51 protein-coding genes (2 of these 51 running past the window's edge) are annotated in these 57,671 nt (G+C 45.9%); 20 read left to right on the forward strand and 31 right to left on the reverse strand.

Annotated features, from left to right (window positions below):
• The 6 genes from ABIE50_RS07355 to ABIE50_RS07380 all read right to left on the reverse strand — a co-directional run.
• Positions 1-57, reverse strand: partial view of a rhomboid family intramembrane serine protease gene (locus ABIE50_RS07355; RefSeq protein ID WP_209866854.1) — the beginning only. 567 nt of this gene lie to the left of the window's left edge; only the first 57 of its 624 coding nucleotides appear in the window; its start codon is at positions 55-57; the stop codon falls past the left edge of the window.
• Positions 58-92: 35 nt separating this feature from the next.
• Positions 93-971: a hypothetical protein gene (locus ABIE50_RS07360; protein WP_209866856.1), complete on the reverse strand. Its 879-nt coding sequence runs from the start codon at positions 969-971 to the stop codon at positions 93-95.
• Between the two features lie 157 nt (positions 972-1,128).
• On the reverse strand, positions 1,129-1,575 hold the full coding sequence (gene rplI, locus ABIE50_RS07365; protein WP_106527275.1) for a 50S ribosomal protein L9: 447 nt from the start codon (positions 1,573-1,575) through the stop codon (positions 1,129-1,131).
• 6 nt (positions 1,576-1,581) lie between these two features.
• Positions 1,582-1,854 carry a 30S ribosomal protein S18 gene (gene rpsR / locus ABIE50_RS07370; protein WP_079470050.1) on the reverse strand — a complete coding sequence of 91 codons (273 nt, stop codon included), beginning with the start codon at positions 1,852-1,854 and terminating at the stop codon, positions 1,582-1,584.
• A gap of 4 nt (positions 1,855-1,858) precedes the next feature.
• Entirely contained in the window at positions 1,859-2,209 is a 351-nt protein-coding gene (rpsF, locus tag ABIE50_RS07375; RefSeq protein ID WP_260607339.1) for a 30S ribosomal protein S6, read from the reverse strand.
• Between the two features lie 202 nt (positions 2,210-2,411).
• Positions 2,412-5,696, reverse strand: a complete 3,285-nt coding sequence (locus ABIE50_RS07380; protein WP_209866857.1) for an Ig-like domain-containing protein — start codon at positions 5,694-5,696, stop codon at positions 2,412-2,414.
• 304 nt (positions 5,697-6,000) lie between these two features.
• Between ABIE50_RS07380 and htpG the strand changes: the two genes are divergently transcribed.
• The gene (htpG, locus tag ABIE50_RS07385; RefSeq protein WP_209866859.1) at positions 6,001-7,830 is read left to right on the forward strand and encodes a molecular chaperone HtpG; all 1,830 of its coding nucleotides are present in this window, start codon (positions 6,001-6,003) and stop codon (positions 7,828-7,830) included.
• A gap of 154 nt (positions 7,831-7,984) precedes the next feature.
• Positions 7,985-8,785, forward strand: coding sequence for a carboxylesterase family protein (locus ABIE50_RS07390; protein ID WP_209866861.1), 801 nt, complete (start codon positions 7,985-7,987; stop codon positions 8,783-8,785).
• A gap of 38 nt (positions 8,786-8,823) precedes the next feature.
• On the opposite strand, the gene recJ is transcribed toward ABIE50_RS07390, so the two are convergent.
• A complete protein-coding gene (recJ, locus tag ABIE50_RS07395) occupies positions 8,824-10,536 on the reverse strand; it encodes a single-stranded-DNA-specific exonuclease RecJ (protein WP_142683760.1) in 1,713 nt (570 codons plus the stop codon).
• A 63-nt stretch (positions 10,537-10,599) separates the two neighbouring features.
• Positions 10,600-11,565, reverse strand: coding sequence for a polyprenyl synthetase family protein (locus tag ABIE50_RS07400; protein ID WP_209866862.1), 966 nt, complete (start codon positions 11,563-11,565; stop codon positions 10,600-10,602).
• Positions 11,566-11,878: 313 nt separating this feature from the next.
• Here ABIE50_RS07400 and ABIE50_RS07405 point away from each other — a divergent pair, with 313 nt between their 5' ends.
• The 3 genes from ABIE50_RS07405 (at position 11,879) to ABIE50_RS07415 (ending at position 17,473) form a co-directional block, all read left to right on the forward strand.
• Entirely contained in the window at positions 11,879-13,429 is a 1,551-nt protein-coding gene (locus ABIE50_RS07405; protein ID WP_209866864.1) for an OmpA family protein, read from the forward strand.
• A 154-nt stretch (positions 13,430-13,583) separates the two neighbouring features.
• Positions 13,584-15,536, forward strand: coding sequence for a KUP/HAK/KT family potassium transporter (locus ABIE50_RS07410; RefSeq protein ID WP_209866866.1), 1,953 nt, complete (start codon positions 13,584-13,586; stop codon positions 15,534-15,536).
• A gap of 179 nt (positions 15,537-15,715) precedes the next feature.
• Complete coding sequence (locus ABIE50_RS07415; RefSeq protein WP_209866868.1) at positions 15,716-17,473, forward strand: DUF4091 domain-containing protein; 1,758 nt, start codon at positions 15,716-15,718, stop codon at positions 17,471-17,473.
• 81 nt (positions 17,474-17,554) lie between these two features.
• Here the strand turns inward: ABIE50_RS07415 and ABIE50_RS07420 are convergent, their stop codons facing one another.
• The 14 genes from ABIE50_RS07420 to mraZ form a co-directional block, all read right to left on the reverse strand.
• On the reverse strand, positions 17,555-18,223 hold the full coding sequence (locus ABIE50_RS07420; RefSeq protein WP_354027910.1) for a hypothetical protein: 669 nt from the start codon (positions 18,221-18,223) through the stop codon (positions 17,555-17,557).
• A 7-nt stretch (positions 18,224-18,230) separates the two neighbouring features.
• On the reverse strand, positions 18,231-19,382 hold the full coding sequence (gene ftsZ / locus ABIE50_RS07425; RefSeq protein ID WP_354027911.1) for a cell division protein FtsZ: 1,152 nt from the start codon (positions 19,380-19,382) through the stop codon (positions 18,231-18,233).
• 174 nt (positions 19,383-19,556) lie between these two features.
• A complete protein-coding gene (gene ftsA, locus ABIE50_RS07430; RefSeq protein ID WP_209866872.1) occupies positions 19,557-20,960 on the reverse strand; it encodes a cell division protein FtsA in 1,404 nt (467 codons plus the stop codon).
• The gene (locus tag ABIE50_RS07435; RefSeq protein ID WP_209866873.1) at positions 20,957-22,042 is read right to left on the reverse strand and encodes a cell division protein FtsQ/DivIB; all 1,086 of its coding nucleotides are present in this window, start codon (positions 22,040-22,042) and stop codon (positions 20,957-20,959) included. The genes ftsA and ABIE50_RS07435 overlap by 4 nt, the downstream gene beginning before the upstream one ends.
• 12 nt (positions 22,043-22,054) lie before the next feature.
• Positions 22,055-23,422, reverse strand: a complete 1,368-nt coding sequence (murC, locus tag ABIE50_RS07440) for a UDP-N-acetylmuramate--L-alanine ligase (protein WP_209866875.1) — start codon at positions 23,420-23,422, stop codon at positions 22,055-22,057.
• A gap of 21 nt (positions 23,423-23,443) precedes the next feature.
• Positions 23,444-24,535, reverse strand: a complete 1,092-nt coding sequence (murG, locus tag ABIE50_RS07445; protein ID WP_142683751.1) for an undecaprenyldiphospho-muramoylpentapeptide beta-N-acetylglucosaminyltransferase — start codon at positions 24,533-24,535, stop codon at positions 23,444-23,446.
• 39 nt (positions 24,536-24,574) lie between these two features.
• The gene (locus ABIE50_RS07450; RefSeq protein WP_142683750.1) at positions 24,575-25,768 is read right to left on the reverse strand and encodes an FtsW/RodA/SpoVE family cell cycle protein; all 1,194 of its coding nucleotides are present in this window, start codon (positions 25,766-25,768) and stop codon (positions 24,575-24,577) included.
• A 67-nt stretch (positions 25,769-25,835) separates the two neighbouring features.
• Positions 25,836-27,176: a UDP-N-acetylmuramoyl-L-alanine--D-glutamate ligase gene (gene murD / locus ABIE50_RS07455; RefSeq protein WP_209866877.1), complete on the reverse strand. Its 1,341-nt coding sequence runs from the start codon at positions 27,174-27,176 to the stop codon at positions 25,836-25,838.
• 27 nt (positions 27,177-27,203) lie between these two features.
• Positions 27,204-28,463, reverse strand: coding sequence for a phospho-N-acetylmuramoyl-pentapeptide-transferase (mraY, locus tag ABIE50_RS07460; RefSeq protein ID WP_209866879.1), 1,260 nt, complete (start codon positions 28,461-28,463; stop codon positions 27,204-27,206).
• A gap of 86 nt (positions 28,464-28,549) precedes the next feature.
• The gene (locus tag ABIE50_RS07465) at positions 28,550-30,016 is read right to left on the reverse strand and encodes a UDP-N-acetylmuramoyl-L-alanyl-D-glutamate--2,6-diaminopimelate ligase (protein WP_209866881.1); all 1,467 of its coding nucleotides are present in this window, start codon (positions 30,014-30,016) and stop codon (positions 28,550-28,552) included.
• Positions 30,017-32,125 (reverse strand): PASTA domain-containing penicillin-binding protein, encoded by a 2,109-nt coding sequence (locus tag ABIE50_RS07470; RefSeq protein ID WP_209866883.1) that lies wholly within the window; start codon positions 32,123-32,125, stop codon positions 30,017-30,019.
• A 209-nt stretch (positions 32,126-32,334) separates the two neighbouring features.
• Positions 32,335-32,703, reverse strand: coding sequence for an FtsL-like putative cell division protein (locus tag ABIE50_RS07475; RefSeq protein WP_260607338.1), 369 nt, complete (start codon positions 32,701-32,703; stop codon positions 32,335-32,337).
• 98 nt (positions 32,704-32,801) lie between these two features.
• Entirely contained in the window at positions 32,802-33,713 is a 912-nt protein-coding gene (rsmH, locus tag ABIE50_RS07480; RefSeq protein ID WP_142683745.1) for a 16S rRNA (cytosine(1402)-N(4))-methyltransferase RsmH, read from the reverse strand.
• Positions 33,714-33,725: 12 nt separating this feature from the next.
• Complete coding sequence (mraZ, locus tag ABIE50_RS07485; RefSeq protein WP_354027912.1) at positions 33,726-34,241, reverse strand: division/cell wall cluster transcriptional repressor MraZ; 516 nt, start codon at positions 34,239-34,241, stop codon at positions 33,726-33,728.
• Between the two features lie 450 nt (positions 34,242-34,691).
• Between mraZ and ABIE50_RS07490 the strand changes: the two genes are divergently transcribed.
• From ABIE50_RS07490 to ABIE50_RS07530, 9 genes are all read left to right on the forward strand, one after another.
• Positions 34,692-35,522, forward strand: coding sequence for an outer membrane protein assembly factor BamD (locus ABIE50_RS07490; RefSeq protein ID WP_209866885.1), 831 nt, complete (start codon positions 34,692-34,694; stop codon positions 35,520-35,522).
• Entirely contained in the window at positions 35,491-35,832 is a 342-nt protein-coding gene (locus tag ABIE50_RS07495) for a DNA-directed RNA polymerase subunit omega (protein ID WP_142683742.1), read from the forward strand. Before ABIE50_RS07490 ends, ABIE50_RS07495 begins: the two co-directional genes overlap by 32 nt.
• A 102-nt stretch (positions 35,833-35,934) precedes the next feature.
• Positions 35,935-37,155 carry a bifunctional phosphopantothenoylcysteine decarboxylase/phosphopantothenate--cysteine ligase CoaBC gene (gene coaBC / locus ABIE50_RS07500; RefSeq protein WP_354027913.1) on the forward strand — a complete coding sequence of 407 codons (1,221 nt, stop codon included), beginning with the start codon at positions 35,935-35,937 and terminating at the stop codon, positions 37,153-37,155.
• Entirely contained in the window at positions 37,148-38,077 is a 930-nt protein-coding gene (gene porD / locus ABIE50_RS07505) for a type IX secretion system protein PorD (protein ID WP_142683741.1), read from the forward strand. Before coaBC ends, porD begins: the two co-directional genes overlap by 8 nt.
• A 14-nt stretch (positions 38,078-38,091) precedes the next feature.
• Complete coding sequence (locus ABIE50_RS07510) at positions 38,092-38,574, forward strand: DUF4296 domain-containing protein (RefSeq protein WP_185937100.1); 483 nt, start codon at positions 38,092-38,094, stop codon at positions 38,572-38,574.
• 18 nt (positions 38,575-38,592) lie between these two features.
• Complete coding sequence (locus tag ABIE50_RS07515; protein ID WP_209866886.1) at positions 38,593-39,285, forward strand: CoA transferase subunit A; 693 nt, start codon at positions 38,593-38,595, stop codon at positions 39,283-39,285.
• A gap of 35 nt (positions 39,286-39,320) precedes the next feature.
• Positions 39,321-39,977, forward strand: a complete 657-nt coding sequence (locus ABIE50_RS07520) for a 3-oxoacid CoA-transferase subunit B (protein WP_354027914.1) — start codon at positions 39,321-39,323, stop codon at positions 39,975-39,977.
• 196 nt (positions 39,978-40,173) lie between these two features.
• On the forward strand, positions 40,174-41,013 hold the full coding sequence (locus ABIE50_RS07525; protein WP_209866888.1) for an aminotransferase class IV: 840 nt from the start codon (positions 40,174-40,176) through the stop codon (positions 41,011-41,013).
• A 15-nt stretch (positions 41,014-41,028) separates the two neighbouring features.
• Positions 41,029-42,333, forward strand: coding sequence for a cryptochrome/photolyase family protein (locus ABIE50_RS07530; RefSeq protein WP_209866890.1), 1,305 nt, complete (start codon positions 41,029-41,031; stop codon positions 42,331-42,333).
• Between the two features lie 44 nt (positions 42,334-42,377).
• On the opposite strand, the gene ABIE50_RS07535 is transcribed toward ABIE50_RS07530, so the two are convergent.
• The 7 genes from ABIE50_RS07535 to mqnB all read right to left on the reverse strand — a co-directional run bounded on the left by ABIE50_RS07535 (position 42,378) and on the right by mqnB (position 51,822).
• Positions 42,378-43,529, reverse strand: a complete 1,152-nt coding sequence (locus tag ABIE50_RS07535; protein WP_209866891.1) for a redoxin domain-containing protein — start codon at positions 43,527-43,529, stop codon at positions 42,378-42,380.
• Positions 43,530-43,533: 4 nt separating this feature from the next.
• Positions 43,534-44,994 (reverse strand): RagB/SusD family nutrient uptake outer membrane protein, encoded by a 1,461-nt coding sequence (locus ABIE50_RS07540; protein WP_209866893.1) that lies wholly within the window; start codon positions 44,992-44,994, stop codon positions 43,534-43,536.
• 11 nt (positions 44,995-45,005) lie between these two features.
• Positions 45,006-48,452: a SusC/RagA family TonB-linked outer membrane protein gene (locus ABIE50_RS07545; RefSeq protein WP_209866894.1), complete on the reverse strand. Its 3,447-nt coding sequence runs from the start codon at positions 48,450-48,452 to the stop codon at positions 45,006-45,008.
• Positions 48,453-48,553: 101 nt separating this feature from the next.
• The gene (locus tag ABIE50_RS07550) at positions 48,554-49,564 is read right to left on the reverse strand and encodes a FecR family protein (protein ID WP_209866896.1); all 1,011 of its coding nucleotides are present in this window, start codon (positions 49,562-49,564) and stop codon (positions 48,554-48,556) included.
• Positions 49,565-49,689: 125 nt separating this feature from the next.
• The gene (locus ABIE50_RS07555) at positions 49,690-50,298 is read right to left on the reverse strand and encodes an RNA polymerase sigma factor (protein ID WP_209866897.1); all 609 of its coding nucleotides are present in this window, start codon (positions 50,296-50,298) and stop codon (positions 49,690-49,692) included.
• Between the two features lie 31 nt (positions 50,299-50,329).
• Entirely contained in the window at positions 50,330-51,127 is a 798-nt protein-coding gene (locus ABIE50_RS07560; RefSeq protein ID WP_142683730.1) for a 1,4-dihydroxy-6-naphtoate synthase, read from the reverse strand.
• A 26-nt stretch (positions 51,128-51,153) separates the two neighbouring features.
• On the reverse strand, positions 51,154-51,822 hold the full coding sequence (gene mqnB, locus ABIE50_RS07565) for a futalosine hydrolase (protein ID WP_209866899.1): 669 nt from the start codon (positions 51,820-51,822) through the stop codon (positions 51,154-51,156).
• Positions 51,823-51,936: 114 nt separating this feature from the next.
• Here mqnB and ABIE50_RS07570 point away from each other — a divergent pair, with 114 nt between their 5' ends.
• The 3 genes from ABIE50_RS07570 (at position 51,937) to fabD (ending at position 53,991) form a co-directional block, all read left to right on the forward strand.
• Positions 51,937-52,350: a 6-pyruvoyl trahydropterin synthase family protein gene (locus ABIE50_RS07570; protein ID WP_079469374.1), complete on the forward strand. Its 414-nt coding sequence runs from the start codon at positions 51,937-51,939 to the stop codon at positions 52,348-52,350.
• A gap of 43 nt (positions 52,351-52,393) precedes the next feature.
• The gene (gene folE, locus ABIE50_RS07575; protein ID WP_209866901.1) at positions 52,394-52,981 is read left to right on the forward strand and encodes a GTP cyclohydrolase I FolE; all 588 of its coding nucleotides are present in this window, start codon (positions 52,394-52,396) and stop codon (positions 52,979-52,981) included.
• A gap of 119 nt (positions 52,982-53,100) precedes the next feature.
• Complete coding sequence (gene fabD, locus ABIE50_RS07580) at positions 53,101-53,991, forward strand: ACP S-malonyltransferase (RefSeq protein WP_142683727.1); 891 nt, start codon at positions 53,101-53,103, stop codon at positions 53,989-53,991.
• A 54-nt stretch (positions 53,992-54,045) separates the two neighbouring features.
• Here fabD and ABIE50_RS07585 read toward each other — a convergent pair whose 3' ends face one another.
• Positions 54,046-54,900 carry a GNAT family N-acetyltransferase gene (locus tag ABIE50_RS07585; RefSeq protein ID WP_209866903.1) on the reverse strand — a complete coding sequence of 285 codons (855 nt, stop codon included), beginning with the start codon at positions 54,898-54,900 and terminating at the stop codon, positions 54,046-54,048.
• Between the two features lie 73 nt (positions 54,901-54,973).
• Positions 54,974-55,441: a GNAT family N-acetyltransferase gene (locus ABIE50_RS07590; protein ID WP_209866905.1), complete on the reverse strand. Its 468-nt coding sequence runs from the start codon at positions 55,439-55,441 to the stop codon at positions 54,974-54,976.
• A 151-nt stretch (positions 55,442-55,592) separates the two neighbouring features.
• Here ABIE50_RS07590 and ABIE50_RS07595 point away from each other — a divergent pair, with 151 nt between their 5' ends.
• From ABIE50_RS07595 to ABIE50_RS07605, 3 genes are all read left to right on the forward strand, one after another.
• The gene (locus tag ABIE50_RS07595; protein WP_209866906.1) at positions 55,593-56,084 is read left to right on the forward strand and encodes a DinB family protein; all 492 of its coding nucleotides are present in this window, start codon (positions 55,593-55,595) and stop codon (positions 56,082-56,084) included.
• A gap of 48 nt (positions 56,085-56,132) precedes the next feature.
• Positions 56,133-56,828, forward strand: a complete 696-nt coding sequence (locus ABIE50_RS07600; RefSeq protein ID WP_209866908.1) for an NUDIX hydrolase — start codon at positions 56,133-56,135, stop codon at positions 56,826-56,828.
• A 74-nt stretch (positions 56,829-56,902) separates the two neighbouring features.
• Positions 56,903-57,671 carry the 5' portion of a sensor histidine kinase gene (locus ABIE50_RS07605; RefSeq protein ID WP_209866910.1) on the forward strand. The gene runs 1,139 nt beyond the window's last position, so the window shows 769 of its 1,908 coding nt (coding positions 1-769); it begins with the start codon at positions 56,903-56,905; the stop codon falls past the right edge of the window.

Below are 57,671 nucleotides of genomic sequence, written 5' to 3' on the forward strand. Positions count from 1 at the left end.
TATGCCGATCAGCGCCAGCGTAACCGGCATCGCCTTTAATCGGTCTGTGATTTTCATCTCCTAAAAGTTAATGAAAAAACACCAATTACGCACTATTCATATTGATATTGAAGAGCAAAATGATTATCGCTTCCAAGTTTCGTAAAACCTTCGCTGTGTAAATGTACCCATGCGCCTGCGGGATACTGCCGGCCTCCATTGTAATAGTAGGCATACTGAACAGTGGTGGAGCGTTCGTATTCCAGCAAATGCTCCTGGCAGCGGGTCTTTTCTTTTTCAGTGATCTTTACAAGAAAAGGATTACGGGCATTCAGGTGTAAAAAAGCATCCGACAGATCACCCTGTGGGGAAGGATGTACTACAGGTGCTACTGCATGGCTGAGCAGCAATTGGTTTACCAGTGGGTGCAGTGGATTAATGGAATCTTCACATTCGTACTTCGCGGTTCTTAAAGTGATGAGGGTATCTTCTTTTTTACCGGCGAAACTATCTATGCAGATGTCTTTTCGGACAGGATGCTCCGAATCATAATTCCAGCTCACCGCCTGGGTGGAATCGGAATACTTCATGGCGGCGGGTACGCCGTTCTTCCAGCGTATATTCGCCACGCGCAGAAGGCGTTCGCGGGCGTCAAAATATTCTACGGTGGCAATATTGCCATCATTATCCCAGGAAGTTACCCTGGCGCGTTCTTTTACTTCGGTGATATTATTTCCCCGGTTGAATAGTATCATCCCGGTGATCCGGTGTGAGCGATCATAGGAAAAAGTACTGATGCTGGTATCGTCCTGTTGCCGGTGGTGAACCAGTTCGGCCAGGTTGCCCTGCTGGTCGTAACGGAAGGTATACTGGGGGATATCATCGCCCTGAATACTGATGGCGATAAGCCGGGGAAGCCCCGGGCGATGATTCCTTGTACTGCAGGCAGAAGCCGTAACAATGATAATAAAGAAGCAAATAATATTTCTCATACTCATGGCGGAATATGGTATGAAAATACTAATAAGATTTGAGTTTTTGGGTAGTAGAGCTGCAGAGGTTACAAAAAGGGGAAATGATGCGTATTTTCCAAAAAAAATCCCCGGCTGATTCAGCCGGGGATTCTCTTTTTTCCAACAGGTTGGAATATTACTCAGCAACCACTTCAAATTCCAGTTCGGTTTCGTTGCCTTTACCGAAATCGAGGCGTGCTTTGTATGTACCCAGTTCTTTTACATCATCCAGGATGTGGATGCGGCGACGGTCAATTTCATAACCTTTCTGTTCTTTAATTGCACGGGCAATCTGAACACCGGTTACGCTACCGAAGATCTTACCGGAAGTACCGGTTTTAGCGCCAATTTTAACAGGAGAAGCTTTCAGTACTTCAACTACTTTCGCAATTTCAGCCAGCAGTTTCTCTTCTTTCACTTTCTGCACTTTCAGGCGTTCCTGCAGTTGCTTCATGTTAGAAGGACTCGCTTCTACCGCAAATTTCTGGGGAATCAGGAAGTTCCTGGCGTAACCATTTTTTACGTTAACCAGTTCATTCTTCTGACCCAGGTTATCTACGTCTTGTATTAAGATAATTTGCATAACTTCTTACTTTAAAAGGTCAGTAACATAAGGCAATAAAGCCATTTGACGAGCTTTCTTAATAGCCTGGGCTACTTTACGCTGAAATTTCAGGGAGTTACCCGTAATACGACGTGGCAACATCTTGCCCTGGTCGTTCAAAAATTTCTTCAAAAACTCCGCGTCTTTGTAATCTACGTACTTGATGCCCAACTTCTTGAAACGGCAATATTTCTTCTGACGTTTCTCAGTTTTTACGGCTGTTAAGTACTTGATTTCTTGTTTAGGTTTAACTGCCATAATTTTAAGCTTCAGTGGTTTTAGATTCAGCATTCACCCCATGTCTTTTGCGACCGTTGTAAGCAACAGCGTGCTTATCCAGTGCAGTAATCATGTGACGTAATACATTTTCATCGCGATTCAGCTGGATTTTCAGCTTCTCATTGAGGTCGGATGGCGCATTGTATTCCAGAACAACATACATTCCTGTAGTTTTTTTCCGGATAGGATACGCCAGTGATCTTAATCCCCAGGGATTTTCGTGCGTGATTTCGCCGCCGTTATCTTTAATGATATCAGCGAACTTCTTTTGGGCGGCTTTGTAGTCGTCCTCAGAAAGCACAGGGGTAAAGATCACCATCAATTCGTAGTTCATAATTCCCTGTTTTAAATGGTTTAATTAAAAAATTAGGACCGCAAAGATACAGAACTATTCCTTATTTCCACGCAGGAACGGCCGATTTCCCTAAATATCTTGCCTTTTATCGAGAATAATGCGTAATTGGTTGATAACCAAATGTAAGAAGCCGTCCCGGTTTTACGGAACGGCTTCTTTTGCATGGTTTTTTCAAAAAAGCTTAACGGTTAATGAGAATCTTTGTTACCTGCACCTGCTCGCCGGACTGTATCCTCAGGAAATAGATACCCGATGGCAGCTGGTCAACAGCTATGGTCCTGTAGTTCCGGCCTTTAATCAGCGCGGTTCTGCCCTGGTAGCGAACCCGGCCCTGTACATCTATCAGCGCCACGCTGGCATCGCCGCTGCGGGGCCAGTCGAGCCAATACTGCAACTGTTGCCCAAATATGCACCATAACAATTTCAGCCAGGAATTCCCGCCGGTAACCAATACCATTTTAACCGGGCTGTACCTTACGGTGCTATCCAGGCCGGTTATTTTTAAACGGTAAGCAGAAAATCCGGGCCATGGCCGCTCATCATAGGAAATATAATCAGATCTTTCAGCACTGCTGCCCTGCGCCATCACTGTATCCACCGGCTCATAGGTCCGGAGGTTCCGGGAACGCTCTACCACAAAATTACTGCTGTTGATTTCATAAGGAGTATGCCAGCTAACCAGCACTTTGCCCCCGTCGGCCTTTGCATCAAAGTTTTCTACCGGTAACGGGTTGGCTAAAATACCCAGGTTATAGCGGCTCAATACGGGGTAATGATCTGTGGTAGTAGTACCGTAACTGCTTACCAGCCCGGCCACCTGGGCTTGGATCCGTGCAGATGCCGGTAAATACGCAACGCCCACTTCGTTGGAACTGAGCACATTATCTATCACCGATGCATAACTTACCGTAGAACGCTGGCCGGATAAGCTTAACGGCAGGGTCAATGGCCGGTAATTAATGCTGTCGCGGATAAAGTCGATATAAGAAGTGGTGGTATCCGGCAATAATTCTGTCGTAATTGTTTTGGACAGATCATCATTAAAATCTCCCAGCATAATAATGTTACTGTACGGATATTGCAGATCCAGTGTGTCTTTCAATTCCTTTAGCCCGTCTTTACGCCTGTTCCAGGAGGCAATCTTTTCCGGCTTGGTACCTGTATTGGCCTTGGCATGTAACAAAATGAACCTGATCCGGGCGGAATCATTACCCAGTTTCGCGGTAGCTTCCATTTCGTAAGGGAACCTGCCGGACGACCAGTTATAGTAAGCGTTACTGCTGCCACCCTGTCTTAATATACCATAGGTGCTGATCTTCCTGATGACAGCGGTTTTATATAAAAATGCCAGCTTCTGCGCTGCTACGTAATCAACGTCCGTGGTGCTATCGGCATAGGAGCCATAATCAGACAATACATAGCTGTATCCTGGTAACTGGCTTACCACTGCGCGGAAACGGGCAGTATCCACCACTTCAGCCAGTGCAAAAATGTCCGCATCCAGCTTTTTAAGGATAGTGGTTACATTGGCCTGCTGCAAACTGTCGTTGGCCGGGTTCTGAGCCGGGCTTCCAAACCATTCTATATTCCAGTTAACCACTTTCAGTGACCGTAATGAAGTACCACTGAGGGCAACAGAACGGCCAGCGAACCCGGTGGAATTAAATGTGAGGTTGCCGCTGTAAGCCTGGTCTGCAGCTGTGGGTGCGAACTTTACCCATACTTCTTCCGGACCTTCGGCCAATGTTGCAGCCGTAAAAGTTAACTGGCTGCCGTAACTACCGCTACTGTCTGCCGATACTTTGAAACCGGCGGGGGCGGTGATTTTCAGATCTCCGGTAAAATCATTGGCCCAGAAGCTGATGCGTTGCGCTTCTGATGTTTGTCCTGATTTCACATAATCAAAATCAATGGCGGCGGGGCTGTTGTTCAGGCTGGGCGCCGGCGCTGCGGTGGTATCTGTAAGACTGAAATCATCAATGGTCCATCGTGCGGCCTGCACAGCAGGGCCTGAAGTATAAACAAAAGCAATATAAACTGCAGATTGCTTATAGGCAGCGAGATTAATACCGGAAGACAAGGTCCACACATCGCTGGCAGTTTCAGGGAAACGGCCGTTCAGTGCTGTCCATGTGGCATTGCGGGGATCGCCGCTGCCGGAGTAATTGGTAGAAACCCGCAGGCTGAGTGCCGGCCCGGCAAATGCAGTGCGGCTGGAGAATTGCAGCAACGGGAACTGCATTCCTGTAAGATCGAATGCAGGAGATATCAGCCAGTCTTCATTTTCAACCGCACCTCCGCTGTAACCGTTTATCTGCACACCATTGGTGTTTTGCTGTCCGAAATTGGTACAGCCCCATAGCTGTGCACCAGTCACACTGTATTGTGTAAAGCCTCCGCTCAGCTGGCTGCTGCCAACCGGCGTACAGTCGTTGAAGTTATAGCTCAGCTCCTGGTTCCCCGTAGTAAAATGCCATTGTGTGCTATCTCTGATCCCGGCAAAGTCGTTATCCGACAGGTCCTTCACGATCCCGCTATCCAGTGTAATATAATAATGACGGCGGGGTTGCAGGATATGCTTCAGTGTAAGCGTGTTATTATTGATAATAACTGCGTTGCCGGTTACAGGGAAACTGTCTGTTATCCCGCTGTTGCTGTTGTGCAGCCTGATATACCCGTTGCCTGCTTTTATATTTTCGCTGAAAGTAATTTCGGGAGATATAACAGGCGATACATCTGCAGCTGAATTAGCCGGTTCCAGGGAGCTGATTACCGGCGGAGTGGTATCCCGGCCACTTCCCGATGCAGCTATATTGTCAACCGCAAATCCCGGCCTGGAGCCGGCACCGCTGATCTGACGGTTTACCCAGCGCAGTTGTACTACTGCCTGGTTACTACATTCCGGCGGCAGTGTTATCAGCACATTCACCAGGTGTTGAGGTACGGTAACACCGGAACCCGTTTGCTGGATAGTGTCGTTCTGGTAAGCAGTTTCGCCAATACTTGTGAAGGTACCGGCAATGCCTATACGATATTGTACCACTACCTCATTGATCCTGGTGTTGGAACTACCATCGTAAGGATTCCTGATTGTCATAACGTCATAGGCTAAACGCACATTTTGCTGACCGCTGGTATTAAGGGATAGTACCAGTGAATTGTCGGCGCTGCCACTGTTTAAGAATCCCAGTTTGCCGGCATAATTATAAACACCATTGGCGGTAGAGGATGCGCTGCCGCTTATCAGCGGTTTGTCCGAAGCAGGGGCGGCCGTATTAAAACTACCGGATGGGCTGCCGCTCAGCAGCCATCCCTGCCATCCTGCAGGATATACCGTAGCAGACGAGGGCAAGGCATCGAAATTCTGCTCATAAGGCAAGGGCTGCGCCGCCGGATTTGTTTGGGCGCTCGCATTGCCGCAAACAAGAGAGGCAATAAGTAATAAAGAAAGTAGAGGTTTTTCCATAGTAATTTTTGAAAAATGGGGAATCAGATTTCGGTACAATAAATCTACTGAATAAACCGTTGCCCCGGATTTTTCAGATATGATTATTTTGTTAATTTGAAGGAATGTAACATGGCTCTTTTTTTACATTTGTTTTGAAGCTGCCCTTTTTACAGCATTTCTAACCAGGGATAAACAATCCGGGCGGAATATTTCCCATCCTGTTTGTATTCTATGGTTTTGAGAGGGGTTACTTGTCATCTTGTCAGCCTTAGCCCTGCTGGCATACACTTTGGAAAAGGTCTGTAAAAAAATCAGATAATCAATGCAAAAAGGTGCAATACGTGTTCAGACAGAGAACATCTTTCCGATTATAAAAAAGTTCCTGTATTCAGATCATGAAATTTTTATCCGCGAACTGGTAAGTAACGCCGTGGATGCTACCCAGAAATTGAAAACCCTGGCCAGTGTGGGAGAATTCAAAGGAGAGCTGGGCGACATTGCTATTGATGTAAGAGTAGATAAGGAAAAGAAAACCATCACTATTGCAGATCACGGTATCGGTATGACTGCTGAGGAAGTAGATAAATATATTAATCAGGTAGCTTTCTCAGGTGCGGAAGAATTTCTGAAAAAATATAAAGGACAGGAGAACGGCACTAATATCATCGGGCATTTTGGACTTGGATTTTATTCATCTTTTATGGTGAGCAGCCAGGTGGAAATCTTCTCAAAATCATGGAAGGAGGAAGCGCCTGCCGTACGTTGGGAATGCGATGGAAGCCCTGAGTATGAACTGGAAGAGATCAGCAAGGCCGACAGGGGAACCGAAATTGTAATGCACATCAATGAAGAAAGTGAAGAGTTCCTGGAAGATGGACGTATTCGTACCATTCTCGAAAAGTTCTGTAAGTTCCTGCCTGTTCCTGTTACCTTTGAAGGCACACAGATCAATAATACTACTCCGGCCTGGACAAAGAAGCCAAGCGAATTAACTACAGAAGATTACCAGAATTTCTACAAAGAATTATACCCGTTTGCGGAACCTCCTTTATTCTGGATCCACCTGAATGTCGACTATCCGTTTAATCTCACCGGTATCCTTTATTTTCCGAAGATCAATAAGAGTTATGAAATGCAGAAAGATAAGATCAATCTGTATTCCAACCAGGTGTATGTAACAGATGAAGTGAAGGATATTGTTCCGGAATTCCTGATGCTGCTGCATGGTGTGATCGATAGCCCGGATATTCCGCTGAACGTTAGCCGCAGTTACCTGCAGGGTGATCCTAATGTGAAAAAGATCAACGCGCATATCACAAAGAAAGTAGCGGATAAACTGGATGAGATATTCCGTAATGACCGTGCTTCCTTTGAAGAAAAATGGGATTCCATCGGCCTGTTTGTCAAGTATGGTATGATGACCGACGACAAGTTCATGGAAAAGGCCAATAAGTTCCTTATCATGGAAGATGTGGATGGTGGTAAATTCTATACGCAGGAAGAATACCGCACCGCCACCGAAGCGCTGCAAACCAATAAGGAAAAGAAACTGGTGATATTGTATGCTACTAACCCGGTACAGCAGGACAGCTATGTACAGGCAGCAAAAAATAAAGGATTTAAAGTAGTGAAGATGGAAACGTTGGTGGATGCGGCATTCATCAATAACATGGAAATGAAATGGGAGAATATTTCCTTTACCCGTGTAGATGCAGATATTGCTGATAACCTGATCGATAAAGAAGAAAACACGACTATCGTATTATCTGCTGAACAGGAAAATACATTGAAGGAGCTGTTTGGTAACCAGGTAACACAACCCAATATTAAGGTAGAAATGAAAGGGCTCAGCGCTGAAGCACAACCGGTAATTGTAACCCGTCCTGAGCTGATGCGTCGTATGAAAGATATGGCGGCTATGGGCGGTGGTGGAATGAACTGGTATGCAAATATGCCTGATGAAATAAATATGACCATCAATGCAAATCATCCGGTTTATACACAGATCCTGAAAGAAAATGACAACGCGTTGCAGCAGAAGCAGATAAAGAATCTGGCGGACCTGGCATTATTATCGCAGAATTTACTGACGGGCGCAGATCTCACTGCATTTGTGAACAGAAGCGTGGAATTGATGGGCGAAAAAAAGTAATAACACTACACAATAAATAAATTGACAGTATTTATTCTTTTTAGTTTTTATTTGTAGCGGGATGCCCATCTGAATAAAGAAACTGAAGGAAGAAAATATTGTAAAAACCTGTCCTCCGGCTCATGCCGGGGGACTTTTAGTTTGTAGTAGTTATATGAAAAAAAGAGCAATTAAAATTTTGTGCCATGTCTTTGTGCTGAGTGCGCTCGCACTTTTTTCCTGTTCAAAAACTGAAACAGCTAACCCGGTACAGGTTAATCCGCCGGGAGACACCATACTGGTTAATCCACCGCCAGCAGCCGGAGATACGTTCCCTCCACAGCAAACAGGTATCACAGTGCAAAAGATAGACACCAAAGGCGGGAATATCAGTAATTATGTGCTTTATATCCCTGATGGTTATAATGAGAAGAAAGATTATAAATGGCCCATCGTGATTTTTCTTCATGGGGTAGGGGAAATGGGGAATAATATTGATGTGATAAAGCAGGTGGGACTGGTAAAAGTAGCAGCAGGGAAACCATTTGTGATCATAGCGCCGCAATGCCTCAGCGGCTGGTGGAACCCGCAATACCTGGATATCTTATATAAGGAAGTGGTTAATAAATATCATGTGGATCTTACGAGGGTATATCTTACAGGGCTGAGTATGGGAGGTTATGGGACCTGGGACTGGAGCTCCGCACATCCTGAAAAATTTGCCGCCATTGTTCCTATCAGCGGTGGGGGGGATATAAACCGGATGAAGAATCTGAAAACTATGCCTATATGGGTTTTCCATTCGGCTGATGATCCTACTGTAAATGTGGAGAATTCACGTACCCTGGTGCAGCAGTTGAGGGCCCTGGGGAATAATGTTCAGTATACAGAATATCCAACCGGCGGGCATGATGCCTGGACAAGAGCATATGCTAACAAGGATCTTTACACCTGGTTGCTGAAGCAGCATAAATAAAAGGAAGGCTTGTTTCTCAGAAACAAGCCTTCCTTTTATCAATTATTTGAAGAGGTTCTGATATCAATCACTTTTAACTGGAGGGAAGTTTGTCCGTTCCATTCATTTTCATCTAGGGTAAATACCATATCAAACGGCTTTTTTCCTGCCATCAAGGGAAATTTATCTGCCATATAAAAGCCGATCCCCGACATAGTTGGACCATATCTTCCCTGTTTTACAGAAAATTTGATATGGTCATCTTTTACAATCTTCGAATAGCCGTTATCCACCAGGTTCCTGGCAAGAAAAACAGGACGGAGGTTTTCCGGTCCCAATGGCTCAAATTGCCGGAGAATATTATAAAATGCAGGTGTGATTTCCTGGAACTGGATTTCGGTATCAATTACAATTTCCGGTACCAGCTGATCCGGGTGGATGGTTCGTGCCACCACTTCTTCGAAACGTTCCTGGAATGCTTTTACATTTTCCGTTTTAAGTGTCATCCCTGCTGCGTAAAAATGCCCTCCGTAGTTTTCAAGGAGATCTTTACACTGGTGAATTGCCTCATAAACGTTGAAGCCCATTACAGAACGGGCGGATCCTGCAACCTTATCATTCGATTGGGTTAGGATAATGGTGGGACGGTAGTAGTACTTATCGATCAGCCGGGAAGCCACAATGCCTACCACGCCTTTGTGCCAGTGTGCCTGGTAAAGCACAGTTGATTTCCTGCGGGCAATGTCTGCATCATTTTGTAGCAACACAATTGCTTCCTGGGTAATGGTGCTGTCAATTTCTTTCCTGTCGAAATTATCCGAATGAAGCACAGCTGCAATGGCAGCGGCTTTCTCTACATCATTTTCGATGAAGAGATTAACTGCTTTCCGGGCATCATCCATTCTGCCGGCAGCGTTTACACGCGGGGCGATAACAAATACCAGGTTGGCGATAGTTAACTTTTCTTTCAGTGCGCTGAGGGTGATCAGTGCTTTAATACCGGGCAGCGGATCTTCATTTACTTTTACAAGACCATGAAAGGCCAGTATCCTGTTTTCCCCGGTCATTGGAACAATGTCGGCTGCAATACTGGTAGCAACCAGGTCCAGGAATTTATTGGCTTCCGATTGGGGAAGGCCTCTTTTTTGTGCGAAAGCAGAAATCAGTTTGTAACCAATTCCGCATCCGCTAAGTTCTTTATAGGGATAGGGGCAGTCGTGCTGCTTCGGGTTCAGAATGGCCACAGCAGGAGGCAGTACAGCATCGGGCAAATGGTGATCACAGATGATAAAGTCGATGCCCCATTCTTTTGCCATGCTGATATGTTCCACCGATTTGATGCCACAGTCGAGCGCAATGATCAGGCTGAAATCATTGTCCCTGGCATATTCAATACCCTGCATGGAAATACCGTATCCCTCGCGGTAACGGTGCGGAATATAAAATTCAATATTGGTGTAGAGCTTTTGCAGAAAGGCGTATACAGTGGCAACTGCGGTGGTGCCGTCTACATCATAATCTCCATAGACCAATATTTTTTCGTGTTGGAAAAAAGCCAGTTCAATTCTGGAAATGGCTTTATCCATATCTTTCATCTGCCAGGGATCATGAAGGTCTTCCAGTGTAGGGCGGAAAAATTGCCGGGCAGCCTCATAGTTGGTTACATTGCGTTGCACCAGTAACCGGCATAACAGCGGATGTATGCGTAATGATGACTGTAGTAACTGTTCCTGATTTGGTTGATATGCCTTTACCGTCCAGCGTTTTTGCATTATTATATTTTAAAGGCCTAAGCTTTACGCTTCTTCCGCATATTACATTATTTTTTATTCTTACTAAAATGTTCTGTCGGTTGTAAATCGCACCAGGGATTCTAAACCGTTCCTGACTGCGTTTTCAGGAAATTTATTTAAGATGGCAAGGGCTTCGTCCCGGTATTCAAACATTTTCTGCCTGGTGTAGTCAATACCGCCAGAAGCTTTTACCAGGCGGATCACTTCTTCCACGCGGTCTTTCTCTGTATTGTGATTTTTCACTATATTAATAATCTTTCTTCTTATTTCGGTAGAAGCGTGTTCCAGGGTATAGATCAGGGGGAGGGTCATTTTTTTCTCACGGATATCGATGCCGGTTGGTTTCCCGATTTTGGCGGAACCGTAGTCGAACAGGTCATCCTTAATCTGGAAGGCGATGCCTACTTTTTCGCCGAAAAGGCGCATTTGTTCCGTGGTATGATCGTCGTTGCTGCTGCTCCATGCGCCCGCAGCGCAGGCGGAAGCCAGTAATGAGGCTGTTTTGCGGCGGATGATCTCGAAGTAAATATCTTCCTTAATATTAAGTTTCCTGGTTTTTTCAATCTGCAACAGCTCACCTTCACTCATTTCTTTTACGGCTTCCGATAATATCTGTAAGGTCCGGAAATCATTGTTGTTGAGGGATAGCAGCAGTCCTTTTGACAGGAGGTAGTCGCCTACCAGTACAGCAATTTTATTTTTCCAGAGGGCATTAATAGAAAAAAGGCCGCGGCGTTCGTTGGCGTCATCCACTACATCATCGTGCACCAGTGTGGCAGTATGGAGCAGTTCCACCAGCGCCGCTGCGCGGTAAGTGCTTTCCTGGATATTGTCACTGAAAAGTTTTGCGGATAATAAAACAAACATGGGCCTGATCTGCTTTCCCTTGCGTTTTACAATATAATGCATGATCCGGTCCAGTAATGGCACATGACTTTTTACTGAATCTGCGAATTTACTTTCAAAATCCTGTAATTCTTTACCTATCAGGTGTTTAATATCGTCCATGAATTAAATAAAAAGGATTGCTAAGCTAGCTTTTATAAATCATATTTTAACATTTTGGCCTCTAATTTGTATAGTGAGTATAACATTCCTTTAACAGGAGTTAAGGAATCCTTTAACAAGAGATATACATATCCTTAACTTAACTGGATTTAAGGTATATAAATACTTTCATTTAAGCTCTAATTTTGAGGGACTTATCAATGAAAATAATATTGCAAGAAAAATTTGTATATTCATTTATGATATTTACCTTTGCTAGGTAAAAAACGGGTTATTAGTAAATTTTTAACAGTTTTTAATAAAAAAAACAATTATGGCAAGCAAAAAGTACTTATTACTGGCAGGCGCTGTGGGTTTACTATCAGCATCTACTAGTTTTGCACAGGTTCAACCAACCGGCTACGATGCTCTGGATAGCTCCAAAGTGTCTAGCAAGCGTATGGTACAGCAAAATAACTTCACGAACCACCAATCAAATTTCCCGGCTAAACCGAGAGATATGTGGGAACTGGGTTTTAGTGGTGGTTTACACCTGATCAGCGGAACTGTTCCTCCTCAACCAGGTTTTGGTGGCGGTATCTCCCTGAGAAAAGCATTGGGACATACTTTCTCCCTGAGAGCTGAGTACATCGGTTCTATCGATAAGGGTCAGGACTACAAACTGCGTCCAAACATGCCTGCTGGTGGTATCAACCCATGGGCTAAGACAGCTGCTTTAAACGGCGGTATGATCGTTCCTAACTACAAATCCCAGAACCATCAACTGTCTTTGGATGTGATCGCTTCCCTGAGCAACATCCTGTTCTACAGAGCAGAACCTAAAGTTAACTGGTATTTACTGGCTGGTTACTCTATTGTAATGGCAGACGTTGACGTTGACGCATTGGATGCAAACGGAAATGGTTATGACTATTCCAGCATTAATTTCGGTGCAAAACGCAGCGATATCAGAAAACAGATCAAGAATCTGAGAGATGACAAATACGAGCAGAACGCTCCTTCTCAGGGTAACAGAATTTCCATCGGCCGTAACGATGACAACCAGCTGCTCCGTCATGCACTGGATGTAGGTACTGGTGTGGCGTTTAAAGTTTCTAAACGTTTCAATATCGGTCTTGAAGAAAAAGTTACTATGCCGTTTGACGCTTACATGGATGGATATCCTGGTCCAGGCGGTTCTACCAAGGACTTCTACTCTTACACCAGCCTTCGTCTGAACTTCAACCTGGGTAACCCAGCTAAACGCGTACAGCCATTATGGTGGATCAACCCACTGGAATACGCTTACAGCGAGCTGAGCAACCCACGTCACATGAAGCTCCCAGCTCCGGTTCTGCCTGATGCTGATGGCGATGGCGTAACTGATCAGTTCGATCGCGAACCTAACACTCCGGCAGGCGCACCAGTTGATGTTCACGGTGTTGCTAAAGATACTGATGGTGATGGTGTTCCTGATTACAAAGACAAACAGCTGATCACTCCAACTTACTGCCAGCCAGTTGACGCTGACGGTGTTGGTAAATGCCCAGATCCAGAATGCTGCAAAAACCGTGTTGAACAATCTTGCTCTACACTGGTTCTGCCTAGCGTTTCTTTCAAAGGCTCTTCTACCAAAATTGGTAACGATCAGGAAGCTATCCTGGCTTCTGTAGCAGCTACCCTGAAATCTAACCCTTCCTGCAACGTTCTGGTAACAGGTCACGCAGGTGCTAAAGGTAAGAAAGGTGGTGTTGACCTGAGCAGCCGTCGTGTTGATTCAGTAATCGACTACCTGGCTGATAAACAAGGTATCGACCGCGGTCGTTTCATCAAACAAAACACTCCTGGTGAGTCTGGCACTGTTGACTTAGCTCCTGCTAACTAATCAGTATCACTCATTAAGATGATAACTTAAAAGTCCTCTCCCGTTTGCTCGGGAGAGGATTTTTTTTTGAAGCAAACACTCCCCTGCGAAATATTGTTGGAGTGTCAATATTTACCCCTAATTTTGGAGGCTTTTTTAATAAACTTATTATTACGTGGGAATTAACATTAACAGGGTATCCCTGGCTGGACTGGTAGTAGCTCTTGGTATTATCTACGGCGATATCGGAACATCTCCACTCTATGTTTTCAAAGCCATCGTAGGAGGGAATCCCATCAGCGACCTGTTGGTGATCGGGGGTATTTCCTGTATTATCTGGACACTTACCCTGCAAACAACCGTTAAATACGTTATCCTCACCCTCCGGGCAGATAATAAAGGGGAAGGTGGCATTTTTTCACTCTATGCGCTCGTAAGGCGCCATGCCAGGTGGACTGTTATCTTTGGGATGATCGGTGGAGCTGCCCTGCTTGCCGATGGCATCATCACCCCGCCCATTACTGTTACATCTGCTATTGAAGGTCTCAGAACCCTGGAAGTTTTTAAAGACCTCGGACAGATGACCATCGTTAAAATAGTGCTTACCATTATCACAGGGCTTTTTGTGATGCAACAGTTCGGTACCGTCTCCATCGGCCGGATGTTCGGCCCTATCATGGTACTCTGGTTCTCCATGCTGGGAATACTCGGTATTTCACATATAGCGGACGATTTAAGCATTTTCAAAGCCTTTAGTCCCCATTACGCCATTGAACTCCTGACAACTTATCCTAAAGGATTCCTGATCCTCGGGGCCGTATTTCTTTGTACAACAGGGGCGGAAGCACTTTATTCCGACCTGGGCCACTGCGGTAAAGGCAATATCCGGGTATCCTGGATCTTTGTTAAGTCGTGTCTTATACTGAATTACCTCGGACAAGGTGCCTGGTTACTGACACAAAAAGGACAAATTCTGCCAAAAGATCAGAACCCTTTCTTTACCATCATGCCAGAATGGTTCATCATTTTTGGCGTATTAATAGCCACACTCGCTTCTGTAATTGCCAGCCAGGCACTCATATCAGGTTCTTTTACCCTCATCGCGGAAGCTATGCGGCTTAACCTGTGGCCCAAAATGCGGGTGAACTATCCCACTGAAATGAGGGGGCAGTTATATATACCCGGCATTAATACCATGCTGTTTGTTGGCTGCGTTTCAATTGTGCTCATCTTCCAGGAATCATCGAATATGGAAGCGGCATACGGATTATCTATTACTATTTGTATGCTCATGACTTCCTGTCTCTTTGCTTTCTATCTCTATACAAAACGGGTATGGGTAGGCTGGATACTACTGTATCTTATTGTTTATTTCACCATAGAATTCTCATTCCTGTTTGCGAACGTGATCAAATTTATGCACGGAGGTTACGTGACGGTAATAGTAGCTGGCGGCCTCTTCCTGGTGATGATAGTATGGTTTAAATCGCGTAAGATCAAAAACCGTTATGTGGAATTTGTGCGACTGGAAGATTATCTGCCCATTATCCAGGAACTGAGTAATGATACGTCTATTCCCAAATATGCAACACATCTTGTGTACATGAGCAGTGCCGATAATCCGAAGGAAATAGAGCATAAGATCATCTATTCTATTCTCAATAAAAAACCCAAACGGGCAGACATATACTGGTTTGTGCATGTAGATGTAGTTGACGAGCCTTACCTGAGCGAATACTCTGTACAAACAATTATTCCAAATGAAGTAATACGCGTAGAGTTCCGCCTGGGTTTCAAAGTGGAACAACGCATTAATCTCATGTTCAGAATGGTAGTGGAAGATATGGTACGTAATAAAGAAGTGAATATCACCAGCCGTTATGAATCATTGAGTAAGAATAATGTAGTAGGCGATTTCCAGTTTATTGTGATGGAGAAATTCCTGTCCCACGACAATGACCTGCCCTTATACGAGAGAATGGTGATGAAGATGTATTTCTTCCTGAAAAAGATCAGTTTGTCGGAAGAAAGGGGTTTCGGGCTGGACTCCAGTTATGTAACCATCGAAAAGTACCCGCTGGTAGTAGCGCCGGTAACCAATCTGCAGTTGAAGCGGATTGTACATTAACGATAAATCCTTATCACAGAAAGCCGGATCTTATTAAGATCCGGCTTTCCTTTTTTATATAACCAGTTATCCTGATAAACGGAAAAAATCCACTTTTTTTATAGATATTGGGATTTCCGGATAACAATGATGAATAACCCATCATGTAATTCCAATATCTGAAAACGCTTAAATTTAGTATGGTGAACAAATTTTTTGGCGTGCTGGTAATGCTGGCACTGCAACAAAACGTATGGGCGCAAACATCTCCTGCCGCTGGCTATAGGGACCTGCCCGATCCCAAACCCGTTAATAAAGCTTCCTGGGCGGCTGTTAATGACACCAGGCTTCACATTGCATTCGGTACTGCGGATACCCGTTATGAAAAAAGAAACGCACCGGATAATAATGGATTAGCGCCTTCCTGGGAAACAAAAGCCTGGAAAGGTGAAAAGGTTCATACACAACTGGTGTTATGGTCTGCTGCTGCACAGCCTGAAGTTAGTATCCAGGCTTCCGCCCTGAAAGACAGCAAAGGGCATACAATTGCCGCTTCTGCGATCACCACCGGCTTTGTGAGATATGTACTCACAGATGGCCTTAACAAAGATGGCAGCGGTTGCGGGCACCGTAACCCAAAAGATTTCGATTCATCGTTGGTAGCAGATGGCATTGATATCATTAATAAAAGCACCATGGCCGCCAATACTACCCAGCCGGTGTGGCTGAGCATCCAGGTGCCGGCAAACACACCTGCAGGAGCTTACAAAGGCTTGGTGAGTGTTAAATCAGGCACTACAATGGTGAATATGCCCTTTGAAGTAACAGTGCTGGAACATACCTTGCCCGCTCCGAAAAACTGGCAGTTTCACCTCGATCTGTGGCAAAGCCCATACGCAATAGCACGTGTATACGGTGTAAAACCCTGGAGCGATGCACACTTTAAAGCCATGAAACCGTATATGAAAATGCTGGCAGATGCAGGACAGAAAGTGATCACTACTACCATAATTTATGATCCCTGGAACAGCCAGACGGAGGACATATATGGTACAATGGTGAAATGGACAAAGAAGAAAAATGGCAGCTGGACCTATGATTACAGCATCTTTGATAAATGGGTGCAGTTTATGATGGATCAGGGTATCCGGAAAGAAATCAACTGTTACAGTATGATTCCATGGAACCTGAAATTCTATTATTATGATGAGGCGGCAGGAAAAGATACTTTCATTGTGGCCAAGCCGGGTTCTGAAGAGTATACCAAACACTGGCAACCTATGCTGACTGATTTTGTAAAGCACCTGAAAGCAAAAGGCTGGTACAATATCACTGCTATTGCTATGGATGAAAGGCCTATGGAGGCAATGCTGGAAACCCTGAAGGTAATCCGCAGTGCGGATAAGGATTTTAAGTTATCATTGGCCGGCAGCTATCATGAGCCACTGGCCAATGAAATACATGATTACTGTATCGCGCTGAAGGAATCTTTCCCTGAAAACATTATGAAAGCACGTTTGGCGAAAGGCTTGCCTACTACCTTTTATACCTGCTGTACGGAAGGGTTTCCAAATACCTTTACATTTTCTCCTCCGGCTGAATCAGCTTTTATGGGCTGGCATGCAGCGAAGAGAGGATACAACGGTTACCTGCGCTGGGCCTTCAACTGCTGGGTAGCTGATCCGCTACGCGATTCCAGGTTCCGCACCTGGGCGGCCGGGGATACTTACCTCGTTTATCCCGGCCCGAGATCTTCCATTCGTTACGAGAGACTGATTGAAGGCATACAGGATTATGAGAAGATAAGAATCCTGCGGGAAGCATTTGTAAAAAGCGGCAATTCTGCGGGGCTAAGTAAACTCAATGATCTGGTAAAACCTTTCGAGGAAGAAACGCTGAAAACCACGCCGGCGGCGGATATTTTAAAAGTGGCAAAACAAGGATTAAACGAATTATAACAGGTATAACCCATAAAAAAAATCCTCCGGGGAACCGGAGGATTTTTTTTAACACAACTAAAAAACAATCAAATGTGTTCATCAATCGGGCTTTTTCCCATCTAAAAAGGTATTGATCGTATTAATTTCTGTATGATTGTTAGGTCCCTGGTCACCACTCACCGTATAGTTGGAGTAGAAGTGCTCAGCAGAACCTGCGCCATTATCCAGGTTCACATTCCTGCGCAGATAAGCCGGTACGTTTTCCAGTTCCGCATTATTGTCCATGTTCTTCACGTTGAAACTGATGCTGCGTAATTTGGCTACTCTTTCCGCCTGTTTGCGTTTTTGTTCTTCCAGGTCTTCATAAGCCTGCTGCATGGGCACTTCGGGAGGAGCAGGCGGTACATTTGCTGCACTTTCTTCTTCCTCTTTATACACCATTTTCATTTCAGGCGCAGGGGTACCTGGTTCCACGTAAATATGTGAAGGCCTGTTTAAATAACCTCCTGCTGCATTGCCCTGTTGTGGCTGAATAATATTTACACCAGGCTGCTGCGTATGTGCAGGCGGGGCTTGTTGTACAGGCTGTTGTTGTATTGGTTGCTGCTGAACAGGTTGCTGCATCTGCTGTTGTATTTGCTGCTGTATCTGTTGCGGGTCAGGCTGTTGTGGCTGTACAGGTGGTACCTGCTGAATATTCAGCACATAGTTCTGACGTGCAGGAGCAATAGGCGCCTGTTGTTGCGGCTGCGGTGGCGTATAAGCCATCACAGGTTCAGGATGGTTCACTACAGGCCTCCATCAGGCGTGGTGCCATCAGGTCTTGTGGTTCCTGGAATAAGGTGCCTTGTGCCTGTTGAACGCTCATCTTTTTTTCATCACCGTCTTTGCCCAACTGCATTACAATTTTAGGCTCTGTGCGTTCAGTATTGGCGGGAGTAATTTTTTGCTGTGTGATGGGTTTTTGTTCAAAACCGGTAGCAATAATGGTTACGCCCAGTTGCCTGTCCAGTGTTTGATCGTAGCCCACACCGAGGATCACATCGCAATCTTCGCCAGCCTGGCTTTGCACGTATGCCTGGATGATATCCATTTCATCGAGGGTGTGCTCAAATTCACCTTCGGAAGAAGAGATATTGATGAGGATCCATTTGGCGCCGCGTATATCGTTGTCGTTCAGCAGCGGGGAAGTCAATGCGTCCTCGATAGCCCTTTGCGCGCGGTTTTCACCTTCTGCCAGTGCAGCACCGAGGATGGCCACGCCGCCGTTACGCATAACGGTACAAACGTCGGCAAAGTCAACGTTGATCTGACCAGTGGAATTGATTACATCGGTGATACATTTAGCGGCGGTAGCCAGCACGTTATCTGCTTTTTCGAACGCGGCCTTGAACTTCAGGTCGCCGAATTTCTGACGTAATTTATCATTGGAGATAATCAGCAGGGTATCTACATACTCTTTCAGGCGGGTAACACCTTCATCAGCCTGTAGCATTCTCTTTTTTCCTTCGTAGGAAAAAGGAGTGGTAACAATACCTACGGTCAGAATACCGAGCTCTTTACATATCCGCGCGATGATAGGAGCGCCACCTGTTCCGGTGCCACCGCCCATACCGGCAGTTATGAAGGCCATTTTGGTATTTACCTCCAGTATTTTTTTGATTTCTTCAAAGGATTCTTCCGTCGCCTGTTTCCCGATTTCAGGATTTGCACCGGCGCCAAGTCCCTGTGTCAGGTGCGGTCCCAACTGTATTTTATTGGGAACAGGGCTATTGGCAATAGCTTGTGCATCGGTATTGCAAATAATGAAATTTACCCCTTCAATGCGCTGGCTATACATATGATTCACCGCATTACTTCCACCGCCACCGATACCGATGACTTTGATGATAGAAGATTTTTCCTTAGGAAGATCAAAATGTATCATGACTCTATACTTTTATGGGTTAGTACGAATAATTAATAATGAACTATTAAGAATTAAGTGCGTGTATGCTTGTATGTTATTACTATGGTTCATTTGTCCTGTCATTATTAATTATCGTTCTTAATTCTTATTATATTAAACGTTTGCTTTTTGCAACAATTGCGCCACTTACTATTAAAGTTTTGCATCTTCTTCTTCCGTGAACATATCAATGATCTTTGTTTTCATTTTGTCCAGGAAGTTTTTCAATGAGGCGTTCCTTTCTTTTGCTTTCCGGTCCTGTATTTCCTGGCTGCTTGGAACTGTTTCTTCTATCCAGTCTTCGGTTGGAGCCGCCGACTGTGCAGCCTGTTCTTTTGCCAGGTAACTGGTATTAATTTTTACATAATTTTCTTCCAGTGCTTTACGATCATTTTCAAAATCGTTGTAACCTTTCAGGATGAGGCCTACGCAGGTGGCATACATAGGTTTGGTTAACTCATCTATATGACCGCTGGCGAGGTGCTCGTTGGGGAAACCTATACGGGCGCTTGCACCGGTAGTGTATTCTGTTAACTGTATAAGATGCTTTAGCTGAGATCCGCCACCTGTAAGGATAATACCGCCATTCAGCATTTTGTTATCCATACCGATCTGCTTGAGATGATACACTACGAAATCGAGTATTTCACTCATGCGGGCCTGGATAATATGCGCCAGGTTCTTCACGGAGATCTCTTTGGGGCTCTGGCCTCTTAATCCCGGGATCGTGATATAGGCGTTGGTTTTAGCTTCATCTGCCAGTGCATAACCGAACTGTACTTTCATCTGTTCTGCCTGTGTTTTTAATACACCCAGGCCGTTCTTGATGTCGTTGGTAATGTTTTCACCACCGTATGGAATAACTGCAGTGTGTTTCAGTATACCTTCATAAAATACTGCCAGGTCGGTGGTACCGCCACCAATATCCACAATGGCTACACCTGCCTCAAAGTCCATATCGCACATTACCGCTGCAGCAGAAGCCAGTGGCTGTAATACCAGGTCGCGGATTTTAAGACCGGATTTTTCCACGCTGCGGTTAATGTTGCGGATGGCGTTTTTATCGCCGGTAATAATATGGAAGTTGGCGCCCACCTTTACCCCGGACATACCGATAGGATAAGTGATGTTCTGCAAACTATCCACTATATATTGCTGCGGGATCACATCAATGATCTGATCGCTTGCGGGAATAACTGTTTTGTACTGATCGTTGATCAGCTGGTCAATATCTTTCTGGGATATTTCCGCATCAGTGTCATTGCGTACAATATCTCCGCGGGTTTGCAAACTTTTTATATGATGACCGGCTATACCAACATATACCTCGTTAATTTCCAGGTTAGGGTTGGATGCATAACAATTTTCGAGTGCTTGCCTGATAGCTTTAATGGTTTGGTCGATGTTCAGCACCATACCGTGCTGTACACCAAACGATGTAGCTTTTCCGAATCCCAGGATTTCCAGTTTCCCGTATTCATTCTTCCGTCCTGCAATGGCAGCAATCTTCGTAGTACCTATATCGAGTCCTACAATGATGGGAGCTTCCTGATTCATGGCGTTTTTTGTTTTTTTGATGTGTTAACAGATTTATTCCCTGGCTTATACACTGCTTTGGGTTGTTGTTTGGCCGGCGCAGCTGCTTTTTCTTTCACCTTTTCTTTTTCTTTCTGCGGTTTGGCTTTTTCTTTTACTGCGTGCGCCGGTTTTAACACCGGTTTGGCAGGTTCGGTATGTACCGGCTTTACTGTTGCCGGTGCTGCCGTTGTTGAATCTTCGCTGTCCGCTATCGGCGGTTCATCTGCACCGGCCAGTTTCAAACTATCTGTTTTGATCACTGGTTGCAATGGAACAACGCCATCTTTACGGGTACACACCACTTCGTTTTCAAATGCGATGTTGATGCGTGTATAATTATTCCAGCCTACTTTGTTCAATCCTTCTTTATAAAAAGCCAGCAGTTTGGTGAATTTTTTATCTATGTCTGTACCTTCTCCGAATGCAATCACCTGGTCGCCCAGCTTAGGTATGAACTCAAACCTGCGATCATCTGTGATCATGAGTTGTTCTACCTGTGCCATCCAGAAAGGATCTTTACCAATGTAGGTGCCCATGTCCACGATTTGTGCGGCCAACAGGCTATCAGGTTTCTGCAGCTTTTCTGCATCAGTAGGGAAACCTGTGAATACCGGCACCCTGGCTGCATACCGGCTGGATACCGGTATATGTTCGCCTGCCCCATCGAGGTAAAAGCTGTTACCGGAGAAAGTAAATACCCTTGCCACCGGCTCGCGTTGCGTTACTTTGATATTCAGCTGCCGGCTGTTATCAAAATAAATTTCCGCATTTTTTACCCAGGGATCCTGGTCTACAATGGATTCCAGTTCTGCGATATTGATATCGGCAATACTTTTACCAACCGGGTTCAGATTTTTATCTTTCGTGATCAAAGATTTTATATCCTTTGATTCTATAAAGAAGTTATCATCTTTCCCCTCAAATTTTACCAGTATACTTTTACATTTACCGGCATCCTTGTCTTGTATAGCAGCCACCAGCAATACTGCAAAGCCTGTGAGCGCTGTTCCCCAGAGAACAGCGATACCCAGTCGTTTTAATATTGTGGCAGTTTTGGACAAGCTTTTTATTTTTTAATGTAATGTTGTTTTGTTTTTAAGGAGATGAGCTACAGGTTCTTTTAACTGATCTATATCTCCTGCCCCTGCTGTGATGAGTAACGGAACATCGTGCTTTCCCAGATATTCCATTACATCTTCTTTTGATAAAATTTTTACAGGCACTGTTATTTTATCCGCGATCATTTCGCTGCTTACCCCCGCTATCGGCAGCTCACGTGCCGGGTAGATAGGGAGCAGTATTACTTCGTCTGCCAGGGACAGGCTTTCTGCAAAGCCATCTGCCAGGTCACGGGTGCGGGTAAATAAGTGCGGCTGGAAAATAACCGTGCATTTTTTCCCGGGAAACAATGCCTTTGCACTGGTGATCAATGCACGCAATTCTTCCGGATGGTGTGCATAATCATCGATATATACCTGTTGATCTGTTTTTACCGCATATTCAAATCTCCGTTTGATGCCTTTAAAACTGGCGATGGCAGCACGGATCCTGGCGGCGTCTATTCCCAGCAGCTGTGCTACTGTAATAGCGGCTACTGCGTTTTCCACGTTGTGCATGCCTCCAATGTGCATTACAACGTCATCGATCATCCAGTCCTGCTGCATTACATCAAACTCGTATCCGCCGTTGATCATGCGGATGTTGGCGGCGTAAGCGTTGGCAGCATCGTTTTGTAAACTGTACAGCAACTTGTTTGTTGCATTCAGCTCTTTGTTGCGGTGCAGGCCGAACTTAGCAATCAGCGTGCCATTGGGCTTGATGTTATGTGTATACTGGATAAAGGCGTCTTCCATTGCTTCCGGTGTGCCGTAAATATCCAGGTGGTCTGCATCCATGGCAGTCAGCACTGCTATATCCGGACTTAATTTCAGGAAAGAACGGTCGTATTCATCTGCTTCAATTACTGCTACCGCTTTTTCGCTGCTCCAGAAATTTTTATTATAGTTTACACTGATACCACCCAGGAAAGCATTACAGCCATAACCGCTATCGGTAAGCAGGTGAGCGATCATGGTAGAAACAGTTGTTTTACCATGTGTGCCTGCCACGGTGATGGCAAACAAAGAACGGGTAATTTCCTGCAGCACATCACTGCGCTTTACCACTTCATAGCCATTGTCACGCAGCCACTGCAACTCTGTGTGTGTAGCCGGAATTGCCGGTGTGTACACTACAAGGGTAGCCGCTTTATCGATCAGGTTAATATCGTCTGTATAGTGGATTTGCATACCTTCTGCCTCCAGCTGCTTTGTAAGCGCTGTGGAGGTACGGTCATAACCGCTTACCTGCACTCCCTTCTCATTGAAGAAGCGTGCAATGGCGCTCATGCCAATACCACCGATGCCGATGAAATAAACCCTTTGTATGTTGTTCAAATCCATATATTCTTCTAAAAAAATCTTCTAAATAATTCCCAGCACCTGGTTGGCAATTGTTACATCAGCATGAGGATTGCCCAGCTTGCCGATATTGCTTTCCAGTTGTTCCATCAGCGCTTTGTTTTGCAAAAGGCTGAACAACACATTACCCAGTTGTGCAGGCACCTCTTCATCTTTAATGATCAGCCCTGCCTGTTTATTAACCAGGTTCATGGCGTTGGATGTTTGGTGATCTTCCGCTGCAAACGGGTAAGGCACAAATATCACCGGCTTCTTCACTACACATAATTCCGCGATCGCCAATGCACCGGCTCTTGATAACACTACGTCTGCTGCTTTGTAAGCAAAGTCCATCACGTTGATGAAGTCGTATACTTTAATATGCGATCCATATGGCGCAGCGGCAGCTTTTGCTGTTTCGTAATAAAGCTTCCCTGTTTGCCAGATCAGCTGAATATCTTTTCCCGCTATCTCTTTCAGGAGCGGTTGCAATCCTTCGTTAATGGACTTAGCCCCCAGGCTGCCACCTACGGCGAAGATGGTTTGCTTTGCGGTGCTCAGCCCGAAATGCTGCAGGGCGTCTTCACGCGTTACGGCCGACTGTGATATGCTGTTTCTCACAGGATTACCGGTCATTACCAGTTTTTCAGCCGGGAAAAATTTATCCATACCATCATATGCCACACAGATCTTCTTCGCTTTCTTGCCCAGTATTTTATTTGTTTTCCCTGCAAAGGAGTTCTGTTCCTGTATCAGGGTAGGCGTACCATTTTTCTGTGCCCTGTTCAGCATCGGAAAGCTGGCGTATCCACCCACACCCACTACTACATCCGGCTGGAAGTTTTGCAGGATGGCCTTTGCACGGCGAAGGCTTTTCCATATCTTAAAAGGCAGCAGGATATTTTTGAAGATATTGCTCCTGTTAAAACCGGCTATTTCCAGTCCTTCTATCGGATAACCTGCCTGCGGCACTTTCTCCATTTCCATTTTCCCGGTAGCACCTACAAATAATATGTTGATGTCCGGTTCTATTTTTTTCAACGCATTCGCGATCGCTATCGCCGGGAAGATGTGTCCTCCCGTACCGCCGCCTGCTATGATCACTTTGCGTTGCATGTGTTGTTCCTGATTACTAATTATTGTTATAAATACGTATTAAGCGACGGCAGCGTTTTCCGCCTGCGCAATAACTCTTTCCAAACGTTCTTTCTCTGCCTGTTTTCCTTCCATTTCTTCCACGTTGCGGGACACACTCAGGATGATACCGATGGCCATGCTGGTAAACAATACCGAAGATCCACCCATACTCACCAGTGGGAGTGGAAGCCCTGTAACCGGGAACAGCTGTACGTTTACCGCCATATTGGTTAATGCCTGTATTACCAATGTCACACTGAGTCCTACTGCCAGGAATGCCCCAAAAGCATAAGGACATCTTTTATAGATCCTGATACTTCTCAATAATAAAATCATATAAGCCGCCAGTATCAGGAAAGCTCCAAACATGCCATATTCTTCTATGATGGTAGCATAGATATAATCGGAATAGGCATGCGGCAGGAAGTTACGTTGTGTACTATTGCCGGGTCCTTTTCCCAGTAGTCCGCCACCCGCTATGGCAATGTTGGCCTGCTGTACCTGGTAGGGTGTTTCTGTATGATCACCGTGAATAAAGTTATCGATACGTTTTTCCCAGGTTTTGGTACGCATTTCCATTGATGTGAGTTTCGCCACCATGAAAAGAAGTACTATTAATACTGCTCCTGCGGCCACCATGGAGGCCAGGAACCTGATGGGTACCCTGCCTATAAAGCAGAGTAGCATACAGCTGGCTCCCAGCAGGAGCGCAGTGCTCATATTGGCGGGCATGATCAGCGCGCAGATGATGCCAACCGGGATGATGATGGGCAGAAATCCCTTTTTGAAATCGTCGATCAGGTTTTGCCTTCTTGATAACTGCCTGCTTACATACATGAATATGGCGAGTTTGGCCACATCCGATGTCTGGAAGGTAAGGTTAATGATGGGCAGCTTGATCCACCTGCTGGCTTCATTGATATTGGAACCAAAGGCCAGCGTGTACATCAGCAATGGTATGGATATAAGGAAGCCTATCTGCGCCACGCGGGAATAAATGGTATAATTCACGCGGTGAGCAAAATAGATGATCACCAGCCCCATAGCCAGTACCGTAAGCTGCTTCAGGAGATAATACTCCGTATGGCCGCCTCTTTCACGGTAGGCAAGTGAGCCGGTAGCGCTATATACAGCAAGCAGGCTTACCAGCGATAGAAAAAGTACTACCGCCCAGATAACCTTGTCGCCTTTTGTTCTATAGAGCAATGCCATCGGTTCCTGTTTTTGTTTTCTTTTGTTTTTTTAGATGTAACCCTTTATTCTGTTTATCAGCACCTGTTTACAATGCTTTTACTTCTTCTTTAAATTTCCTTCCACGGTCTTCGTAATTTTTAAAAAGATCAAAGCTGGCGCAGGCGGGCGATAATAAAACGATGTCTCCCTTTGCTGCCTGTTTAAAAGCTTCCTGTACGGCATCGTGCATACTGGTGGTGTTGATCATCACCGGTGTGTCTTTTGATAACGCCGTAAAGATGGGGGTGTTGTCCACACCCATACAAATAATTGCTTTTACCTTTTCTTTCACGAGATCGCGGATGGCATCGTAGTCGTTGCCTTTATCCACGCCGCCCATGATAAGCACAATCGGTTTATCAAAACTTTCCAGTGCAAACCAAACTGAGTTTACATTGGTGGCTTTGCTATCGTTTATAAAATCCACACCTCTCACCGTGGTCACATATTCCATGCGGTGTTCAAGACTCTCGAATGACGCAAGGCTCTCGCGGATCTTTTCATTTCTTATATCCATGGTCCTGCCTGCAATTGCTGCTGCCATTGAATTATACAGATTGTGTTTTCCCTTTAAAGACAGGTCATACATTGACATGATAACCGGTTCTCCATTGACATCTATGTGCAACTGGTCGTTGGCAATAGAGCCGCCTTCTTTCAGTGGTTTCATGATGGTAAAAGGTATTGATGCTGAATAAATGGGTTGCTGCGCTAAATGTCGCATGATCTCAGGATCATCCATGCAGTAGATGAAGTAGTCTTCAGCTGTCTGGTTCATGGCAATTCTGAATTTGGAGGCTACGTAATTTTCCATTTTATAGTCGTAGCGATCCAGGTGATCAGGCGTAATGTTCAGCAGGATGGCCACATTGGGTTTGAAGTCCTTAATGTCATCCAGCTGAAAGCTGCTGATTTCAATCACATAATACTCCGCTGGTGCGGTTGCCACCTGCCTTGCATAGCTTACGCCAATATTGCCTACCATAGCTACATCCAAACCTGCGTTTTTAAAGATGTGATAGGTGAGGGCAGTAGTGGTGCTTTTGCCGTTGCTGCCGGTGATGGCAATGATCTTTTTACCTGTCGAGAAACGGTAGGCCAGCTCAATTTCAGAAATCACAGGTATGCCTTTTTCGCGTACCTTTTTCATCAGTTCCGACTTTTCGGGAATACCTGGACTTTTAACAATTTCGTTTGCATCCAGTATGATATCCCAGGAATGATGTCCTTCTTCAAAAGATATCTGGTTTACCGCCAGTTCCTGTTTATAGTTATCTTTTATAGTTCCTCCATCGGATACAAATACTTCATACCCTTGCTGTTTTCCCAGCAAAGCCGCTCCTATTCCGCTTTCTCCTGCTCCTAATATGATAAGTTTATATCCCATTTCGTTTAGTCTGCCTGCTTTTTATTATTATCTCATTTTTAATGTTGCAATACCTGCTACCACGCACATGATGGTCACGATCCAGAACCGCACTGATATTTTACTTTCATGATAACCGATCTTCTGGTAGTGGTGATGCAGCGGCGACATTTTCAGGATGCGCCGGCCTTCGCCATATTTCTTCTTGGTGTATTTAAAGTAAGATACCTGTAACATCACTGATAATGATTCCACCAGGAATACGCCGCAGAAGATGGGGATCAGCAATTCTTTCCGCACAATAATGGCAAGGGAAGCGATGATACCACCCAATGCAAGGCTACCGGTGTCGCCCATGAAAACCTGCGCCGGGTAAGCGTTATACCAAAGGAAGCCGATACATCCGCCCACAAAGGCTGCAATGAAAATAGAAAGCTCACCAAGATTGGGTATGTACATGATGTTCAGGTATTCCGCAAACTGGATGTTACCTGATACATAAGCAAAGATGCCAAGCCCTATACCTATAATACCTGAAACGCCTGTTGCCAGTCCATCCAGTCCGTCTGTAAGATTAGCGCCGTTTGATACTGCGGTAATAATAAAGATGACTATCAGGATGTAAAGAACGAACGTATATTTTTCTGCTCCCGGGATCCAGGAGATCAGTTTGGAATAATTGAACTCATGGTTTTTTACGAACGGAATAGTGGTGATGGGTGTTTTAACATCCACAAAACGGTGCCCGTCGCGGGTTACACGTTCCGGGTGATTGGTCACCTGTCTTTCATACGGCGCCAGTGGCTTTGCTCCTATTACTTCACGTGATACCACCACATCTGTATTGAAATAAAGGGTACAGCCAACGATCAAGCCAAGTCCTACCTGGCCCATGATCTTGAAACGTCCTGCCAGTCCTTCTTTATTCTTCTTAAATACTTTGATATAATCATCCAGGAAACCTATCAGCCCTAACCATACAGTGGATAATAATATCAGCCAGATATACACATTGGCTATCTGTGCAAACAGCAGGGTAGGGATTACAATGGCGGATAGAATAATAAGCCCGCCCATGGTTGGGGTGCCCTTTTTAGAGTTCTCGCCCTGCAGGCCCAGTTCCCGGATGGTTTCACCGATCTGTTTTTTCTGAAGAAATTTAATAATCCTTTTACCAAACAGCAAAGAAATCACCAGCGACAGCAACAATGCCATCGTTACACGGAAAGTGATATACTGAAACATACCACCGCCGATGACGCTGATCTTAAATTCTGTTTTCAGGTAATTTAAAAAATAATATAACATATGTTTTAGTCGTAACCTGTTCCCCGCTGCAGGAGTACAGGCTTTTAAGTCATTGGATTATTAAGTATCTGTTCTTCAGTTTTAGTTTATTTCTCCAGTATTTTCATCAGCTCCAGCAGCACTTCTTTATCATCGAAGTGATGTTTTACGCCTTTGATCTCCTGGTATTTTTCATGTCCTTTACCGGCCACCAGGATAATATCTTCCCGGTTAGCAAGCGACAGCGCCGTTTTAATGGCTTCTTTCCTGTCGGTAATGGAAATGGCTTTCTTTTTCAGGTGAACAGGAATGCCGGCTTCCATTTCCCTGATAATTTCCGCCGGGTCTTCCGAGCGGGGATTATCGGAGGTAAGAATAACACGGTCGCTGTTTTCCACTGCCACATCTCCCATCACCGGGCGCTTTGTGGTATCCCTGTCTCCGCCGCAACCAACTACCGTGATCACCTGTTCATTGCCTTTGCGCAGATTTTTGATGGTGGCCAGTACATTTTTTAATGCATCCGGCGTATGTGCGTAATCAACGATGGCGATGATCTGTTCTTTATCTGAAATGATGTAATCAAATCTTCCTTCCGCACCTGTGGTGTCGCTCAGCGCCTGTAACACTTTGGCTTTATCTATACCAAGTGATACTGCAGCACCATAAACAGCCAGCAGGTTATACGCATTAAACTCACCGATCAGGCGGAAATGCACTTCCGTATCTCCTACCAGCATGATTAATCCTGTGAGATTATTTTCCAGGATCTTGCCCTTGAAATCAGCCAGTGTGCGCAGGCTGTATGTAGCTTTCTTCGCTTTTGTATTCTGCAGCATCACCATTCCTCTTTTGTCGTCCAGGTTGGTGAGGGCAAAAGCAGAGGAAGGCAGGTTATCAAAGAACGATTTCTTTACCCGGATATATTCATCAAAGGTTTTATGATAATCCAGGTGGTCGTGGGTGATATTACTGAAGATGCCCCCCGCGAATTTTAGCCCGGCAATACGTTGCTGGTGAATGGCATGGGAGCTCACTTCCATGAACACGTACAGGCAGCCGTCGTCCACCATCTGTGCCAGCAGGGCATTCAGGCTGATGGGATCGGGCGTGGTATGTGTGGCCGGTATAACGGTGTCGCCTATCTGATTTTGTACTGTGGATAATAATCCGCAGTGGTATCCCAGTTTGGTAAACAACCGGAACAGCAGGGTGGCAATGGTTGTTTTCCCGTTGGTGCCGGTAACGCCTACCAGTTGTATTTTATGGGAAGGGTTATCATAGAAGTTGCCCGCCATGATACCGCTGCTGGCGGCACTGTTGCTTACCTGTACATAGCATATATTATCAGCCAGTTGTTCAGGTAACGTTTCACAGATCACCGCTGCTGCGCCCAAACCAATCGCTTTTTCAATATACACATGTCCGTCTGTGTGTACGCCCTTCACCGCAATGAAAGCATCTCCGGGCTTTATTGACCTGGAGTCGGTGGCGAGTGCGTGAATGGTAACATCGGTATTACCATGCACTGCCAGGATGCTTACATTATACAATATGTCGCGCAGCGTTTTCATCTAGCTCAGTTCTATTACGATGGTTTGTTCGTTTCCTATTTTTGTTCCGCCGGGGAGTGACTGCATTTTCACTTTACCGGCGCCTTTAACTACTACGCGTAGCCCGGCGTTTTCGAGCAGGTACAGGGCATCTTTGAGACCCATTCCGGTAACATCCGGCACAGCGCCTTTTGTTTGCGTTACCTGTTCAAAAGCAATTTTGCGGTCTGCTACCCTGGCGCTTACCCAGCTGTTGTTAGCTGGGGCGTTGCTGATAGGCAGCTGCAGTTTACCCAGGATCTGTTTCCATTCACTGCCTTTGCCATTTTTCAGTGACAGCAGGGTATCCAGTTGCATGGTTGCCTGCATGGGTTTTTGTCTTTCCACCGCGATAGCGTACAGTTTATCTGCCACTTCCCTAAACACGGGACCCGCAACGCCTGCACCGTAAAAGTGCAAAGCATGCGGTTTGTTTTTTATAACTACCACGCAGGTGTACTGCGGATCATTTGCCGGGAAGTATCCGGCGAATGACGACTGGTATATTTTATCTGCGTACCCGCGGTTACCGTTAGCCACGAGTGCGGTACCTGTTTTGGCTGCGAAGGTGTAGAACTGGCTGCGCAACTTCTTCGCGGTACCATTAACCGGTACGCCTTCCAGCATGGCCTGTACCTGTTTCAGCGTGCTTTGTGAGCAGATGCTGTCCATTAATACGGTAGGCTCAAACTGTTTTACTACCTGGCCGTATTCCTGTATGGAATTGACGAGGTAGGGCTTCATCATTTTCCCGTTGTTGGCCACTGCATTGTACAGCATGCACGTTTGCAGCGGGCTGATAAGTACTTCATACCCGAATGCCATCCAGGGCAGGGAGGTAGCGCTCCATGTTTTGGAAGCAGTTGTTTTAATGACTGGTCTTCCTTCGCCGATGAGATCTATACCGGTAAACTGATCGAGCCTTAATTTTTTCAGATGGGCTACGAACTTGTTGGGTTGCCGGTTATAGAACTGGTAGGCCAGTTTTGCCATGCCTACATTTGAGCTCAGCTCAAAGGCATGTTTGATAGTTACGTTTTGCGGGCCGGGGTGGGGCTCAGAATCGAATACGGTTCTGCGGCCTACCTGCCAGCGGCCACCGTCCATGTTTACCATGGAATTCATGGTGGCGTATTTATCTTCCAGCACTGCGATCACGGTGGCCAGTTTGAAAGTGGAACCGGGTTCTGCTACCTGCAGTGCATAGTTCATATCTTCCCAGTAGCCGTTGCCGTCGGGTTGTTTGCCGAGGTTGGCTATAGCTTTTATTTTACCTGTTTTCACCTCCATCAGGATGCAGGTGCCGTGTTCGGCTTCGTTCTGCACCATCATGTTCATGAGGGCTGTTTCCACGATATCCTGCATGTTCACATCTATGGTGGTCACTATATCGCGGCCGTTTTCGGGTTCAATATCGTAACCGTCAACGGGCACATAGGTCCCACCTGCGATGCGGCGCATCAGTCTTTTACCTGTAACGCCTTTCAAATATTCATTGTAGGTTCTTTCGAGGCCTACGCTCTGGGAATTCTCACGCGCCAGTCCGATGGTTCTGTTGGCAAGCAGTTTAAAGGGATTGATGCGCTTACTTTTTGATTCAGCGATCATGCCGCCTTTGTTTTTGCCGAGGCGGAACATCGGGAAGTTGCGTAATTCCTGGTATTGATTAAAAGGCACGTCTCTTTTTAATAAAAAGTAACGGTCCTTTGATTTATATCCTTCCTGTAGTTGTTGTTTCCAGGATGCTTTGCTACGGTCGGTGAATATCTGGGAGAGGCGGTAAGACAGGGAGTCGAGGTTTTCCTTGAACACCTGGCCGTTTTTGTCCCGGAGGCCGTCTGCTGCAAAATCTATCCGGATGTCGAAATAAGGAATGGAGGTCGACAGCATCCTGCCTTCCTCCGAGTAGATGGTGCCTCTTTCCGCGTCCAGCGCCACGTACCCGGTATGCAGGCTATCGGCCATACTGCGCCAGTAGTTGCCCTGTACGTTCTGGATATAGAACACTTTCACCAGTATAGCGATGCTAAACAGCGCCATGCCGATGAGGCACAGATACACTCTCCACAATATGTCCTTTTTTACATCCACGATGTTGTATTACCATTTTACCTTTTAGCCTTTAGCTGTCAACTGTTTACCCTGAGGCAAACGGCTGACGGCTAAAGGCTGATAACTTATAAGAAGATACCTGACACTGGCTGCATTTATAATTGAGATGCTTGCCATTGATTTGATTTACCAGCATCCCCGACCTGAGTTATGGGTCAGGCGGGCAGCGTCAGGCATCAGTATTAAAATCATTTTTCTGTTTCCTTTTTCAGTACAATCTTCTGTGGAGGGGAGCTGAGTTGTTTAAGGCCCAGCGGCTCTACGGATTTACTGACCTCACTCATCTTGCTTCGAAACATGAGCTCACTTTTCACATTGATATACTCCCACTTCAGCTCTTTAATTTCTTTGCCCAGTTTGTTAATGCGCCGGATTTTCTTTTCAGCGAGATGGCTATTGGCAATGTAGATCAAAGCCAGGAGGGAAAGGAACCCGATAAAGGGCATGTTTTGCACCAACGCTCTGTAGTTGATGCGCAAACGCCATTCTTTACGTTCCGGTGGGATGATGTTTTCCTCCGCCGGATTTTCCTGTATCTTTTCTAAATCGTCTCCCACGCGCTATGTCTTTTTAAAATTGACAATATAAACCTGAACGCAAATCAAAACGGATGTGTATAGGATAGGGTAGGATGTGATGGGCGGTTTGAACCGCGTCACGCTTGTTTTTCGGCCACCCTCAGCTTTGCACTTCTGGATCTTCCATTAAGCTTCAATTCTGCATCACTGGCGGTAACCGGTTTTTTTGTGATTAATCTGAACAATTTAGGGGGTGTTTCTTTTGCGAACGGATCTTCCGGTGCTTCTTCAAAACTTCCTGTCTTCATAAAATTTTTCACCATCCTGTCTTCCAGTGAGTGGAAAGTGATGATGGCAAGCCTTCCTCCGGGTTTCAGCACATTTGTAGCCTGTTCCAGTAAATCTTTCAGAGCGCCCAGTTCATCGTTAACGGCTATACGCAATGCCTGGAAAACCTGTGCCAGGTATTTTTGCGGATTGCCTTTTACAATAGGCTGGATCACGGATTTGAATTCTGTGATGGTGCGCATGGGGTGTGTTTTGCGCTGCTTTACAATTGTTTGAGCCAGGGTTTTTGCATTGGTTACTTCTCCGTAGTCCTGGAAAATCTGTTGTAACCTTGCTTCTCCCCATGTGGCCAGCAATTGGGCGGCAGTAAATGCTGTCCGTGTATCCATCCGCATATCCAGATCGCCATCGAAGCGGGTACTGAATCCTCTTTCTGCAGTGTCGAACTGGTGCGATGAAACGCCCAGATCCGCCAGTACGCCGTCTACCTGATCAGCTTTATGTAGTTTCAGAAAGCGTTGCAGATGACGGAAATTTTGTTGTACAAAAGTTACGCGTTCGTCTATAATCCTGTTTTGGTAAGCATCTTCGTCCTGATCAAATACTATCAGCCGTCCTTTTTCACCTAGTTTTCCAAGTATGGCCCTTGAATGTCCTCCGCCTCCAAACGTGGCGTCTACATAGATCCCATCGGGATTTATCTGTAGCAGCTCCGTTGTTTCGAGTAGCAGAACGGGTAAATGATATTGTTGCTCGCCCATATGCTCCCCTCTTTAAATTGATATGTTGTTGTCTCCTCCTCCCATTACCTGTTGAGCTAGATCACTGAACGCTCCCGGTGAGAAATTTTCAAAGAACTCCTGGTATTTACCTTTATCCCAGATCTCGATTTTATTGGTTGCTGCTGCCAGCACAATATCTTTTTCCAGATTGGCGTAGGACAGCAGGTTTTTTGGTACCAGCAGTCTTCCTGCGCTGTCTAACTCCAGAATAGTAGCCCCGTTTAAGAAGTAACGTCTGAATTCCCTTACTTTTGGATCAAAGTCATTCAACTTGCTGATACGCTCAAAAATTGGCTGCCATTCATTCATGGGATACAGGGACAAGCATTTTTCAAACCCTCGGTTAATCACAAACTGGTCTCCGGCCCCGTCTGTTAGCTGCTTTTTAAACCCGGCAGGTAACAGAAAGCGTCCTTTTGCGTCCAGCGTCGATTCATATTCACCGAGAAATCCTGTCATACCATGGGGCAAAGTCCTTGAAAATCCTTTTCTAACACAAAATAACACTTTTTCCCACTTTTTAACGAAAAAATACTTTATAAATTTTTTCCACAGATGCCAATGCCTCCATCAGCGCCCTTTTCCTGCCATTTATGCACTAAAATGGTGTATTAGATAAGATTGCGTGTTAATAATGTGTTGATAACCCGTATTTGTGTGTTTATAACTTGTAGATAGCCTGTAGCGTAAGACTTATACCGGATAACAACAGGTGGGAAAATGACAACAGGAAAATATTTATACGTTATATATTTTTATAACTTAATAGAGGTTTTAGTATACCTCGAATAACAAAAAGTAGATTCTGCATCACCCCGGGGGATAACATCCGCCGGCTCAGCCATAGTGGAAAACCCCTCTTTCGGCGATTTAATTCCCTCTTTTGCAAAATTTTAACAGCAATGAAAATCTCTCTGCCTTACATTTACATTTAATTCTTAATTTTGCCACTCTTTTATGCGGAAATTTTTATTGTACATCAGTGTTCTTGTGGTTATTGTATCTGCCTCCTGTAACAACCAGTTACGGAGAATAGAGAAAAGCAACAACTTTGAGAAAAAGTTGGACTACGCGAACCAGCTGTTCCAGAAGAAAAAATACAATACGGCAATAACACTCTATACAGATCTTGTACAGGTGTATAAGGGTACTGATAAGTTTGAGCCTATGTATTACAATTTCGCATATTGTTCTTATTATGTAAAGGATTATGTTCAGGCAGCGTTCCAGTTCAAAAACTACCTGGACCTGTTCCCAAACAGCCCCAGGGCTGTAGAGATAGATTATATGCAGGCATATTGCTATTATAAACAATCGCCCAAGGTATCGCTGGATCAGACCAATACCATGAAGGCCATTGCTGCCATGCAAACCTTCATCAATAACTATCCTACCGCCGATAAAGTGTCGGAAGCCAACCTGGTGATTGAGCTGTGCAGGCGTAAACTGGAAAAGAAAGAGTTCTCCAGCGCTGAACTGTATTATAACCTGGGCTTCTACAAAGCCGCCGGTATTGCCTTCAAAAATCTGATGCGCAACTACCCCGACTCTGATAAAAGCGACAGTTACAAAGTAATGGCCATCAGATCTTACTATAATTATGCTAAAAACAGCATTCCGGAGAGACAAAAAGAGCGCTACGCAACGGTTCTCGACGAATACCTGGATTTCGCGGATCACTACCCGAACAGCAAATTAAAGCCTGATGCCGAAAAATTTTATACCTTAGCACAAAACAACATAAAAACACTGGATAATGAGCAAATTAAAGCGAAGTCTAACCAGTAGCCTTAATCCCTGGGTAGAAACCAAAAACACTACCGATATTAAGAACAGAACTGGTAATTTATATGAGTCTATTGCCGTGATAGCCAAACGCGCCAATCAGATCAATATTTCCGTGAAAGAGGAGCTCCATTCCAAACTGGAAGAGTTTGCCAGCCATACTGACAACCTCGAGGAAGTGCACGAGAACAAGGAGCAGATCGAGATTTCCCGTTTTTATGAAAGACTGGCAAATCCGGCTATCCAGGCTACTCAGGAGTTCCTGGACAATAAAATTTATTTCCGCAAGAACGACGACGATTTGTTTAGCTGATCCGCCACACATTATTTTGTGAGGTGCGCGATTGCGAAAAATAAAAATATTAATTTCATGGCGGCAGAATGATTTCTGCCGCTTTTGTTTTTATATATGTCCATGGACGCTATCAAAATGCTACAAGGAAAGAAAATCCTGCTCGGGGTGAGCGGCAGTATTGCCGCCTATAAAGCAGCTACCCTTATCCGCCTGCTGGTAAAGGAAGGAGCTGAAGTGAAAGTGGTGATGACCACTGCAGCTGCCGGTTTTATTACCCCCCTCACCCTGGCCACCCTTTCTAAGAACGAGGTTCCCCTGAATATCAGCGACCATAATAGCTGGAATAACCATGTTATGCTTGGCCGGTGGGCAGATGTAATGCTCATTGCACCCGCTTCCGCCAATACCCTCGCTAAAATGGCCCTGGGCCTGTGCGACAACCTCCTGCTGGCCGTATACCTGTCTGCCACCTGCCCGGTGCTGTTTGCCCCGGCAATGGACGAAGACATGTGGCACCATCCCGCCACCCGCGCCAATGTGGATAAACTCATTTCATATGGCCACCGCCAAATTCCCGTGGAATCCGGTGAACTGGCCAGCGGACTCTTTGGAGAAGGCCGCATGGCGGAGCCCGAACAGATACTAGCCTTCCTTGAACAGCATTTTCGCCAGGAAAACGGAAAAAAAGCACTGAACGGGACTACGGTCATTGTTACCGCTGGCCCCACCATAGAGCATATTGATCCCGTTCGATATATCACCAACCACTCCAGCGGGAAAATGGGTATTGCCATTGCGGAGGCCCTGGCAGATGCCGGCGCTAACGTACAACTGGTACTTGGCCCCACATCCCGGAAAACAACCCATCCCGGAATTACTACCATCCCCGTGCAAACCGCCCAGGAAATGTTTGATGCAGTAACATCCCGGTACCCCGGCGCCAGAATAGTAGTGGCCGCTGCAGCAGTAGCAGATTACCGCCCGGCAAATGTGGCAGATAAAAAGATCAAGAAAGGCGAGGCCCAGTTGCACATCGATCTCGAAAAAACTCCCGATATACTCCGCTCATTGGGCGACCGCAAAGGGCCACAGCAGCTGCTGGTAGGATTCTCCCTGGAAACAAACAATGAAAAGGAATATGCACTGAAAAAACTGCGTGAGAAAAACCTCGACCTGATTGTGATGAACTCTCTGGCAGATGCAGGTGCAGGGTTTAATTATGATACCAATAAAGTAACGCTGTTTGACAGGAACGGGAACGAACGCAGTTTCCCGCTCAAATCCAAACAGGCCGTGGCCCAGGATATTGTTTCCGCTATAATCGAATTGCAACATGCATAACCGCTTCCCGCTGATCCTGCTGTTGGCAGGCGCCTTTTTACTATTTTGCTGCCCTCCCGTTAAAGCCCAGGAAATCAGGGCCAATGTATCTGTAGTAGCCCAACAGATCCAGGGAGTGGATAAAAAAATATTCACCACCCTCCAGAACTCCATCCGGGACTTCCTCAATAACCGCCACTGGGCCGCTGATGCCTTTACACCGGCAGAACGGATAGAATGTAATTTCTTGCTGAATATTACCGGTACCTCGGGGAACGACAGCTACAAGGGAACATTGACCATACAGGCCACCAGGCCGGTATTCAACAGCAGCTATGTAACCAGCCTGCTGAACATCCAGGATCCCAACGTGGTTTTCCGCTACGTGGAATTTCAGCAACTGGAATTCAGCGACAACAGGGTAGTGGGCAACGACCCGCTGGCCTCCAATTTAACCGCTATCCTCGCATACTACGTGAATATCATTCTCGGCCTGGATTATGATTCCTTTTCCCCCCGCGGCGGAGATCTGTATTTTAAGAAAGCACTGAATATTGTAAATAATGCACCGGATGGGAAGGAAATTTCCGGATGGAAAGCTTTTGAAGGGAACCGCAACCGTTACTGGCTGCAGGATAATCTCCTCAATGCAAAATTCCTCCAGTTTCATGATGTGATGTACCAGTACCACCGGCAGGGGCTGGACCTGATGTACGACGATGTAATGAAAGGCCGGGCAGCCATCCTGAACTGCCTGAACATGCTTTATTCCATCCACCAGGATATCCCCAACTCCATGCTGATGCAAACCTTTTTCCTTTCAAAAGGACAGGAATTATTGAAAATATTCTCCCGTGCCACACCACAGGAGAAAAGCCGTGCAGCGGAATTACTGTCCCAGATGGATGTGCCCAATGCACAGAAGTATCAACAGATGAAGTAACAGCTATGATGAATATGATGATGAAATACGCCACCCTGGCCTTGTTAGTGTTGTTTTTATTCGCCTGCAGTGACGGCGATAAGGTGCCGCGTAAGTATATTTCAAAGGAGCGTATGACAGGGATCCTGGTAGATATGTCCATTGCAGACGCCTATAGCAACGAACAACAGATGCAGGTTACTTTCACGCCTAATTTTGATTCCCTCAGGCAGGAAAAGGTGAAGATCTATTACAAACAGATACTGGATCTTCACAAGGTAAGTGTGAAGGAGTTTATGGAAAGTTACCGGTATTATGAAAGCCATCCCAACAGGCTGAAGGAAGTATTTCAAATGGTTCAAACTGATATTGCTGCAAGGAAACAGCGCTTGCCTAACCCGGTGGATGAAAATGCACCGCTCCGGTTCCGTATGAAAAGCATTTTCCCATATGCAGACAGCGTGCTATTGCTGCCGAAGGTGGATACCGTCCGCCCTTTTATCAAACGGCAGCCCTAATCTATAAAACACCAAAACATGAACAAAGTAGTAGCAAATGCCGACGAAGCCATACAAGATATCCGGGATGGCGCGGTACTGATGCTGGGAGGGTTTGGTTTGTGTGGAATTCCGGAAAATTGTATCACCGCCCTGGTGAAAAAAGGCGTGAAAGACCTCACCTGTATCTCCAATAATGCAGGAGTTGATGATTTTGGTCTTGGCCTGTTACTGAAAACCAGGCAGATCAGGAAAATGATGTCTTCCTATGTAGGCGAAAATGCAGAATTTGAAAGACAGCTCCTGGCCGGTGAGCTGGAGGTAGACCTCATCCCACAGGGAACCCTTGCCACGCGCATACAAATGGCAGGTATGGGTATCCCCGCTTTTTTTACTCCCGCCGGTTATGGAACCGAGATCGCTGAAGGGAAAGAAGTAAGGGTATTTGATGGAAAACCTCACCTGATGGAGTTAGCGCTGCACGCTGATTTCGCTATTGTAAAAGCCTGGAAGGGTGATACGCTGGGTAACCTGGTTTTCCGTAAAACCACCAGGAACTTCAGCACTTCAATGGCCCGTGCCGGGCATATTACCATTGCTGAGGTAGAAGAGCTGGTGCAGCCCGGAGAGCTGGACCCCGATCAGATACATGTGCCGGGTATTTATGTACGCCGCATCTTCAAAGGCGGAAACTATGAAAAACGGATCGAACGCAGAACGGTTAAGATCTAGTTCATCAAATTTTTCATTCTCAAATCTTACATTTTATGTCGCTCGATAAATATGGTATAGCCAAAAGAATTGCGCAGGAACTGCGGGATGGTATGTATGTGAACCTGGGCATTGGTATTCCTACACTGGTATCTAACTATATACCCGCTGGCATTTCAATTATGCTGCAGTCTGAAAACGGGATACTTGGTATGGGGCCATATCCTGTTGCGGAAGATATTGATGCAGACCTGATCAATGCCGGGAAAGAAACCGTGACCCTCTTGCCAGGAGGGAGCTTCTTTGATTCTGCAGAAAGCTTTGGTATGATCCGCGCCGGCAAGGTAGATCTTACCGTGCTGGGTGCTATGGAAGTATCCGATACCGGTGATATTGCCAACTGGAAGATCCCGGGCAAAATGGTGAAAGGCATGGGTGGCGCTATGGACCTCGTAGCTTCTGCCAGGAACATCATTGTAGCCATGATGCACACCAATCCCAAAGGTGAAAGTAAATTATTACCCGCCTGTACCTTACCCCTTACCGGTGTTAACTGCGTAAAGAAAATTGTGACCGAACTCGCAGTGCTGGATGTAACGCCTGAAGGATTTAAGCTCCTTGAGCGTGCACCCGGCGTTACCGTGGAAGAGATCCGTGCTAAAACTGCCGGGAAACTGGTTATTGATGGCGATATCCCTGAAATGAAAATTTAGCGAAAAATTCGTATATGCTTTACCGTGCCCTGCCTCCTTCCCGGAAGCAGGGCATTTTATTTTCGTTAAAATGCCCGCTTTAATAGCCTATATTTTGTTTTTGGAATACATACTACTCTGAAACAAAACATCTAAATCTCTAAACTTAAAAATCCCTAAATAATTGGTACCTTTCTACTTGCTAAAATAGTTCGAGGTGCAAGTTGGATTTCTTTGTTATAACGGTAAATATATTCCTGCAGCTGACCCGATTTTTACGGCAGATAATCGATCTTTCAGATACGGGGATGGCTTTTTTGAAACCCTGAAAGTATACCAGGGACAAGTATTGCTGGCAGACCTGCACTTTGAACGGTTGCTCGCCAGCTTACACCTGCTACACTTTGATATCCCTGCGCATTTTACAAAAGCATATTTCGTTAAGCAGATACTGGAGCTCTGCAGCAAGAATAATGTATCACAACTGGCCCGCGTGCGGCTCGCTATATTCCGCTCTGATGGCGGCCTCTATGATCCTGTCAATAATTTACCCAATTATATTATCCAATGCTGGGAATTGAGCAGAACCGTATTGGAATTAAATAATAACGGGCTGATAACAGATATCTTCCCTGATGTGAAAAAGAGCTGCGATAAGCTCTCTGCAATTAAATCAAACAACTGTCTGCCATATGTAATGGCAGCAATGTATGCCAAACAGCACCGGCTAAACGAAGCTATTTTGCTTAATCCATACGGCAGGGTGGCCGATAGTACCATTGCCAATGTATTTGTAGTACGGAATAAGGTGCTGTATACTCCGCCATTGTCTGAAGGCGGGGTATGCGGCGTAATGCGCAAATACCTGCTGAGAACAGAACTACCGTTCAAAATAGAAGAGAAACCTCTCAATATAGAAGACCTCGAAAATGCGGACGAAATATTTTTAACCAACGCGATCTATGGTATCCGCTGGGTGGGTTTATTCCGCGACAGCAGCTATGGCAACGCTACCGCCGCTATTTTACACGAAGTATTGCATGAAAGCATACTGTAAAAAATAATCACCGGGATGGAACAAAAGATCAGTTTATGCTGGTTTCGCCGTGATCTGCGGCTGGACGACCAGGCAGCTTTCTATTATGCGCTGCGTTCCGGTAACCGGGTTGTACCGGTGTTTGTTTTTGATACCCATATACTTAATGACCTGGAAGATAAACAGGACCGTCGGGTTACCTTCATTCACGAAGTACTTGGAGAAATGCAGGCGCAATTACAACAGCTGGGCTCATCGATGGATGTATTCTATGGTACACCCGAAAATGCGTTCGAACACTGGACCCATAAATATGAAGTGGCCGGCGTTTATACCAATCATGATTATGAGCCATATGCGAAGAACAGGGATGCTGCTATAGCTAGTCAACTCAGCCGGAAAGGAATATCGTTTTACAGTTATAAAGACCAGGTGATACTGGAAAAGAACGAAGTTGTGAAGGATAACGGTGAACCATATACGATATTTACGCCTTACAGCAGGAAATGGTATGATACCCTCACCTTTTTTCATCTCAAACCATATCCCTGTAAAAAGTACTATCAGCATCTTTTTAAACAACCGGTAATAAAGCTTCCTTCCCTGGAAGAAATGGGATTTACGCCCGGAGAGAAGCATTTTCCTTCAAAAGATCTGGAAGAAACACTGATCAGGCATTATGATGAAACCCGTGACTTCCCGGCTGAGAATGGCACATCGAGACTAGGCATTCACCTGCGGTTTGGCACTGTGAGCATACGCGCGGTGATGCAAAGGGCCATGCAGCTTAATGCCACGTTTGCAAAGGAATTGATATGGAGGGAATTTTACCAGATGATCCTCTGGCATTATCCGCACGTGGTTGGGAATTCTTTTAAGAAGGAATATGATAAGATAGTGTGGCGGAACAATGAGGTTGAGTTTGAAAAATGGTGTAAAGGGGAAACAGGCTACCCGATTGTGGACGCAGGTATGAGGGAGCTGAACGCTACCGGATTTATGCATAACAGGGTGCGTATGATCACTGCCAGCTTTTTAACTAAACACCTGTTGATCGATTGGCGTTGGGGAGAAGCTTATTTCGCAGCCAAATTACTGGATTACGATCTGGCCTCAAACAATGGCGGCTGGCAATGGGCAGCAGGCTCGGGTTGCGATGCGGCGCCTTATTTCAGGGTGTTTAATCCTGCGCTGCAAATGCAGAAGTTTGATAAAGATTTAAAATATATCCGTAAATGGGTTCCGGAATTTGAAGGATTCGAATATGTGAAGCCGGTAGTGATGCATGAAGAGGCGCGTAAACGTGCGCTGGAAGTGTATAATAAGGCATTCCGTAAATAAAAAATGCAGTGAGCTAATCACTGCATTTTTTATTTAGGAAAGAATTATTTGTTGAAGACCTCTTTCAGTTTGCTGTCCAACGCTTCATGTTCTTCTCCTCCTCCGCCATAGCGCGCTATAATTACGCCTTTGGGGTCAATTAATATCTGGGTGGGTAAAGAATGTATGCCGAAGTGCTCGCTGATATCTTCGGGGTTAGGCTCATTCTTCATGCGTTTATTCATATCCAGTCCCCGCAGTACATGTTTCCATACACCGATACCGTCCTTTTCCACCGCCTTTTTCCAGGCATCATGATTACGGTCGTCGTCCGATACGCTGATCACTTCAAACCCTTTATCCTTGTATTGTTTATACAATTCCAGCAGGTGAGGATTACCTGCACGGCAAGGCACGCACCAGCTGGCCCAGAAATCTACCAGTACATATTTTCCTTTGAAATCAGATAAGCTGAGTGGCTGATCATTGATATCTTTTTTGCTGAAGTTAAAAGCAATACTGCCCGGAGAGCCTTGTTCAAGACTTTTTATTTCTTTGGCGATGTCCAGGCCCTCTTTACTTTTTTGCAAGGCGGCGCTCAGGCTATTGTAATAGTATCTGGCGGAGTCCAGTGTCATACTGCTAATTTCAAAACGCATCAGGTAAACGCTGAGGAAGGAGTTATGATGTTCGCGGATAAATTTTCTTGACAGCTGGCTGTTGGCATTAAAGTATGGCGCCAGCTGCTCCCGGATGGCTGCTGCCTTATCATGGTCTTTTTCGTTGCGCAAGGCCTCCAGTAATGGTTTGTATTTTTCGGCAGCTGCTTCCTTTTCTTTTTCCAGCTGTACGTTTTCATCATTGCTTACAGAGCCTTTCATAACAATGGTGCTCAGATCGCCGTTTGCTATGTTGATAGTCATGGCGGCTGGCTCCAGGAACAGGTATGCCTGTTCTTTCTTATTGCCGGTCATGTTCCTGATCAGCGTTGCGGAAACCACGCCGGGAGCGGGTTGTAATAATGTGCCTGTAAAGCTGAACCTGCCGTCTTTTACTTCAGCGCTGTCTGTTACATACTTTGTGCCATTGCTGTACTGCAGGTAATATTTAGCAGGTGAATTTCCGGTAACGGTGCCGGCTATACTGAATTTTTTCTGTGCGTTAACCAGTTGACTTAGTACTAATGGTAACGACAATACGCAGAATATTTTTTTCATAATTTTATTGTTCGTTTTGTGTAAGATTTGGATTAAGGATGATTTCTTCCTGCGGGATACGCAATAATATCTTAGGACTGGTGGCCGGGATGGTCATGGCCCCACTGCTGGCAGAGGAATAGTCCCGTACCATTGGTAAGCCATTCCGGAAATAATCAAACCCTGAATGCCCTTCAAAGGCCAGCTCTATCCGGCGCTGCAATAATATTTCATCAAACAGTGCCTGCCCGGAAAGATCCACAGACGCAAGACCTGCACGGTTACGGATAATGTTCAGATCTGCCAGTGCGGCATCTTTTTTACCGAGCTTTGCATTAGCCTCTGCACGATTCAGGTATATTTCTGCCAGGCGGATATAACGGAAGGGCGATTTGCTGTAAATGGCATTGTATAGATACATGTACTTAACGGTGGCAATACTGTCGTCGGGAAAGCCTGGCGTTACATTTACTTTGTAATGGGAACTGCGCAGGTCTGTTTTCGCAATGCGCGACAGCAGGTCGGAAGAAGGACGATAATAACCGCCTGTATAGTTGATTTGTGGCGGGTACGCATATTGCTGGCTGATGGAGGCATTTCCGAAATCCATGTTGCCCGCAAAAACATCTTCCTTATTAGCCACATTGCTGCTGTTATAGTAAGCGCGGTATGCATCGTTTTGGAGTAGAATATACTTGTTACTGTTAATTACCTGGTCGGCGTAGCTTACTACTTTCTGGTTGAATGCAGCATCCGGCTGCTGGAAGGTACCGCCCATATAAAGATACACACGTGATAACAAGGCTGCTGCCGCCTGCTTCCCGGCAAAGCTGTTGGACTTTTCCTGGTTAAACAGGGAAAGGGATGTTTCCAGGTCCGCAATGATCTGTTCATATACTGCTTTTGTGCTGCTGCGGGCGGGTTTATAATCGATGCCATTGGCAGCGGTAGTAATAAGCATTACCCCCGGCGACGATGCTGCATCCTGGTAGTAGGGCCTGGCATAGAAGCGTGCAAGGTTAAAGTATACAAATGCTCTCACGAACAATGCTTCTGCTTTGGCTTGTAATATTGCGGGACGTTGTTCATCTTTTTTTATGTTATCCAGCAATTTGTTGGCGTGCAGGATGGTAAAATAACTTCCTCTCCAAAAGTAATAGGTCCAGCTGTGATCCTTGTCGGGTGAGTTGATATAGTTAAACGCATCGGTATATTGATTGGGGCCCAGGTCCAGTGAATGAATATTGTTGCCATGCGCTTCTGACAGAAACATGGTAACATCGCCATACCCGAAGTAACTGTTTTCCATGGCAGCACCTGTAGTGATCATTGGGTAAAGCCCCAGTGCAGCCTGTGCAAACCCTTCAGGGGTACTGAATTGATCCGATTCATTGGTAACGTTGTGCGGACGCAGCTCATCCAGTTGTTTGTTGCAGGCGCTTAATGCAATAAGGCTTGCTGCGGCTATTATAATTATACGCTTCATTTTTCTTTGGTTTAGAATGTGACATTAAGACCGGCAGTAATGCGCCGTGGGTTGGCATTTCCGATGCCTACACCTCCGTAGGAGGTAGATGTGCCGATAGCGGCACCTTCCGGATCGGCTCCTACATAATCTTTATGTTTGATAACAAAAACATTGTCCATACTAACGAATACGCCTGCACGCTGTGCATGGATCCTGGCAAGTGTCCTCTGTGCAAGGTCATAACCAATCCTGATATTCCGCATGCGGATATGGCTGGCATTGCCATATATAAGCGACGAACGGCTGTCGAAGGCCCGCCAGATATTCATTTTGCTGCTGTATACATCGGGATAGTTGGCGTTTTTGTCACCGGGTTGTTGCCACACTTTCTGGCTGGACTGCCAGTTCACATTATTCCGGCCAAGGAAAGGCGCGGTGGGATCCTGGAAGTTGTTGATGAGGCTCATAGCGGTATAATTGCCTGCCTGGAACCACATTTCGGCGCTCAGGGAAAATTGTTTATAGGTGAAAGTATTTGTGAAGCCACCGAAGAATTTCGGTGTAGCCGAGCCCACTGCCTGGTAATTGCGGATATCTGCCAACCCGCCAATGCCTTCTACTACCTGCTTCTTCCCCGAAGCATCATAGTTTTCAAACAGTGGTGCGCCGTTATCAGGATTTACGCCTGCATAACGAATGGCTTTAATTACATTAAGGTCTTCTCCCGTATAGCGGTAATACGCACGGTTGTAATTATCGAGCAGGGAATCGCCGTACAGTTTTTTTATGATGTTTTTATTAAAGCTCACATTCAGGTTGGTGGTCCAGCTGAAATCCCTTGTATCTATATTGCGGGTATTGAGCATCAGTTCCAGTCCTTTGTTCAGCACTTCTCCCACATTCTGGTATTGTTGGAAAGAGCCTTGCGCAGAGCCAACAAATACCTGTTGCAGCAGGTTTTTGCTGAGTTTGGAATAGAGGTCGGCAGAAAGTTCAATGCGTTTCCAAAGACTGAGGTCTATGCCTACGGTATTGTTAACAGTGGTTTCCCAGCTAATATCCGGGTTCTCCAGTTGTGTGATGGCGGAGCCTATGCTGTTAATATTGTCGTAGGTATAACCGGAGCCTGCAGCATAAAGGGTTTGATTCAGGTATCCATCGCCTACGTCCCTTCCGGAAGTTCCGTGCACTACTCTCAGCTTCAGCAGGTCTATTGCTTTTACATCTGCCAGGAAAACTTCCTTATTGATCAGCCAGCCGCCGCTTATAGCGTAGAAGGTGCCATACCTTTTGTTGCGGCCGAAATTGGTGAAGGCATCGGTGCGAAGGGAGGTGGCAGCGTAGTATTTCGACTGGTAGTTATAGTTTAATTCGCTGAAGGCGGAGAAGCTTGCTCTTTCTGTATAGGAGCCGGAAGGCCGGTAAGGAGAATTATACGCGACACTAATGGCGCTGCCGAGATTTTTTGCGGCGCCCATATTTCTTTCGCCGGGCAACAGGTTGTACATATCGGTGCTGCTGGTTTCACTGGTTCGCTTTGCCCATTCCGTGCCCGCAAGGAGATTCAGTTGATGATCGCCAAACCGTTTAACAGCATTCAGCGTATTGGTAGAAGTAAAATTGGAGAACCTGGTGTCCGCAATGGTGAGCGTTCCGTTGGGGAGCGCAGCGCCGGGCTTAAACAGGTAAGGGTAGCCTCCATATTTACCGGAGAAGCTACGTGGATCCAGGTAAGAGTTCCGGTGGGTATTGATATAATCGATGGTATTGGTGGTTTTAACGCTCAGCCACGACAATACCTGGTAACTGAGCCATCCGGTTCCGGTAAAGTGCTGGTTGTTGATAACCGCGGTGTTATCGAATTTTTTTTCGCTTAGAAAATTCTGCGACCAGGTGGTATATGGCACGCCAAAGTTATTGGATTGCTTTACAGGGATGCTATCGGCCAGTGAGCCATCTGCATTGTATGGTGTTACAAAAGGCTGGGTCATATAAAGTGCAGGCACCCCGTTGCGGGAAATGGTTTTATCGATGATAGCACTGGCGTTCAACCCACCGGAGACCTTTTTTGAGAATTGCTGCACAATATTCAGGCGCAGGTTTCGACGGTCAAAAGTGTTGCCGCTATTAATTCCTTTTTCCTTGTACCAGTCCATGCCGGCATACAGTGTTGTTTTATCGTTGCCACTGTTAAGCCCCAGGCTGATATCAGAAAAATTTCCATCATCAAACATTGCTTTTTCCCAGTCGAGATTTTTTGTTTTATCCTCATCCGTGTAGATCCTTCTTTGCCGGATGAAATCTGCCGCAGTGGGGAACTGTTGCTGAAGGGAAGGTGTTTCCTCCCATCTGCGTTGCATCACTTTGTCCATCAGTGCAATATTTTCAGACGTATTCATCATGTGGATGGCGCGGTTCTGTTTTATAGCGCCATAGCGGGTATCCAGTGTTACATGCACGCCGCTGTTCGCAGCGGCCCTTTTGGTGGCCACCACAATTACACCCTGTGCTGCGCGCGACCCATAGATGGCGGTAGATGCAGCATCTTTCAGGATGGTAATGCTTTCCACATCAGCAGGATTTACCACGTCCTGTAAATTCTGCGAGTTGGAAATTACGCCGTCAATAACGATCAGTGGTCCAAAGTAGGCGCTGGTACCGGATGGGAGAGACGACTGGCCGCGGAGCAATACCTGTCCTCTTGCACCGGCATCGGCGGAAGGTTCCACTATATACATGCCAGTGGTTTTGGCCTTCAGCATAGAGAGTATATTGGAAGAAGAAACGGAACTGCGTAGCTGATCACCCGAAATCTTTTGAACAGCGCCGGTTAGCTCGCTGGCCTGTTTATTCGTATAACCCATTACCACTACGCCACCAAGACTGGTAGCATCTTCATCCATCGTAATACGGTTTTCTGTACCGGAAATAACCTGTGTTTTCTGGCGGTAGCCAATGCTGCTGATCATTAAGGGGCGGCCTTCTTCAGATGCAATGACGAATGCGCCATTGGCATCGGTTACCGTGCCTCTGCCACTGATTATGTCGCGGACGGTGGTACCTGGTAGCGGCTGTCCTTTGCGGTCGGTTACTTTTCCCTTGATCATCGGCTGTGCTTTGGTAATGTTGATATTGTTGTAAGGCATTACCACGCCGATCATATTGCCGCTGGTCCTAAACTGAAGACCAGATGCATCTTCCAGCTCTTCCAGTACTTCCCGCAGGCTTCTCTGTTTAGAAGCCAGGGTGATCCGCCTGACCGGCAATGTACCCGCAGCATAGAAGAATTTTACCTGGTAGGTGCTTTCGATTTTTTTGAAGGCAGTGGCAATGTCTGCCTCCCTGAACGCAATTGATTTTCTTTGCTGTCCGTATGATAGCATACAGGTAGTTAGCATTAACAACACCAAAAGAGGGAACTGCCATTTTACCGCAGTGCTTAACGGCGCACGGAGGCGCGCATAATTAAAAGTCATGCATCAGATTTTTTAATGATGGTTGATGTGGGTAACTGCATGCAGGCGCCGGCAGCCTGTATGTGATCCCGATTCAGCGATTTTGGTGGAAACGCCTGTTATTAAAATTGAATCAGCACTTTGTCCGGTTGTATTTGAAAACTACATCCGGCTGTAAAACAAAAGATGTTCAAAACCTTTTCTAATTTATCGTTGTCGAACGCACCGGAGAACCGTTTGCTATATAACGGATTTCCATTTACACGGAATGGTATTCCATACCAGTTTTCCAGTTGCCGTATTACCTCGGATACGCTGGCATTATCAAATACTAATTTGCCTGTTTTCCAGGTACGCAAAGCGATGGTATCAAAAGATGCTTTGCTCATTTCCTGTTTCGTTTCATTCCACTTCGCCTGTTCGCCGGGCGCCAGGGTAAGTGGTGCAGCTGTGCCTGATTTTTCACTCACTTTTACTTTTCCACTGAGCAATGATACTGTCGACTGTGGCTCATACGGATATGATTTTACCAGAAAGGAAGTGCCCAGCACTGTTGTCTGAATTTGTTTGCTGGTTACCATGAACGGATCTTCCGGGTTGGTTTGTACATCAAACAGCGCTGCACCTTTTACCAGTTCCACATGCCGGTGTTTGTTGCTGTAATCGGAAGGAATCCTTACAGTTGTATTGGCGTTCAGGATCACTGAAGAGCCATCCGGCAAAGTGAGCAGTTTGCGTTGTCCCCATTCACTGGAGTATACCAGGAAGGTGTTGGGAGCTGCAGCCGGCGTACGCGGTTTCAGCCGTGGCCAAAACAGGGCGATGCCTCCCAGCAGCAGCAGTACTGCAGCAGCACGCCATGCTATTTGCCGGTAGTTGATGCGGCGCACAGGGCGGGTAGCTTTTACGGCCTGTTGCAGCCTGTTTAATTGTGCAGCCCTGTCTTTTTCTGCTTCAGCTGCGTTAATATTATAATACAAGGCTACCGCTGCAGCCACCTTATCCTTTATTTCAGGGTGCTGCCGGATATAACTTTCCCACTTAGCAATAGCCGTGTCACTGTTTCTCCGGATATATTGCAGAAAGGTATCGTCAAGCAACAGGTCTAATTCATTCAGGTCCTTTGGCAGCATTCTCCATCCATTTTTAAAGTAGAGCGACAATCAGCTCTCTTTTACCGGGTATGTACCGGTAAATTTTCAGATTTTGATATTTTTTATTTTAAAGAAGCTTTATTGAAAATAATCTAACAGGGAATTTATAAGGGAAGTAACAGCAGTAATGTTCTCAAATGCAGGTTGCCGGATTTGAGATCCTGTTCAAGTGATTGTTTGAGGGATTTAAGTGCTTCGTACAAATGATTGTAGACGGTACGGTGCGTAAGCCCGGTGATGTCTGTTATTTCATCGTAGCTCCTGCCTTCATAAAAGCGGAGATTAATTAGTTCTTTTTGCCTCGGGCTGAGTAAAGCGATGGCTTCCTGTATGCGCCCGATGGCTGCTTTGCTTTGTTGCTGCTGCATCAGCAGTTGTTCAGCAGAGGGTGTATCGCTGCCGGTTTCGGTTTCCATCCAGAGCGATAGCAGGCCATTGTCTTTTTTTTCCTGTTGAAGATGTAATAACAGTTTGCGTTTGAAAGAGGTGATAATGTAGCTGCGTACATTACTGACGGTATCCAGGCCTTCCCTTTTCTCCCAGAAATAAAGAAACACCTGCTGGATACAGTCTTTCACCGGTTCGCTTCTGGCGCATATTTTAAGGCCCAGGAAAAGGAGCAGGTGATAATACTTTTCATACAAGGTATATAGTGCCTGTTCCTCTCCTTGCCGAAACCTGTTCCACAGGTCTGTATCCTTATTATCGATCATACCGCAACAAAAGAACGAAAAAATCGGCTGCCTACGGACGGATTTTTTCTGCTGCTTCCATCAGCGCTTCCACAGCGGCTTTCCCCTCTTTGCCCAGATCCAGGCTAAAATCATTCACATACAGATCAATGTGCTGACGCATCACAGATTCATCCATTTCCTGCGCATGTGATTTTACATAATCAGACAATTGCGGATAAGTAGTATAACTATTCTGCAGGCTGTTATGGATAAGTGTGTCGAGTTGGGCACGGGCAGCTTCTGGTATATCTTTACGGATAAAGATCCCTCCCAGCGGGATAGGGTTACCGGTGGTTTGTTCCCAGTATTCACCCATGTCCATCAGTTTTACCAGGCCTTTAAGCTGGTAAGTGAAGCGGTTTTCGTGGATGATTACGCCTGCATCCACATCGCCGTTCAGTACGGCGTTTTCTATTTCAGAAAACAGCATTACCTTTTTGTTGGTGGCTTCCGGGAAAGCAATAGAGAAAAGGAGGTTGGCGGTAGTGTTTTCGCCTGGAATGGCGATGGTCTTGTTTTTTATCTCTTCCAGGGGAATATCTTTTTTGGCAATGAGTAATGGCCCGCAGCCCCGTCCCAGTGCGCTACCGCTGTTGAGCAGCTCATACTGGTCTTTTACTTTGAGATATACTGCAAAGCTCAGCTTTGTAACGGCCAGTTTGCCTTGCAACGCCCAGTTGTTCAATGTTTCCACATCCTCAAGATGCGTATCAAAGGTAAATTCCTTTGTATCTATTTTGTTGTTTACCAGTGCATCAAAAATGAAAGTATCATTCGGGCAGGGTGAAAAACCTAAAGATAAATGCATAGCTGTCGAAATTTTATATGCTGTCGTTAAATGCCGGCCAGTGTTTCCACGGTCTTTATCAATTGTTCGTTAAGTGTTTTTACGGCCAGGGGGATCTTCCATTTACTTTTATCCCTGATTTCCACGTAGTTAGAGATGCTCCTGAGTTGGACGAATGGTATTTTTTCCAGCAGGCAGGCATAATGAAAGGCAGCGCCTTCCATACTCTCTATGTCCGGGTCGTATTTGGCCACCAGCTTTTGTATGGTAAACTGGCTGCCGCTTACAAGGTTTACGCTCACGCCTGTTGCAAGGGGCAGGGGAGGCACTTCGGGCAGTCCCGCAAAGGTGTTCACCAGGCTGTTACCGGTAAATGGCGGTTGTGATGGCTGCCAGAGCTGTATATCAAATAAATCTTTAAACTGATCGTTGTCTTCCGCACCGAGGTCGGCCAGGTACTCCTTTTTAATGAGCATCACTTCCCCCAATTCGCGGTGATGGCGGAAACAGCCGCCAATACCGGCCTGTATGGCTATATCGGGGCGGTTTACCACCAGGTGCCTTCCCAGGCTGAAAGCGGTGTGCATCATGCCAATACCGGCAATCAGCACATCTATATGGCAGTTTGCGGCTTTAAGGGCCGGGATATGTGTGTCGAGATACTGTAAAAAGGGCTGTATTTCCAGTGTGGTAGCCGCGGTCACCAATATTTTCATCCGGTAAAAATAAGGCAAAAATGATTGCTTGCCGTGTAAAACAATTGACAGGAATTAGGATAAATTGGCACTACTCGTTTAATAGTGGTATTTTTGCAAAAATTTTTTGCAATAATGATTTATTTAACGCGAGTAGAGAACTTCAATGCAGCGCATAAGTTATCTAACCCGGGCTGGAGCAAAGAGAAGAACGAAGAAGTTTTTGGTAAATGTGCCAACGAAAACTGGCATGGTCATAATTACGAACTGCACGTCACTATAAAAGGTAATCCTGATCCGGAAACGGGTTTTGTATTTAATGCCAAAACTTTGGGCGTAATTATCCGGGATGCGGTGATAGAAAAGATAGATCACCGGAATCTTAATATGGATGTTGATTTTATGAAAGATAAATTCACATCTGCCGAGAATTTATCGATCGCTATCTGGGACCAGCTGGCCAAACACCTGCCGGCGGAAGTGCAGCTGCACTGTATCAAATTATATGAAACCCCACGCATATACGTAGAGTATTACGGTGGGAAATAATACATCCTGTCCCGGCCTTTGAAATTTATTAAATCATATAAGAATGGCGTATAATAAGAACGAAAGTTACGATGAAAAGATCACGTCCGGTCTTGTAGAAAATTATAAAGAATGTTTGCACTTGCTGGGGGAAGACCCTGAAAGGGAAGGGCTGCAGAAAACACCCGAACGGGTGGCTAAAGCCATGCAGTTCCTCACACAGGGATACCAGCAGGATGCGCATGAAATACTGGAGGGCGCAAAGTTTACAGAAGCATATAGTGAAATGGTGATAGTGAAAGATATAGAGTTGTATTCTATGTGCGAGCATCACATGCTGCCCTTCTTTGGAAAAGCGCACGTAGCCTATATTCCAAACGGGTATATCACCGGTCTGAGCAAAATTGCCAGGGTAGTGGATGTATATGCCCGCCGCCTGCAGGTACAGGAGCGCCTTACGCACCAGATCCTGGATGCTATCCAGGAAACGCTGCAGCCACAGGGCGTTGCCGTGGTAATAGAAGCGCAGCACCTGTGCATGATGATGAGAGGAGTACAAAAACAAAATTCCCTTACTACCACATCCGCGTTCAGTGGCCAGTTTGAGCATGGCACCACCAGGGCAGAATTCATGAAACTGATCTCCAAATAAAAAATCTATATTACTAATTACGGATTTATGGGTAGATGATAATAGTAATTTATATTTATCAGCTACCTGTAAATCCGTAATTCTTATTTATATTTGAAAAAATATTAATTTATATCCACATGAAGCATGCTTTCGTATTTCCCGGACAAGGTTCCCAGTTTCCGGGTATGGGCAAAAATCTGTACGACACCAACGTAAAAGCAAAAGAACTTTTTGAACAGGCAAATAACATCTTAGGCTTCCGTATTTCTGATATCATGTTCAGCGGCACCGAAGAAGACCTGAAACAAACCAATGTTACCCAGCCTGCTGTTTTCCTGCATGCAGTGATTGCCTTCCTCTGTACAGAGCACGCACAACCGGAAATGGTGGCAGGCCACTCCCTGGGAGAATTTTCGGCCCTTGTAGCCAATGGCGTACTGTCGTTTGAAGCAGCCCTGAAACTGGTGGCCATCCGTGCCAATGCCATGCAGAAAGCCTGCGAGCTGCAACCATCTACCATGGCTGCCGTACTGGCCCTGGACGATGCCAGAGTAGAAGAAATATGCGCTGCTGTTACTGCAGAAACCGGAGAAGTGGTAGTGCCGGCTAACTATAACTGCCCCGGTCAGCTGGTGATTTCCGGTACCCTCAAAGGGGTGGAAATCGCCTGCGAAAGAATGAAGGCTGCCGGTGCTAAAAGAGCCCTGATCCTCCCTGTAGGCGGTGCTTTCCATTCGCCGTTAATGGCTTCTGCCAAAGAAGAGCTGCAGGCAGCTATCAATACCACTACTTTCAATACACCTTCCTGCCCGGTTTACCAGAATGTGGTGGCCGTAGCGGTAACCGATCCTGTACAGATCAAACAGAACCTGATAGATCAGCTAACGGGCGCGGTGAAATGGACACAATCCGTACAGGCCATGGTAGCCGACGGTGGTAAGGAATTTACGGAAGTTGGTCCCGGTAAAGTATTACAGGGCCTGATCCAGAAAATTAACAAGGAAACAGTGGTGAACGGTATCAACTGATAATATCATCTCTATAAAATAAAAATGCAGCGGATAACCCGCTGCATTTTTATTTTATAATACTATTTCCATCTCGTATTGCGACAGGTAATTCGTTAGTCCCGCCTGTTGCAGGAACCTGTCTATTTCAGGGAAATGCTCATCGATATTAATGATGCTCACGGCCGCTCCCATGAACTGATCGGAGGCATACTGCAGCAGGGCGCTTCCTACGCCTCTTCTGCGAAACTCCGGGTGTACGGCTATATTCCTGATCCTCCGGGTGTCTTTATGCACACTGATAAATCCCGCTGTATGCCCGTCTATAGCAGCCTCCCAGGTAACGGTGAACGGTGCTTCCCGTTGTATACTGCTGATAGTGTTAGACCAGGTGGGAACCATATCCATAAAGGTGGCCAGCAGGGGCCAGTCGGGTGTCCTGTTTTCTTTTATGGAGATGCCCGCCGGTTTTTTACGCGTATGTATATTCCCCTTGAAAGAATGAATGGTACGGGTTTTATCAAACCCGGTATTCGTATATGCCTTGATAGCAGGAAGGTTGGTACTGATCACCTCCAGGATAATCTTACGGATGCCCTGTGCCTGGTAAGCAGGTATGAACTGGTCGTACATTTTCTGTACGAGGTGCTGCCCGCGGTATTCCGGGATAATACCGGTTCCACCGTTGTATAACATAGTGGGATGCACTTTGTTATCTGCAGCATGTAAAATGAAGCCGCCAAGTGTATTGCCTGCAAAGGCGCCGATAGAATAATCCCGCAGGATATTTTCACCCTGCATCTTTTGTTCCAGTATGGAGGGCGTAAGGTGCAGTGGTACTATATAATCGCTGAAAGCGGCATTGAAGGTGTCGCAGAGACCAGGGGTAGATACGTTGTGAAGTGTACGGAAATCGTGGATATAGATCATAGTGGAATGGGTATGTCGCCAATATTAGCAAGGATTGACGACATACCGTCCCGGAATTTTATGAGCGGAAAAATTATTGCAGTTCTATGCTGACATTGATCCATTCGGGATCAAATTTATCAGTATATTTTTGGTAGAAATTAATGGCTGGCGTGTTCCATTCCAGTACCTGGAAAACAATTCCGCTGAACTGTTTTTCTTTTGCCTCGATCACCAGCTGGTCGAACAACAATTTCCCGATGCCTTTGCCCCGCCACTCCTCGGTAACAATGATATCTTCCAGGTACATCCGGCAGCCTTTCCAGGTAGAGTAGCGCGTATAGTAAAGCGCAAACCCATGGATCACTTCCCGGCCGTTGATCACTGTGCTGGCTACAAATGCCTTCCACACCGGGTTAGGGCCAAAACCGGCTTCTTCAAAATGTTCCTGGCTTACCGTAACCTGTTCCGCCGCTTTTTCATATGCTGCCAGCTCACGGATCAGCTCCATCAACCGGGCGCTGTCTTCTCTTCGTGCAACCCTTAACGTTATATCTTCCATATCTCGGTATATTAACCAAAAATAATCAAAATTTCAGGTTCCTTACCGGCCCGTTGGGATAAAGGACGTAGCAAATATCTATAGTTAAAATGACGAACAATATTGTAATTTGTAGGTTGTTTAGGTGAAAATGGCATTAATTGCTTCTTACATGAAAAATATGCTTGCGCATTATACAGCTTATAACAGCTGGGCTAATCAACAGCTGGCAAAGGTATTGCTTAAACTAACGGACGAACAGCTGGACAGGGAGCTGGGGGGAGGTTTTTCCACGTTACGTAATACCGTTTATCACATATGGTATACGGAAAGCCTCTGGCATCAGCGTTTGCAGCTCACCGAAAAAACAACGGATCCCACTGCAGGCTTCAGCGGCAGTTTTACAGATGCCTGTGCCGCCTGGCTTTCACAGTCGGCCTTACTGGAAGAATGGGTGGAAAAAGCCAGCCAGGTAAAGCTGAACCATACCATTGCATATACCCTCAAGAAAAGCGAACACTATAAAATGGCTGTACAGGATGCGGTGATGGAGGTATGTAACCATAGTACCTTTTACCGCGGTCAGCTGGTATATATGTTAGGGATATTGGGAGTGGGTAAGATACCGGCCACGGAATACAACCGTTTTAAGCCAAAAAAATAATCCGGTTTTATTATTTTTGATAGATTTTCCGCCTTTTAAAATTCCTATATGAATGCTGCTTCTTTTTATGCAAAGGCCCCGAAACACCTGGTGGCAGTGGATTGTATCATTTTTGGATTTGATGAAGGCCGCCTGAAATTATTGATCATGGAACGGAAGGTAGCGCCTATGGCCGGCGAATGGTCGCTGGTAGGCGGTTTTGTGCAGGAAGATGAAAGCACCGATGAAGCGGCCGCCCGTGTACTGGCGCATACCACCGGGCTGGACGATATTTATATGAACCAGCTGCATTGCTATGGCAATGTAGGCCGCGATACCGGCGCCAGGGTAATATCCGTTGCCTACTACGCCCTGATCCGTATCAAAAATCATGATAAGCCACTGGCCCGCGAACATGGTGCGCACTGGCTGGAGCTGCACGAAATACCAGAGCTGATCTTCGATCATGGTAAAATGATTGAAGATGCATTGGCCGCACTTCGGAATAATGCACAGTTCCACCCCATAGGTTTTGAACTGCTGCCGGAGAAATTTACCCTCTCCCAACTGAGATGCCTCTATGAAGAAATATACCGCAAAACCCTTGATAAACGTAACTTCCGCAAGAAGATCCTGTCGCTGGATGTAATGGAAAAACTGGAGGAAAAAGATAAAACCTCCTCTAAAAAAGGCGCTCACCTCTACCGCTTCGATCCTGAAAAATATGAGGCCCTGAAACGGAAAGGACTGGTATTCGAAATCTAGCCGGTAAAATGAACAAAATGGATGGAAGCAGGGACTGTAAATAAAATTATTTTACAGCCGGCTGATTCCCCATTATGTCATGTTTACACCGTATTGGCCTGTATGCCCTGCTTTTTATTTCGCAGGCATTATATGCCCAGCATAATGATATTATAGCAATTAAGAATGCGTTACCACGGATAACGGACAGTGCAAACTATGCGGATGCATTGAACAGGCTATCAACGCTCTACCTGCCCCGCCAGCTCGATAGCAGCGGGATATACGCCAAACGCGCCAAGGAGCTGTCGGAGCGCATCAGCTACAACAAAGGGCAACGCGACGCCCTGCGCGGTATGGGCCGCTATTATGCCCTGCGCCCTCACCGGTATCTTTCCTATCTTTTCTATGACAACGCCCTTACGGCCTGCCGCGCCGCTGGCGACTCTGCCGGGGTGGCAGTAGCCCTGATGAATATCGGCACCTTCTACCAGTACCAGCAAAAACACGAGGAAGCGCAGCGTTATATCAACCGGGCACTGAAAGTGACCTGGGATATGAGACTGGACTCCCTGCGGGCATGGGTGCTGGCCAGCTACTACCTCATTAATGAATCAGACTCCGTTGCATTGCCCGTTGCCCAAAAAGGGCTACGGCAGGCCATCTCGCTGGCTCACAGGTATCACGACGAACTGGGGATCCTGTACACCCGGTTGTTTGCAGCCAATGAACAGCTGCGCGCAGGTGAAATAAAAAAAGCAGAAGAAAACCTGAAAAGTGTAATAGCTGCCGCCGATAGCGCCGGCCTTAATTATATAGCTATGTACGCCAGCCTCCAGCTAACAGGCTACCGCATCTGGCAGC

The sequence above is a fragment of the Chitinophaga sp. OAE865 genome (assembly GCF_040546735.1).
Lineage (GTDB): Bacteria > Bacteroidota > Bacteroidia > Chitinophagales > Chitinophagaceae > Chitinophaga > Chitinophaga polysaccharea_A.

Excerpts from the sequence above, each read along its gene's own strand:
- ABIE50_RS07360 (WP_209866856.1), bottom strand. The coding sequence starts at position 971 with ATGAGAAATATTATTTGCTTCTTTATTATCATTGTTACGGCTTCTGCC.
- rplI (WP_106527275.1), bottom strand. The coding sequence starts at position 1,575 with ATGCAAATTATCTTAATACAAGACGTAGATAACCTGGGTCAGAAGAAT.
- rpsR (WP_079470050.1), bottom strand. The coding sequence starts at position 1,854 with ATGGCAGTTAAACCTAAACAAGAAATCAAGTACTTAACAGCCGTAAAA.
- rpsF (WP_260607339.1), bottom strand. The coding sequence starts at position 2,209 with ATGAACTACGAATTGATGGTGATCTTTACCCCTGTGCTTTCTGAGGAC.
- ABIE50_RS07380 (WP_209866857.1), bottom strand. The coding sequence starts at position 5,696 with ATGGAAAAACCTCTACTTTCTTTATTACTTATTGCCTCTCTTGTTTGC.
- htpG (WP_209866859.1), top strand. The coding sequence starts at position 6,001 with ATGCAAAAAGGTGCAATACGTGTTCAGACAGAGAACATCTTTCCGATT.
- ABIE50_RS07390 (WP_209866861.1), top strand. The coding sequence starts at position 7,985 with ATGAAAAAAAGAGCAATTAAAATTTTGTGCCATGTCTTTGTGCTGAGT.
- recJ (WP_142683760.1), bottom strand. The coding sequence starts at position 10,536 with ATGCAAAAACGCTGGACGGTAAAGGCATATCAACCAAATCAGGAACAG.
- ABIE50_RS07400 (WP_209866862.1), bottom strand. The coding sequence starts at position 11,565 with ATGGACGATATTAAACACCTGATAGGTAAAGAATTACAGGATTTTGAA.
- ABIE50_RS07405 (WP_209866864.1), top strand. The coding sequence starts at position 11,879 with ATGGCAAGCAAAAAGTACTTATTACTGGCAGGCGCTGTGGGTTTACTA.
- ABIE50_RS07415 (WP_209866868.1), top strand. The coding sequence starts at position 15,716 with ATGGTGAACAAATTTTTTGGCGTGCTGGTAATGCTGGCACTGCAACAA.
- ABIE50_RS07420 (WP_354027910.1), bottom strand. The coding sequence starts at position 18,223 with ATGGCTTATACGCCACCGCAGCCGCAACAACAGGCGCCTATTGCTCCT.
- ftsZ (WP_354027911.1), bottom strand. The coding sequence starts at position 19,382 with ATGATACATTTTGATCTTCCTAAGGAAAAATCTTCTATCATCAAAGTC.
- ftsA (WP_209866872.1), bottom strand. The coding sequence starts at position 20,960 with ATGAATCAGGAAGCTCCCATCATTGTAGGACTCGATATAGGTACTACG.
- murC (WP_209866875.1), bottom strand. The coding sequence starts at position 23,422 with ATGGATTTGAACAACATACAAAGGGTTTATTTCATCGGCATCGGTGGT.
- murG (WP_142683751.1), bottom strand. The coding sequence starts at position 24,535 with ATGCAACGCAAAGTGATCATAGCAGGCGGCGGTACGGGAGGACACATC.
- ABIE50_RS07450 (WP_142683750.1), bottom strand. The coding sequence starts at position 25,768 with ATGGCATTGCTCTATAGAACAAAAGGCGACAAGGTTATCTGGGCGGTA.
- murD (WP_209866877.1), bottom strand. The coding sequence starts at position 27,176 with ATGGGATATAAACTTATCATATTAGGAGCAGGAGAAAGCGGAATAGGA.
- mraY (WP_209866879.1), bottom strand. The coding sequence starts at position 28,463 with ATGTTATATTATTTTTTAAATTACCTGAAAACAGAATTTAAGATCAGC.
- ABIE50_RS07465 (WP_209866881.1), bottom strand. The coding sequence starts at position 30,016 with ATGAAAACGCTGCGCGACATATTGTATAATGTAAGCATCCTGGCAGTG.
- rsmH (WP_142683745.1), bottom strand. The coding sequence starts at position 33,713 with ATGGGCGAGCAACAATATCATTTACCCGTTCTGCTACTCGAAACAACG.
- ABIE50_RS07490 (WP_209866885.1), top strand. The coding sequence starts at position 34,692 with ATGCGGAAATTTTTATTGTACATCAGTGTTCTTGTGGTTATTGTATCT.
- ABIE50_RS07495 (WP_142683742.1), top strand. The coding sequence starts at position 35,491 with ATGAGCAAATTAAAGCGAAGTCTAACCAGTAGCCTTAATCCCTGGGTA.
- coaBC (WP_354027913.1), top strand. The coding sequence starts at position 35,935 with ATGGACGCTATCAAAATGCTACAAGGAAAGAAAATCCTGCTCGGGGTG.
- porD (WP_142683741.1), top strand. The coding sequence starts at position 37,148 with ATGCATAACCGCTTCCCGCTGATCCTGCTGTTGGCAGGCGCCTTTTTA.
- ABIE50_RS07510 (WP_185937100.1), top strand. The coding sequence starts at position 38,092 with ATGATGATGAAATACGCCACCCTGGCCTTGTTAGTGTTGTTTTTATTC.
- ABIE50_RS07515 (WP_209866886.1), top strand. The coding sequence starts at position 38,593 with ATGAACAAAGTAGTAGCAAATGCCGACGAAGCCATACAAGATATCCGG.
- ABIE50_RS07520 (WP_354027914.1), top strand. The coding sequence starts at position 39,321 with ATGTCGCTCGATAAATATGGTATAGCCAAAAGAATTGCGCAGGAACTG.
- ABIE50_RS07530 (WP_209866890.1), top strand. The coding sequence starts at position 41,029 with ATGGAACAAAAGATCAGTTTATGCTGGTTTCGCCGTGATCTGCGGCTG.
- ABIE50_RS07535 (WP_209866891.1), bottom strand. The coding sequence starts at position 43,529 with ATGAAAAAAATATTCTGCGTATTGTCGTTACCATTAGTACTAAGTCAA.
- ABIE50_RS07540 (WP_209866893.1), bottom strand. The coding sequence starts at position 44,994 with ATGAAGCGTATAATTATAATAGCCGCAGCAAGCCTTATTGCATTAAGC.
- ABIE50_RS07545 (WP_209866894.1), bottom strand. The coding sequence starts at position 48,452 with ATGACTTTTAATTATGCGCGCCTCCGTGCGCCGTTAAGCACTGCGGTA.
- ABIE50_RS07550 (WP_209866896.1), bottom strand. The coding sequence starts at position 49,564 with ATGCTGCCAAAGGACCTGAATGAATTAGACCTGTTGCTTGACGATACC.
- ABIE50_RS07555 (WP_209866897.1), bottom strand. The coding sequence starts at position 50,298 with ATGATCGATAATAAGGATACAGACCTGTGGAACAGGTTTCGGCAAGGA.
- ABIE50_RS07560 (WP_142683730.1), bottom strand. The coding sequence starts at position 51,127 with ATGCATTTATCTTTAGGTTTTTCACCCTGCCCGAATGATACTTTCATT.
- mqnB (WP_209866899.1), bottom strand. The coding sequence starts at position 51,822 with ATGAAAATATTGGTGACCGCGGCTACCACACTGGAAATACAGCCCTTT.
- ABIE50_RS07570 (WP_079469374.1), top strand. The coding sequence starts at position 51,937 with ATGATTTATTTAACGCGAGTAGAGAACTTCAATGCAGCGCATAAGTTA.
- folE (WP_209866901.1), top strand. The coding sequence starts at position 52,394 with ATGGCGTATAATAAGAACGAAAGTTACGATGAAAAGATCACGTCCGGT.
- fabD (WP_142683727.1), top strand. The coding sequence starts at position 53,101 with ATGAAGCATGCTTTCGTATTTCCCGGACAAGGTTCCCAGTTTCCGGGT.
- ABIE50_RS07585 (WP_209866903.1), bottom strand. The coding sequence starts at position 54,900 with ATGATCTATATCCACGATTTCCGTACACTTCACAACGTATCTACCCCT.
- ABIE50_RS07590 (WP_209866905.1), bottom strand. The coding sequence starts at position 55,441 with ATGGAAGATATAACGTTAAGGGTTGCACGAAGAGAAGACAGCGCCCGG.
- ABIE50_RS07595 (WP_209866906.1), top strand. The coding sequence starts at position 55,593 with ATGAAAAATATGCTTGCGCATTATACAGCTTATAACAGCTGGGCTAAT.
- ABIE50_RS07600 (WP_209866908.1), top strand. The coding sequence starts at position 56,133 with ATGAATGCTGCTTCTTTTTATGCAAAGGCCCCGAAACACCTGGTGGCA.